General features: G+C 54.6%; 37 protein-coding genes and 2 pseudogenes. 4 read left to right on the forward strand and 35 right to left on the reverse strand.

What is annotated here, in order from left to right; genetic code table 11:
- Window positions 1-260 precede the first annotated feature (260 nt).
- From scfB to uvrB, 11 genes are all read right to left on the reverse strand, one after another.
- Window positions 261-1,670 carry a thioether cross-link-forming SCIFF peptide maturase gene (scfB, locus tag ACTQY1_RS10210; RefSeq protein ID WP_154487776.1) on the reverse strand — a complete coding sequence of 470 codons (1,410 nt, stop codon included), beginning with the start codon at window positions 1,668-1,670 and terminating at the stop codon, window positions 261-263.
- An 85-nt stretch (window positions 1,671-1,755) separates the two neighbouring features.
- A complete protein-coding gene (gene scfA / locus ACTQY1_RS10215) occupies window positions 1,756-1,899 on the reverse strand; it encodes a six-cysteine ranthipeptide SCIFF (RefSeq protein ID WP_071142269.1) in 144 nt (47 codons plus the stop codon).
- Between the two features lie 87 nt (window positions 1,900-1,986).
- A complete protein-coding gene (locus ACTQY1_RS10220) occupies window positions 1,987-2,838 on the reverse strand; it encodes a polysaccharide deacetylase family protein (RefSeq protein ID WP_154487775.1) in 852 nt (283 codons plus the stop codon).
- Window positions 2,835-3,764: a DNA-binding protein WhiA gene (gene whiA, locus ACTQY1_RS10225; protein ID WP_022488116.1), complete on the reverse strand. Its 930-nt coding sequence runs from the start codon at window positions 3,762-3,764 to the stop codon at window positions 2,835-2,837. Before whiA ends, ACTQY1_RS10220 begins: the two co-directional genes overlap by 4 nt.
- A 2-nt stretch (window positions 3,765-3,766) precedes the next feature.
- On the reverse strand, window positions 3,767-5,140 hold the full coding sequence (locus ACTQY1_RS10230; RefSeq protein ID WP_022488117.1) for a gluconeogenesis factor YvcK family protein: 1,374 nt from the start codon (window positions 5,138-5,140) through the stop codon (window positions 3,767-3,769).
- 10 nt (window positions 5,141-5,150) lie between these two features.
- Window positions 5,151-6,017 (reverse strand): RNase adapter RapZ, encoded by an 867-nt coding sequence (gene rapZ, locus ACTQY1_RS10235; protein WP_022488118.1) that lies wholly within the window; start codon window positions 6,015-6,017, stop codon window positions 5,151-5,153.
- Window positions 6,018-6,093: 76 nt separating this feature from the next.
- On the reverse strand, window positions 6,094-6,903 hold the full coding sequence (locus tag ACTQY1_RS10240; protein WP_022488119.1) for a Cof-type HAD-IIB family hydrolase: 810 nt from the start codon (window positions 6,901-6,903) through the stop codon (window positions 6,094-6,096).
- A gap of 69 nt (window positions 6,904-6,972) precedes the next feature.
- A complete protein-coding gene (gene rd, locus ACTQY1_RS10245) occupies window positions 6,973-7,134 on the reverse strand; it encodes a rubredoxin (RefSeq protein ID WP_012937911.1) in 162 nt (53 codons plus the stop codon).
- Window positions 7,135-7,248: 114 nt separating this feature from the next.
- Entirely contained in the window at window positions 7,249-9,117 is a 1,869-nt protein-coding gene (uvrC, locus tag ACTQY1_RS10250) for an excinuclease ABC subunit UvrC (protein ID WP_302157257.1), read from the reverse strand.
- Window positions 9,114-11,933: an excinuclease ABC subunit UvrA gene (gene uvrA, locus ACTQY1_RS10255; protein WP_441374168.1), complete on the reverse strand. Its 2,820-nt coding sequence runs from the start codon at window positions 11,931-11,933 to the stop codon at window positions 9,114-9,116. The genes uvrC and uvrA overlap by 4 nt, the downstream gene beginning before the upstream one ends.
- Complete coding sequence (uvrB, locus tag ACTQY1_RS10260; protein ID WP_302157261.1) at window positions 11,926-13,920, reverse strand: excinuclease ABC subunit UvrB; 1,995 nt, start codon at window positions 13,918-13,920, stop codon at window positions 11,926-11,928. Before uvrB ends, uvrA begins: the two co-directional genes overlap by 8 nt.
- 135 nt (window positions 13,921-14,055) lie before the next feature.
- On the opposite strand from uvrB, the gene ACTQY1_RS10265 reads away from it, so the two are divergent.
- Window positions 14,056-15,612 (forward strand): DUF4127 family protein, encoded by a 1,557-nt coding sequence (locus ACTQY1_RS10265; protein WP_022488123.1) that lies wholly within the window; start codon window positions 14,056-14,058, stop codon window positions 15,610-15,612.
- Window positions 15,613-15,730: 118 nt separating this feature from the next.
- Complete coding sequence (locus ACTQY1_RS10270; RefSeq protein ID WP_022488124.1) at window positions 15,731-16,222, forward strand: YajQ family cyclic di-GMP-binding protein; 492 nt, start codon at window positions 15,731-15,733, stop codon at window positions 16,220-16,222.
- A 275-nt stretch (window positions 16,223-16,497) separates the two neighbouring features.
- On the opposite strand, the gene ACTQY1_RS10275 is transcribed toward ACTQY1_RS10270, so the two are convergent.
- Window positions 16,498-17,151 (reverse strand): trimeric intracellular cation channel family protein, encoded by a 654-nt coding sequence (locus ACTQY1_RS10275; RefSeq protein WP_022488125.1) that lies wholly within the window; start codon window positions 17,149-17,151, stop codon window positions 16,498-16,500.
- An 11-nt stretch (window positions 17,152-17,162) separates the two neighbouring features.
- Window positions 17,163-18,392, reverse strand: a complete 1,230-nt coding sequence (locus ACTQY1_RS10280; RefSeq protein ID WP_288311499.1) for a GspE/PulE family protein — start codon at window positions 18,390-18,392, stop codon at window positions 17,163-17,165.
- Window positions 18,393-18,516: 124 nt separating this feature from the next.
- On the opposite strand from ACTQY1_RS10280, the gene ACTQY1_RS10285 reads away from it, so the two are divergent.
- Together ACTQY1_RS10285 and ACTQY1_RS10290 are read left to right on the forward strand one after the other, a co-directional pair.
- Window positions 18,517-19,041, forward strand: coding sequence for a hypothetical protein (locus ACTQY1_RS10285; RefSeq protein ID WP_022488127.1), 525 nt, complete (start codon window positions 18,517-18,519; stop codon window positions 19,039-19,041).
- Window positions 19,038-20,270: a type II secretion system protein GspD gene (locus ACTQY1_RS10290; RefSeq protein WP_288311495.1), complete on the forward strand. Its 1,233-nt coding sequence runs from the start codon at window positions 19,038-19,040 to the stop codon at window positions 20,268-20,270. The genes ACTQY1_RS10285 and ACTQY1_RS10290 overlap by 4 nt, the downstream gene beginning before the upstream one ends.
- Here ACTQY1_RS10290 and ACTQY1_RS10295 read toward each other — a convergent pair.
- From ACTQY1_RS10295 to ACTQY1_RS10400, 22 genes and pseudogenes are all read right to left on the reverse strand, one after another.
- On the reverse strand, window positions 20,188-20,856 hold the full coding sequence (locus ACTQY1_RS10295; RefSeq protein WP_279127666.1) for an NUDIX hydrolase: 669 nt from the start codon (window positions 20,854-20,856) through the stop codon (window positions 20,188-20,190). The genes ACTQY1_RS10290 and ACTQY1_RS10295 overlap by 83 nt on opposite strands.
- A gap of 100 nt (window positions 20,857-20,956) precedes the next feature.
- Window positions 20,957-21,586, reverse strand: a complete 630-nt coding sequence (yihA, locus tag ACTQY1_RS10300; RefSeq protein ID WP_022488130.1) for a ribosome biogenesis GTP-binding protein YihA/YsxC — start codon at window positions 21,584-21,586, stop codon at window positions 20,957-20,959.
- Window position 21,587: 1 nt separating this feature from the next.
- Complete coding sequence (gene lon / locus ACTQY1_RS10305) at window positions 21,588-23,906, reverse strand: endopeptidase La (protein WP_353844382.1); 2,319 nt, start codon at window positions 23,904-23,906, stop codon at window positions 21,588-21,590.
- 70 nt (window positions 23,907-23,976) lie between these two features.
- Window positions 23,977-25,251, reverse strand: coding sequence for an ATP-dependent Clp protease ATP-binding subunit ClpX (gene clpX / locus ACTQY1_RS10310; protein ID WP_441374169.1), 1,275 nt, complete (start codon window positions 25,249-25,251; stop codon window positions 23,977-23,979).
- A gap of 43 nt (window positions 25,252-25,294) precedes the next feature.
- Window positions 25,295-25,888, reverse strand: coding sequence for an ATP-dependent Clp endopeptidase proteolytic subunit ClpP (gene clpP / locus ACTQY1_RS10315; protein ID WP_022488133.1), 594 nt, complete (start codon window positions 25,886-25,888; stop codon window positions 25,295-25,297).
- A gap of 20 nt (window positions 25,889-25,908) precedes the next feature.
- Entirely contained in the window at window positions 25,909-27,228 is a 1,320-nt protein-coding gene (tig, locus tag ACTQY1_RS10320) for a trigger factor (RefSeq protein ID WP_154487764.1), read from the reverse strand.
- 197 nt (window positions 27,229-27,425) lie between these two features.
- On the reverse strand, window positions 27,426-28,832 hold the full coding sequence (locus tag ACTQY1_RS10325; RefSeq protein ID WP_022488135.1) for an alanine/glycine:cation symporter family protein: 1,407 nt from the start codon (window positions 28,830-28,832) through the stop codon (window positions 27,426-27,428).
- Between the two features lie 154 nt (window positions 28,833-28,986).
- Complete coding sequence (locus ACTQY1_RS10330; RefSeq protein WP_022488136.1) at window positions 28,987-29,814, reverse strand: carbon-nitrogen hydrolase family protein; 828 nt, start codon at window positions 29,812-29,814, stop codon at window positions 28,987-28,989.
- A gap of 236 nt (window positions 29,815-30,050) precedes the next feature.
- Entirely contained in the window at window positions 30,051-31,049 is a 999-nt protein-coding gene (locus ACTQY1_RS10335) for an NAD-dependent epimerase (RefSeq protein WP_288311645.1), read from the reverse strand.
- A 9-nt stretch (window positions 31,050-31,058) separates the two neighbouring features.
- Window positions 31,059-32,226: pseudogene (locus ACTQY1_RS10340) on the reverse strand (nucleotide sugar dehydrogenase).
- A 319-nt stretch (window positions 32,227-32,545) separates the two neighbouring features.
- Window positions 32,546-34,573, reverse strand: a complete 2,028-nt coding sequence (locus tag ACTQY1_RS10345; RefSeq protein WP_441374170.1) for an LTA synthase family protein — start codon at window positions 34,571-34,573, stop codon at window positions 32,546-32,548.
- Between the two features lie 18 nt (window positions 34,574-34,591).
- Window positions 34,592-35,506, reverse strand: a complete 915-nt coding sequence (locus tag ACTQY1_RS10350) for an ATP-binding protein (RefSeq protein WP_308664374.1) — start codon at window positions 35,504-35,506, stop codon at window positions 34,592-34,594.
- 30 nt (window positions 35,507-35,536) lie between these two features.
- Window positions 35,537-35,848 (reverse strand): annotated as a pseudogene (locus tag ACTQY1_RS10355) (AlbA family DNA-binding domain-containing protein); the annotation flags it as partial.
- 222 nt (window positions 35,849-36,070) lie between these two features.
- Window positions 36,071-36,460: an HI0074 family nucleotidyltransferase substrate-binding subunit gene (locus tag ACTQY1_RS10360; protein ID WP_441374175.1), complete on the reverse strand. Its 390-nt coding sequence runs from the start codon at window positions 36,458-36,460 to the stop codon at window positions 36,071-36,073.
- Window positions 36,461-36,505: 45 nt separating this feature from the next.
- Window positions 36,506-37,471: a glycosyltransferase family 8 protein gene (locus ACTQY1_RS10365; RefSeq protein ID WP_154487761.1), complete on the reverse strand. Its 966-nt coding sequence runs from the start codon at window positions 37,469-37,471 to the stop codon at window positions 36,506-36,508.
- A 45-nt stretch (window positions 37,472-37,516) separates the two neighbouring features.
- A complete protein-coding gene (locus tag ACTQY1_RS10370) occupies window positions 37,517-39,358 on the reverse strand; it encodes a phosphoethanolamine transferase (protein WP_441374171.1) in 1,842 nt (613 codons plus the stop codon).
- A 107-nt stretch (window positions 39,359-39,465) separates the two neighbouring features.
- Window positions 39,466-40,461: a glycosyltransferase family 8 protein gene (locus ACTQY1_RS10375; RefSeq protein WP_441374172.1), complete on the reverse strand. Its 996-nt coding sequence runs from the start codon at window positions 40,459-40,461 to the stop codon at window positions 39,466-39,468.
- Window positions 40,458-41,471, reverse strand: coding sequence for a glycosyltransferase family 9 protein (locus ACTQY1_RS10380; protein WP_229778410.1), 1,014 nt, complete (start codon window positions 41,469-41,471; stop codon window positions 40,458-40,460). The genes ACTQY1_RS10375 and ACTQY1_RS10380 overlap by 4 nt, the downstream gene beginning before the upstream one ends.
- A 50-nt stretch (window positions 41,472-41,521) precedes the next feature.
- A complete protein-coding gene (locus ACTQY1_RS10385; RefSeq protein WP_154487758.1) occupies window positions 41,522-42,313 on the reverse strand; it encodes a glycosyltransferase family 25 protein in 792 nt (263 codons plus the stop codon).
- Between the two features lie 12 nt (window positions 42,314-42,325).
- A complete protein-coding gene (locus tag ACTQY1_RS10390) occupies window positions 42,326-43,534 on the reverse strand; it encodes an O-antigen ligase family protein (protein WP_022488147.1) in 1,209 nt (402 codons plus the stop codon).
- A 25-nt stretch (window positions 43,535-43,559) separates the two neighbouring features.
- On the reverse strand, window positions 43,560-44,489 hold the full coding sequence (locus ACTQY1_RS10395) for a glycosyltransferase family 8 protein (RefSeq protein ID WP_441374173.1): 930 nt from the start codon (window positions 44,487-44,489) through the stop codon (window positions 43,560-43,562).
- Between the two features lie 34 nt (window positions 44,490-44,523).
- Window positions 44,524-45,273, reverse strand: a complete 750-nt coding sequence (locus tag ACTQY1_RS10400) for a glycosyltransferase family 2 protein (protein ID WP_441374174.1) — start codon at window positions 45,271-45,273, stop codon at window positions 44,524-44,526.
- Window positions 45,274-45,428 lie beyond the last annotated feature (155 nt).

The following is a 45,428-nucleotide window of genomic DNA, read 5'->3' on the forward strand; positions in this document are numbered from 1 at the left end:
TAGCTTTGATTTTTTAACCTGGTTGTCATCCAGGTGACTCGATCTCATCACTAAAAGTGACTTGACCCGCACATCTGTCAACAATATTCAGTTTTCAGGGTTCCAACCTCGTCGCTCATCGGCGACTTGATTATAATATCATGGGATTATATTTTTGTCAACAGGATTTCTAAAAAAAGTGAAAAGGGATTGGCAGGATATACTCTGCCAATCCCTTCCATCGGCCGCTGACCATTGACAGCTGACCGCTGACAATCCAGTTACTTTTTCTCCACCTGGAATTTGAAGTTGTCGATTACAGGCCGGTGGTCTGCACCGCCTTCTTTCACATCTTCCGTCAGGAGAGCCTGGACGATAATGGCCATTTCCAGCCGTTTCTTCTGGATCTTGCACCCATAAGCATAGGGCTTTTCAATGGTCCCGTTGACCAGATCCGCATTGGCATGGCAGCCGCCGCTGCAGAAGAACCGGGCCCAGCAGGTCCGGCAGTCTTCCTTCTTCATCACATGCATGTGACGGAAGTACTGGACCATATCCTTCTTCACGATGCCTGTATCCAGGGTACCCATTTTGTATTTTTCCCGTCCCACGAACTGGTGGCAGGGGTAAATGTCCCCTTCCGGAGTAATGGCAAAATATTCATGACCGGCCCCGCAGCCTGCCAGCCGTTTGGCCACACAGGGCCCGTTGTCCAGAGCCACGTTGAAATGGAAGAAGTCAAAAGGCACTCCTGCCCGCTTCTTTTCCAGATAGGCCCGGGCCAGTTTTTCGTATTCTTTGTCCAGGGTAGACCAGTCTTCTTCTGTCAGCACCCAGGGTTCCGTGGTGCCCACTACCGGTTCCATGGAAATCTCAGATCCCACATCCAGCATAGCCAGCACGTCATCGCAGAAATGGGTGTTGTAATGGGTATAGGTCCCCCGCAGATAGTAGTTCTTCCCATGGCGGGATTCGATGACTTTTTTGAAGCCCTTCACCGCCGCATCATAGGACCCCACATGGCCGGGATAAGGCCGCATGTGATCATGGGTCTTTTTGCTGCCGTCCAGGGACAGGACCAGCATCACCCGGTTGTCGTTGAGATACTTGACGATCTCATCGGTAAGCAGGGTGCCGTTGGTGGTCAGGGTCAGTTTGATGTTCTTCCCGGTTTCCTGTTCCCGCTGGCGCACATAGTCCACAATGTATTTCACCACAGGCATGTTCATCAGAGGTTCCCCGCCGAACAGGTCCAGTTCCAGGTTGTGCCGCTGTTTGCTGCCGGCAATGGCAAATTCAATGGCCTTCCGGGCCACTTCCTTGCTCATGAGAGCCCGGTGGCCCCCAAAGTCTCCGGTGTCTGCAAAGCAGTAGCCGCAGCGCAGGTTGCAGTCGTGGGCCACATGGAGGCACAGAGATTTCAGCACCGGTTCATCAGAAAAGGTATCCGGCACCGGGAAATCCGGAGAAAACAGCAGACCGGCCTTCTGCAGGTCCTGGAGTTCCTCCAGGGCTTCGGCCACGTCTTCCGCCGGGTATTTGCCGGCAAAATGGGCTTTGGTTTCTTCCGGATTGGTGCCGTCGTAAAAGCCCAGCAGGTCATAAATCATGGCGTCGATGATATGCACGGCGCCGCTGTTCACGTCAAGGACCACATAATTGTCGTCCAGATGCATTCTATGGATCAGCAAGTTTCTATCCGCCCTTCTTATATTGCTTGTTTGGTACAAGAAAATAGCTCCCTGCGCATGCAGGGAGCTTCCGCGCATAATGGAATTATGCTTTTTCGCAAACCTGGTTGCCTACCGTGCAGGAAGTTTTGCAGGCAGACTGGCAGGATGCCGGGCATTCGCCGCAGCCGCCGGTTCTCAGGGTTTTCTTCAGCATTTCTTTATTCACAGTCTTGATTCTCTTTGCCATCATCGATTCCTCCCTATCTTCATGTTTATAATTCATTGTATCTGTTTTTCTGAAAGAACGCAAGTCTTTCAACCGTTTCTATCTTTCTTACAGATGGAATTTCGCCTTCAGTTCATAATACTTGTGGATGATCCAGTCTGTATTCACCCCTGTCTGATCAATATAGCTCTGGATCTGAGCCCGTTTCAAATCATATTGGAAGCATCCCAGGTTCTCCGGTTTGTTCTGGAACACGTTCACCCGGTGCAGCCGCATCAGATCGGTCTTGTCCGTATTCACCCCCACACGGCCGTCCACCCCGGCAATGTACCCGGCTTTTTTCACCTGGGCTGCAATGGCATCGCTGGCGGACCCGTTGGGATAAGAGAAGGTGAGTCCTTCCGGGGGATTGTAGATGCCCCGCATGTGTTCCATGGAGCTGGTCAGTTCATAGTCGATCTGTTCCGGTGTCATGGACTGGAGAGGCTTGTGGTTGAAGGTATGGGACCCCAGGGCCCACCCGTATTTCAGCAGTTCATGTTCCTGGTGCCAGTCCAGATATCCGGGCCAGCCTTCATACTTCACGGCCATGTACATGTTCCCCACAAAGCCGTATTTTTTCAGGATAGGGGCAGCGTAAGTCAGGTTGTCCAGATACCCGTCATCAAAGATCAGCACACATTCCTTGTGGAACTTCCGTCCTTCCTTCCGGCCCTTCACGTATTCCGCCAGGGTCATGGTCTTCCAGCCCTGTTCCTTCAGATATTTCATCTGTTCGTCAAACTGTTCCGGAGGCATGGTATACGGGTCGTCATGGCCCGGTTCCACCCGGTGGTAGGCAAAAATCGGCACGGTCTCTTCACAGAACCGGGGAAAATCCTGCTTCACATAAACATATCCCCCGTATCCCAGGCCGCACAAAGCCGCTACAATGGCCAAAAAAATAATCAGTTTCTTCATTGCTCCCCATCCTTCAATTTCTCTGCAATCTGTTCCAATTTCTTCAACCGGTGATTGAATCCGGATTTGCCCACATTGTCTTCCGTCAGGGCCGCCAGTTCCCCCACGGACAGATCCTGGTGATCCTTCCGGAGACGGGCCGCCTCCTGGAGAGGTTCCGGCAGGGTGCTCAGCCCCACCGTTTCTTCAATGACCCGGATGGCGTTCAGCTGCCGCACCGCCGCCTGGACCACCTTGTTCAGGTTGGCAGTTTCGCAGTTCACCTGCCGGTTCACCTTGTTCCGCATATCCTTCAGGACCCGGACATTTTCAAATTCCAGGTAGGAATTGCTGGCCCCGATCAGGGATAGGAACCCGGCAATGGCATTGCCTTCCTTCAGATACACGATGTAGGAATTCTTCCGGTCCACGATCCGGGCAGGCAGGCTGAAGCCCTTCATGATTTTCTGGATGAACTGGCCCATTTCCAGGCTGTCACAGATCAGTTCCAGATGATAGTCGCTGATGGGCTTGTTCACCGATCCCCCGGCCAGGAATACCCCCCGAAGGAAGGCCCGCTTCTCTCCTTCCTTTTTCAGCAGGGCGCTGCCTGCCTCTTCCAGAGGGGACAGGAGATGGAGCCGGCTGAGAGCCGTCCTTGCTTCATCAGAAGGGATCACATGGACCTGATACCGGTTGTTTTTCTTCAGCCGTCGGCTCCGGGTAACGATCACTTCCGTCTGGACCGGAAAATTGTTTTTCAGCAGCCGGAGCACCCGCCGGGCCAGGGCGGCGTTTTCCGTGGTGAAGTGGATGCCCACCTTCCGGCCGCTGAGGGAAACTGCCCCGCTGATCCGCAGCAGCCCGAACAGCTCCGCTTGTTCACAGTCGTGGTTTTCTCCTTCTGACCGTGCAATTTCGTTTTTCACATCATGGGAAAAAGACATGGTCAGTTCTCCTTTTTGGCATTTTTCCGCAGTTCCTGCATGGTCTGCCGGGCAAAGAAGTAGTCGAAAAACCGGATTCCCTTGCCGAACAGCTTCAGCCGGTAGATCAGGGCGATGATGGTCTTGGCCAGCTTCAGAGGATTGTGCCGGACCAGGTCGCTGTCATTCAGCAGCTTGGCAGGCACACAGTCGATGCCCAGCTTTTCGATTTTCTCCACATCGGGAGACACCGGCATGGCCCCTTCTTTTTCGTACTTGGCCAAAATCTCCGGAGAGGCCTTCTGCTCGTTGACCACAACATAATCCAGGCACTGGCAGCCCATGTGCCTGATCAGGGCCTGGACATGCTCATAGGCCCCGTAGCCGTCGGTTTCCCCAGGCTGGGTCATCACATTGCACACGTAGATTTTCACGGCCTTGGACCGGATCACCGCATCCCGGATCCCGGGGACGATAAGGCTGGCCAGGACGCTGGTGTACAGACTGCCGGGCCCCAGGATGATGGCATCCGCCTTCATGATGGCATCCACCGCCCGCTGGGAGGCCCGGGGATTTTCCGGTTCCGTCATCAGCCGGACGATTTTGTGGGGAGAAGCGGTAATGGAGCTTTCCCCCACCACGGTACTGCCGTCGTCCATCTTTGCCTTCAGCTGGATGTTGTCCGTGGTGTTGGGCCATACATGGCCCCGCACTTTCAGGATCTCACAGGTAGCGGCAATGCCTTTTTCCATGTCCCCGCCTTCCACATCGCTCATGGCGGCGATGAACAGGTTCCCCAGATTGTGGCCGCTGAGGGCGCTGCTTTTGAACCGGTACTGCATGACTTTTTCCATCAGCGGTTCCGTATCAGACAACGCCACCAGGCAGTTCCGCATATCACCGGGAGGCAGGATCCCCAGTTCCTTCCGCAGCCGGCCGGATGATCCCCCGTCGTCGGCCGTGGTCACTACCGCCGTACAGTTGTTGGTGATCAGTTTGATACCCCGGAGCAGCACGGACAGCCCGGTGCCCCCGCCGATGACCACCACGCTGGGGCCCTTGTCCAGCTTCTGCTGGGTAAAAATCAGTTCCCGGAGGGATTCCTTTTCCCCCGGCATCACTGCATTGATGATGGTCTTCACCACATGGGTGGCCCCCAGAAGCATAAAGAGGATGCCCAGGCCTACATTGAAAGCCCCCAGGGCCGTAATGGTGGACTGGTAGTATTCGCCTCCCACAGAATTGATGAACTTCAGTACCAAGGCTTCCAACAGCCCCACGAACTGATAGTTGAAGATTAAAGTGACTCCCACACAGGCCAGCACCGCGCCCAGCGCAAAAAGGAACAGCCAGCGCTTCAGGTTCAGCCCCGGGTACAACCACTTAATCCATTTCATACGCATTCACCTATTTCTTTATTAAATCCCGATGGATGACCTGCACCCCATAGCCGCATTTTTCAATGAACCGGCCCAGAGCGTTGGCTATGAACACACTCCGGTGCCGACCCCCTGTGCAGCCCACGCCGATCATCAGCTGGCTCTTCCCTTCCTGGACATACTGGGGCAGCAGGAACTGGATCAGCCCGAACAGCTTCTCCTCAAAATCCCCGGTCACCGGTTTTTCCTGGATGTAATCCATCACCGGCTGGTCGTTGCCGCAGAGATTCTTCAGCTCCGGAATATAGAAGGGATTGGGCAGGAACCGCACATCAAAGACCATGTCGCAGTCCAGAGGAATGCCGTATTTGAATCCGAAGGACTGGACCACGATGTTCATGGGGGGCAGTTCCCCTCCCTTGCCGAAAAGCTGGACGATTTTACTGCGCAGTTCCTTGGTGCTGGTCTTGGACGTATCGATGATGGTAGTGGCCCGCTGGCGGATCTGGCTGAGGATATCCCGTTCCCGGGCAATGTCCGCACTCAGTCCGTTGCGCCCTGCCAGAGGATGGCGCCGGCGGGTTTCCTTGTACCGCCGGATCAGGGTGGCATCATCCGCATCCAGGAAGACCAGTTCATAAGGCACGCTGCTCTGGTTCAGCTGGTCCAGGACCTGGTTCAGATCCTTGAAGAATTTCCCTCCCCGGATATCCACCACCAGTGCCAGCTGGGCCCCTCCGTTCTTGTTCTGGAGGCACAGTTCAATGAATTTGGGAATAAAAGTAGGGGGAAGATTGTCCACGCAAAAATAGCCCAGATCTTCCAGGGTCCGCATTACCTGCGTCTTCCCCGCACCGGACATCCCGGTTATCAGCAACGTTCTCGCCATTTCCATCCACACCCCCTGCAAAGTTTTCAATGTTTTTATTATACAATGGAAAAAAAGTCCGTGTAAAGTCTTCCCCGGTTCTTTATACCGGTACCTCCACCTGTTCAGTCATCACCGTCCGAAGGATCCGGGCCACCCCGTTCCGGGTATTGGGCGACGTCACCACCCGGGCCGCCTGGCGCACCGGATCGCTGGCGTTCCCCATGGCCACTCCCAGGCCGGCGTGGGTGATCATGTCCAGATCATTGTCCGAATCCCCCACACAGAGGATTTCCTCTCCTTTGATCCCTTCCCGGGCTGCCAGAGCCTGGAGGGCATGCCATTTGTTGGTAGCGGGAGCAGTGACTTCCAGGAATCCTTTGGAAGAGCTGACGATTTTGATCTTCCCGGCATATTTCTCTTCCAGTTCCGGCCGCAGGGTCTTCACCTGGTCAGAAAGCACCAGCAGTTTGTGGGGAGCCTGGGACAGGTGATGGATTTCTTCCGTTTTCACTTCATAGGGCACCCGGGAAAAATGGGAATAGAACCGGGCTTCCTCACAGTCCCGAGGCACCCACAGATGGTCATCCACATAGGCCTGGATATAGATTCCCCGGCCCAGGCAGTCGTCCAGAAGAGGCTGGGCCACTTCCAGAGGCAGGGGCCAGGCTCCCAGGGTCTCTCCAGTCCGGGGATCCCGGATCAGAGCCCCGTTGTAGACCACCAGAGGACGGGTAATGCCCAGTTCCCGGGCATAGGGCAGGGCCGACCGGTACATCCGTCCCGTGGCCAGGGTCACGAAATAGCCGGCAGCTACCGCGTCTTTTACCGCCGCCGCATCTTCCGGGGCAATGTTCTTTTCTTCATCCAGCAGAGTGCCATCCAGATCCATGGCAATCATTTTCAGGGACATGGGTTTCCTCCTTCTCGTTTTCCCAACAAAAAAAGGCTGCCGCTGGAATGCGACAGCCTTTCTGGCTTTTTAGGCTTCTTCGGAGAACTGGTCTTTGCCTACGCCGCAGATGGGGCAGACCCAATCTTCCGGCAGGTCTTCGAATTTGGTGCCGGGAGCAATGTTGTGTTCCGGATCACCGGCAGCTTCATCATATACATAACCGCAAACGTCACAAACGTATTTTTTCATTGTTCGTATCCCCCTCAGGATTATTTGTTTTCTTCGCCCTCGATTATACCAAAGGTTCTTTCCTGTGGCAATAGGTTTTAAAGAAATTTTTAAGAAAAATTATTGGCTAATAATTTATTCTTGTTTTTCTTTTTCCAGATTCTCCCGTCCCTGTTCCAGCAGGGCCGTTTTTTCCAGCAGGCTGCCCTGGAGAAAAGCATGGACCCGTTCCGCCACCGGCCGGGTCATGGAATCCACTGCCGCCAGATCTTCCACAGAAGCCTGGCGCATAGCATCCAGGGAACCGAACCGTTTCCACAGAGCGGCCCGTCGTTTGGGCCCCAGCCCTTCCAGATGGTCCAGGACGGACACCAGGTTCCGTTTCCCCAGCCGTTTCCGGTGGTAGGTGATGGCGAACCGGTGGGCCTCATCCCGGATGTGCTGGATCAGGTGGAGGGCCGGAGACATTTTGTCCAGCAGGATACTGGTGTGGGCCCCCTCTTTGAAGATTTCTTCTTCCCGCTTGGCCAAACCGATGACGGGCACCTCCTCCGGGGTGATTCCAAGGCCCCGGATCACGGCACAGGCGGAACTCAGCTGTCCCTTGCCCCCATCGATGATGATCAGGCTGGGCAGATCTTCCAGGTCCCTGTACCGCCGGTACACCACTTCTTCCATGGATTTGAAGTCGTCCGGCTTCCCTTCTGTGGACCGGAGCTTGTACCTCCGGTAATCCTTCTTGCTGGGGGCACCGTTCCGGAACACCACCATGGAAGCTACCGTCTCCCGGCCCTGGTTGTGGGAAATATCGAAACAGTCCATCCGTTCCAGGGGCTTCTCCAGTCCCAGGGCCTTCTGGAGCTGTTCCGCCGCATCCAGGTCCGTCCCTCCAAAGGCATGGCCCCGGCGGAGCCGCTCTTCCAGGTTCTTCCGGGCATTGTTCACCGCCATGAGCACCAGGTCGTGCTTCAGTCCCCGCTGGGGCACCAGCAGGTTCACCGTTTTTTCGCACAGACCGCTGAGCCATTGGGACAGCAGGGTCCGGTCACTGTCTGCCAGATCTTCGCTCACCAGGATTTCCCGGGGCGGCCGGTGGTTTTCATGGTAGTACTGCTTCAGGAAATCTGCCAGCACTTCTCCTCCCGGCTCCCCGATTTCCTGGTCCAGGAAGAAGCTGTCACGGCCCAGGATCTTGCCGCTGCGGATGAAGAACACCTGGACACAGACCCCGCTGTCATCCATGGCCAGCCCCACCACATCCCGGTCCCCGCTTTCCGTAGTGGCTTTCTGTTTTTCCGCCAGCTTCCGGAGGCTCAGCAGGGAATCCCGGTACCGGGCCGCCGCCTCAAATTCCAGATTGTCCGAAGCCTGCTGCATTTTTGCGGTCAGATCTTTTTCCAGCTGGGACACCTTCCCGTCCAGCAGCAGCAGCACTGCATCCACCATCTGCTTGTATTCGCTGACAGGCACCTTCCCGGTACAAGGAGCCAGGCATCGGTGGAGATGGTATTGGAGACAGGGCCGTTTGGCATTCAGGTTCCGGCAGTGCCGGAGGGGAAACATGGTCCGGATCAGCTTCATGGTGTCCCGGAGAGCTCCCGCATCTGCAAAGGGACCATAGTACCGGGCCCCGTCCTTCTGCACCCGGCGCGTGAGCACCATACGGGGATAGGCCTCCCCTACGGTGATCTTCAGATAGGGATAGGTCTTGTCATCCTTCAGGTCGATGTTGTACCGGGGCCGGTACTTTTTGATCAGGTTGCATTCCAGGATCAGGGCTTCCATCTCGCTGGCGGTGACAATGGTCTCGATGGAGGCCACATGGGCGTTGATGGCCCGGACCTTGGGGGACACCTGGCTGGCCGGGCGGAAGTAGCTGCGCACCCGGTTCTTCAGGATCACCGCCTTACCCACATAGATCACCTTTCCGGAGGCGTCGTGCATGATGTAGACTCCTGGGGCGTTGGGGAGCACCGCCAGGGTCTCTTTGATGGCATCGTTCATTCCAGGACCTTCTTTACATACTGGCCGGTGTAGGATTCTGGCACTTCCGCCACCTGTTCCGGAGTCCCGGTGGCAATCACCGTACCGCCCCGGTCGCCCCCTTCCGGCCCCAGGTCGATAAGCCAGTCAGCACTTTTGATCACATCCAGGTTGTGTTCGATGACCACTACGGTGCTCCCGGCATCCACCAGCCGCTGGAGCACTTCCAGCAGCTTGTGCACATCCGCCATGTGGAGCCCGGTGGTGGGTTCATCCAAAATATACAGGGTCCGGCCGGTGTTCACCTTGGCCAGTTCCGTGGCCAGTTTCACCCGCTGGGCTTCCCCGCCGGAGAGAGTGGTGGCCGCCTGGCCCAGCCGGATGTAGCCCAGGCCCACGTCTTCCAGCACCTGGAGTTTCCGGAGGATCCGCTGCTGGTTGCTGAAGTACTGGCAGGCCTCGCTGACGGTCATGTCCAGGACTTCCGCAATGTTCTTCCCCTTGTACCGGACTTCCAAGGTATCCCGGTTGTACCGGGTGCCTTTGCACACTTCGCAGGGCACGTACACATCGGGCAGGAAGTTCATCTCGATTTTCAGCATCCCGTCCCCGTGGCAGGCTTCACACCGCCCCCCCTTCACGTTGAAGCTGAACCGGCCCGGCTTGTAGCCCCGGAGCTTGGCGTCGTTGGTGGTGCTGAACAGGGTCCGGATCAGGTCGAAGGTGCCGGTGTAGGTGGCCGGGTTGGACCGGGGAGTCCGGCCAATGGGGCTCTGGTCGATGTTGATCACCTTGTCGATATGCTGGATCCCGGTGATCCGTTCGTGGGCCAGAGGCCGTTCCCGGGCCCCCATCAGCTTCTTGGCCAGGGCCTTGTACAGGATATCGTTGATCAGGGTACTTTTGCCGCTGCCGCTGACCCCGGTAACCACTGTCAGCGTTCCCAGGGGAATGGACACATCGATGTTCTTCAGGTTGTTGGCCCGGGCTCCCTTGATGGTCAGCGTCTTCCCGCTGCCCTTCCGGCGCTGGGCCGGCACAGGGATTTTCTTCCGGCCGCTGAGGTACTGGCCGGTGACCGATTCCGGCACCTGGCTGATTTCTTCTGCCGTGCCCTGGGCCACCACATAGCCTCCGTTTTCCCCGGCCCCGGGCCCGATATCGATGATCTGGTCTGCCGCCCGCATGGTGTCTTCGTCATGTTCCACCACAATCAGGGTGTTCCCCATGTCCCGAAGGTTCTTCAGGGTTTCCAGCAGTTTGTCATTGTCCCGCTGGTGGAGGCCGATGCTGGGTTCATCCAGGATGTACAGCACCCCCACCAGTCCGGAGCCGATCTGGGTGGCCAGACGGATCCGCTGGGCTTCTCCCCCGGACAGGGTAGCCGCCGCCCGGTCCAAGGTCAGGTAATCCAGCCCCACATTGTTCAGGAAGCTGAGCCGGGCCCGGATTTCCTTCAGGATCTGTTTGGCGATAAAGGCATCCCGGTCCGAAAGCTGGAGATGGTTGAAGAAATCCAGACATTCCCGTACCGGCAGCTGGCACACCTGCTGGATGTTCTTCCCATCCACAGTGATCCCCAGGACTTCCGGACGGAGCCGGGCCCCGTGGCAGGTGGAACATTCGATGGCGGTCATGAAGGATTCGTAATCCAGCCGCTGGCTTTCGCTCATGGCGTCCTTCAGCCGCCGTTTCAGCACCGGAATGATCCCTTCAAAAGGGGTATTGTGTTCGTTGATTTCCCCCATGAGATTCTGATAGGAGAAGGTGAAGATTTCGTCCGGGATCCCTTCCAACAGCTGCTGCTGGAATTTTTTCGGCAGATCCTTCCAGCAGTTCTGGAGGGAGAAGCCCCGGCTTTTCAATACGGCTGCCAATTGACACAGGAAATAGGACTTCACATTGGAGCTTACTGCCGCAATGGCCCCCTGGTCAAAAGGTTTCGTCTTGTCCGGGATGATCAGATCCGGGTCGAATTCCATGTGCTGGCCCAGGCCCATACAATCCGGGCAGGCCCCGTAGGGGGCATTGAAGGAAAACAGCCGGGGTTCGATTTCCGGCAGGCTGATGCCGCATTCCGCACAGGCGAACTTTTCGCTGTACACATGGGTCTCTCCCCCGATTTCTTCGATGGCCACGGTGCCTTCCCCCAGCTTCAGGGCTGTCTCCAGGGAATCGGTGAGCCGGCTCCCCAGGCTGGGACGGGCCACCAGCCGGTCCACCACTACGGAAATATAATGTTTTTTCTTTTTGTCCAGCTGGATTTCCTCATCCAGGGTATAGATGTGGTCATCCACCTTCACCCGCACATAGCCGGCCCGGCGGACGGTTTCCAGGATGTTTTTGTGTTCCCCTTTCCATCCCCACACCACCGGGGCCAGGATCATGAACTTGGTCCCTTCCGGCAGTTCCAGCACCTTGTCAGCGATCTGCTGGGGGGACTGCCGTTCGATCACCTTCCCGCATTTGGGACAGTGGGGGATCCCGATCCGGGCAAACAGCAGCCGGAGATAGTCGTAGATCTCCGTCACCGTCCCCACGGTGGACCGGGGGTTCCGGCTGGTGGTCTTCTGGTCGATGGAAATGGCCGGGGACAGCCCTCCGATATAGTCCACATCCGGTTTGTCCATCTGTCCCAGGAACTGCCGGGCGTAGGCGGACAGGCTTTCCACATACCGGCGCTGGCCTTCCGCATAGATGGTGTCAAAGGCCAGGGAGGATTTTCCGCTTCCGGACAGTCCGGTGATCACCACCAGCTTGTTCCGGGGAATCCTCAGGGAGATATTTTTCAGGTTGTGCTGCCGCGCACCCTGGATCACAATGACGTCTTCATTCATGAGCTTTTCTTTGCTCTCCTTTCAGCAGGATCAGCTGGTCCCGGTATTCCGCAGCCAGTTCAAAGTCCAGCTGTTTGGCCGCTTCCTTCATTTTCTTTTCCATGGCCCGGATCTGTTTGTCCAGTTCCCGAGGCTTCAGTTTCTTCACGGTTTTGGCCGTATATCCCTTGGCGGCGGTATCGTCCTCTTCCACCTTGGTGAGTTTGATCAGTTCCACCACTTTCTTCTGGATGGTCTTGGGCACGATGCCGTGGGCCTTGTTGAAGGCCTCCTGTTTTTCCCGTCGCCGGGCGGTTTCGCTGATGGCCCGCTCCATGGATCCGGTAATGGTGTCCGCGTACATGATCACCCGGCCGTGGGCATTCCGGGCCGCCCGGCCGATGGTCTGGATCATGGCGGTGTCGCTGCGGAGGAATCCTTCCTTGTCCGCATCCAGGATGGCCACCAGGCTCACTTCCGGCATGTCCAGCCCTTCCCGGAGCAGGTTGATGCCCACCAGCACGTCGAACTTCCCGGCCCGCAGGTCATGGATGATTTCCGCCCGTTCGATGGTGGCAATGTCCGAATGGAGGTACCGGACCCGGACCCCGGCGGTAGTAAGATATTCCGTCAGGTCTTCCGCCATCTTTTTGGTCAGAGTGGTTACCAGCACCCGTTCCTTCTGGCCGGTGACCTTGTGGATTTCCCCCAGCAGGTCGTCGATCTGTCCCTTGATGGGCCGCACTTCGATCTGGGGGTCCAGAAGCCCGGTGGGCCGGATGATCTGTTCCACCACCTGGTCGGTGGTTTCCATTTCGTAAGGCCCGGGAGTGGCAGATACATAGATGATCTGCCCCCGCTGGGCCTGGAATTCGTCAAAGGTGAGAGGCCGGTTGTCAATGGCGGAAGGCAGCCGGAACCCGTACTTCACCAGCTGTTCCTTCCGGGCCCGGTCCCCGGCGTACATGGCCCGGAGCTGGGGCAGGGTCACATGGCTTTCGTCGATTACCGTAAGGAAATCCTTGGGGAAGTAGTTCACCAGGGTAAAAGGCGGTTCCCCGGGCTTCCGTCCCGTAAGGTGCCGGGAATAGTTTTCAATGCCGCTGCAGTACCCCAGCTCCTGCATCATCTCCAGGTCGTAATTGGTCCGCTGTTCCAGCCGCTGGGCTTCCAGGAGCTTGTTTTCCCCCTTCAGCACCTTCAGCCGTTCATTCAGTTCCCGGCGGATGTCTTTCCGGGCCCGTTCCAGGTTTTCATCGCTGGTTACATAATGGCTGGCCGGGAAGATGGCCACATGAGTCCGTTTGTCCACCACCTGGCCGGTGAGCACGTCGATTTCCTCCAGACTGTCCACTTCGTCCCCGAACAGTTCGATCCGGATGGCTTTTTCTCCGTAACTGGCCGGGACCACTTCGATCACATCTCCCCGGACCCGGAACTTGCCCCGCTCCAGAGACAGGTCATTCCGTTCGTAGCGGATCTTCACCAGTTTCTCCAGGATGGCATCCCGTTCCACCGTCTGGCCCACCCGCAGGGACAGGACACTGTCGTAGTAGTCCTTGGGGCCGCCCAGACCGTAGATGCAGGACACCGACGCCACTACGATCACGTCCCGCCGTTCCATCAGGGCGGAAGTGGCCGAGTGCCGCAGCTTGTCGATTTCATCGTTCATGGAAGAATCTTTTTCAATATAGGTATCCGTGGCCGGGATATAGGCTTCCGGCTGGTAGTAATCATAATAGGACACAAAGTATTCCACCGCATTGTTGGGGAAGAATTCCTTGAATTCGCTGCACAGCTGGGCCGCCAGGGTCTTGTTGTGGGCGATCACCAGGGTGGGTTTCTGGACCTTCTGGATCACCTGGGCAATGGTGTAGGTTTTCCCGGTACCGGTGGCCCCCAGCAGCACCTGGGTATGGAGCCCGTCCTCCACCCCTCTGGCCAGGGCCTCTATGGCTTCCGGCTGGTCTCCCGCCGGAGCAAAAGGAGCATGGATTTCAAATGGCATAATGGTTTCTCCTTGTTCTTTCAGTATCTCTATCATTATATCATACGGAAAAAGTACTGACTGGTGAGTCTAAAGTCTTTCTTTTAGCCATACAGATAGTGTATAATAAAATGATTCTGTAAGAAGGAGGAAACCATGCATTTATCGTTCAAATCGGTACTGGCTGGCGCCCTGCTGATGTTTTCCCTGGCACCGGGCGCAGAAGCCTCACCCAAGATTCTGTACGTTCCCCTGGACAACCGGCCTGTGTGTCTGGAATATACCGTGGACACCGCCAAGGCGGCCGGCTATCCCCTGACCACCCCTCCGGAAAAGGACCTGTCCGACCATCGGGGTTCCGGGGACAATGAAGCCCTGTGGAACTGGCTGGAAAAGGAAGCCCCTCATGCAGAAGCAGCGGTACTGGCTACGGACAGCCTGAACTATGGGGGCCTGGTGGCTTCCCGAAAACACCACCATCTGGAAAAATACCTGAAGGAAAAAGTCCAGCGGCTGGAAAAGCTGAAAAAGGACAACCCGGGGCTGAAGATCTATGCCTTCAGCACCATTATGCGGACGCCCCAGCAGAGCATCGGGAAAGTGGAACCTGGGTACTACCAGGAATACGGCCCCAAGATCTTTCGTTATTCCCAGCTCCAGGACAAGGAGGACCAGGACGGATCCCTAAGCTATCCGGAGATCCAGGAACGGCAGACCCTGCTGGCCCAGATTCCCGATTCCGTCATGAAGGACTGGCGGACCCGGCGGCTGATGAATTTCCAGACCAACAAACGGCTGATCCGGCTGTGCCAGAACGGCACCTTCCATTATTTTGCCCTGGGCAAGGATGACGATGCGCCCCTGTCCCAGACCCATATGGAAGCCCGGCACCTGAAATTTGTGGGCGACGGGGTTACGGAAAACCGGTTCCAGATCCTGCCCGGGGTGGACCAGGTGGGGCTTTTGCTGGTGACCCGGGCCATCAATGAGATCCGGGGGGAAAAGCCCAGGGTCTATCCCCTGTTTGCACCCGGAGCCGGCGGCGATACCGTGCCCCTGTATTCCGATGAACGGGCGGAAGATTCTGTCCGGAACCAGATCCTGGCCAGCGGGGCAGTGGAAACCAGCCACCTGAAGAAGGCGGATCTGGTGCTGGCAGTGAACACTCCGGAAGACGGGGTCTGCCTGGATTCCACCGCCAATGACAACGCCCCCTACGCCAGCCGGGCCAACCGGGCCTTCGCTGCAGAACTGGCGGACCTGGAGACCCAGAAGCCCGTGGCTCTGGCGGATATTTCCTATGCCAACGGGGCGGACAACGGGTTCATGCTGGCCATGACCGATGCCAAAGCCCTGCTGGGGCTCACCGCCTATTCCGGCTGGAACACGGCGGACAACAGCATCGGCTATGCTCTGAGCCAGGGGATCCTGGGCAAACGGATCAAACCGGCGGAACGGGAACGGCTGCTGAAGACCCGGCTCCTGGACGACTGGATCTACCAGGCCAATGTCCGGTACCGGATCAGCCTGGGCATCGACCAGCACGATTTCAAGCTGAAGTACGATCTGGGGAAATACTACAACCGGATCCTCAGCGGTACCAACCGGCTGTTCCGCCAGTACGTGGAAGACGAACCCACCCTGAAGGGCACCCATTATACGGTGGAATTCCCCTGGAACCGGATGTTCGAGGTGGATGTGAGAGTGAAGTGAGGCCAGGCTGCAGCCTGGCTGGTCACTAGTCTCCAGTCTCTAGTCTCTAGCCACTGGAAGCCGGCTTGCCGCCGGCTTTGAACAAATTTTAACTATGTATTTACAGGAGGATTTATTTATGGCCAAGAACAGCTCTTTCGACATTGTTTCCCAGATTGACATGCAGGAACTGGACAACGCTTTGAACCAGACCCGGAAAGAAATCGAACAGCGGTATGACTTCCGGGGCTCCAACGCCACCATCGAGCTCTCTGACGGAGACCTGAAACTGGCAGCGGAAGACGAATACAAACTGGGTGCCATCCTGGACATCCTGCGTCAGCGGATGGCCAAACGGGGCCTGTCTCTCCGCAGCCTGGACCCGGGCAAAGTGGAACCTGCCGCCAAAGGCACCGTCCGGCAGACCGTAAAGCTGAAACAGGGCATCGACAAGGAAACCGCCAAAAAGGTCATCGCTGCCATCAAAGCCGCCAAGATCAAGGTGACCACCCAGCAGCAGGACGACCAGATCCGGGTGTCCGGCCCGAAAAAAGACGATCTCCAAGCCGTGATCCAGCTGGTCAAAGGACAGGATTTCGGAATCGATATGCAGTTTATCAATATGAGATAAGAAAAGGGGATGTTGCACGTTCCGTGCAACACCCCCTTAGCTGTAGAGCCGCATAGCGGCTCAAGTCTGGAGTCTGAAGTCTGGAGCCCAATGTTAAATTTGCAAGCAAATTTTTTTGAATGTGTAAAACCTTTGGACGAAATGCCCTATCAGGTTGATTTCGATTCTGGTTTTACAGAATCAAAAGGATCCGCCCAGCCAGGCGGATCCTGTCCTGAGGCTTCCGACTCCAGACTCCCGACTAAGGTGCTGTTGCGCATGCAACAGCACCTTTTTTATTCCTTCCCCCTCTTCCTCCTCTCCATGGGATGGATCAGCTGCCAGCGGAAGCGGACAGCGAAGAACCGGAGGGCGATCACCATGAAGGCGCCCAGCCAGGGGGCCAGGTCCTGGCTTTCGTAATGCCAGCACAGGCACATGACCAGGCTGCCGGCCAGGGAGGCGGTGGCGTACACATCGGTGTTCAGCACACTGGGCACCCGCTGGGCCATCAGATCCCGGAGCACCCCGCCTCCCACCGCTGTCAGGAGCCCCAGCATAATGGGATACACAAAGGTGTGGGGCTTGCCCTGGGACAGGCCGGTGAGGGTCCCGGTCACCGTAAAGGAAGCCAGTCCCACCGTATCCGCCGCAATATAGAAAAAAGTCACGATCTGCCGTTTCCGTCCCGCGATCCGGTAGGAGGCAAAGAGCCAGGACATGGCCAGAGCCGTAAGCACCGCCAGCAGCAGGTTTCCCGGGTTCTCCAGAGCCATGGGAGGGGTATAGCCTGCCAGCACATCCCGGATCATCCCGCCTCCCACGGCGGTAAGCACCGCCAGCACCGTGATTCCGAACACATCCATGTTCTTCACCATGCCCACAATGGCACCGGAAGCCGCAAAAGAAACAGTCCCGGCGATTTCAAACAGATTCCACAGCTGCAGCATACATCCTCCCTTTATCCCAACACTCTCAGCAGTTCTTCTCCGCTGGTCTCTCCAGCCAGTACCTTGTCCCGGCCGTCTTCCCGGAGGGAACGGAAGCCCCCTTTCCGGGCCTCCTGTTCCAGCCGTTCTTCACTCCATCCTTCCAGGATCCCCCGGCGCAGCCCGCCGTCCATCACCAGCACCTCCTGGAGAGGCAGCCGGCCGGCATAGCCCGTATGGCGGCAGTGGGGGCATCCCTGGGCCCGGTACAGGGTCCGTGGCTCTTCCAGCCCCAGATACTTCCATTCCCAGTCCCTTTCCGTTACAGTATACGCCTTTTTGCACTCCCTGCACAGTCTCCGGACCAACAGCTGTCCGGCCACGCCCTGGAGAGCAGAAGCCACCAGATAGGGCTCCACTCCCATGTCCAGGATCCGGTTCACCGCCCCTGCCGCCCGGTTGGTGTGTAGGGTACTCAGCACCCGGTGTCCGGTAAGAGCCGCCTGGATGGCCATGGCCGCCGTTTCTCCGTCCCGGATCTCCCCGATCAGGATGCAGTCCGGGTCCTGGCGGAGGATGCTCCGGAGGCACCGGGCAAAAGTCAGCCCGATTTTAGGCCGCACTGCCACCTGCCGGATCCCCGGAAGCTGATATTCCACCGGGTCCTCTACGGTAATGATGTTCTGGTGCTCCCGGTCCAGGGCCGCCAGAGCCCCATACAGGGTGGTGGATTTGCCGCTGCCTGTGGGCCCGGTGACCAGGAACAGTCCGTGGGGCTGCCGGAGACACTGGGACAGCCGCTGCCGGTTGGCATCACTGAACCCCAGCCGGGACAGATCCAGGGGCAGAGCCTCCTGGTCCAGCAGCCGGAGCACCAGGTTTTCTCCGAACAGGGTGGGCAGGGAGGACACCCTCACGTCCACCGGCCGGTCCCGCCACCGGATCTGGAACCGTCCGTCCTGGGGCAGCCGTTTTTCTCCAATGTCCAGCCCGGACAGGATTTTGAACCGGGAAAGCAGCGGATCCTGGAGGTTCCGTTCCACCTGGCAAAGGGGCTGGAGCACTCCGTCCACCCGGCAGCGGATCGTCATCCGGTCTTTTTCCGGTTCCAGATGGATGTCGCTGGCTCCCCGTTCCAGGGCCTTTTCCAGCACCTGCCGGGCCAGACGGACAGCCGGCGATGCCGTATCCTCTCTTCCTCCTTCCAGAGGATTGTTCCACCGGTTTCCACCGGAAACACTGCCATAGGGATGCCCAAACATGGCTCTTCTCCTTTCTGACTGACCGTTCACTATCTCTTTTCCTCCGTTCATGACCCGGGGGGTAGGAAAATTTCCTGAAATTTCCTATAATGGAACCTGAATCCATTTTATGAAGGAGGTTCCCATGTTTTCCTTACCGTTTTCTTTTTCTTCGCTCCCCGCTCTGCCCTCCCGGCTGGGACTGGGCCTGATGCTGGCAGCCGCCGGCACCGGTTCCGCCCTGTATCTGTTCCCTTCTCCCTCTCTGCCGGATCTTCCGCCCCTGCCTGCTCTTTCAGAAGAAGAAACGGCGGAACCGTTGAAAAAGCCGGTCCGTCCCAAGCCTCTGCCCCGGCGGGACCCCTTTCGGCCTCTGGATCATCCGGTCGGGACCCTTGCCTCCGGGAAAAAAGTTCCAGCCGTCCCGGTCCCCTCCGGAATCCCGGCGGCTCCGGCTGCTTCCCAGCCGGCCCCTTCCCTCCAGGTCTGCCGTCTCCTGGGGATCCTGGAAATGAACGGCACCCGGAAAGCTCTGGCGGCCCTGCCGGAAGGACACCGTCTCCTGGGCAAAGGAGATGAACTTCCTGGCCTGGGTTCCATCACCCAGGTCCTGCCCTCTGCCCTGGAATGCGGGGCCCGTCAGATCCGGATCGGGGAGGTATGGCCATGAAAAGACTTTCTGTCATTTGTTTCTGTATTTTCTGCTTTTTTACACCAGTCAAATGGGTTCTGGCCGCTTCTCTGGAAGATCCCATTTCCCTTTCCGTGGAAAATGCCCCCACCGGTGCCGTGCTCCAGAGCATTGCCCAGCTGTCCGGCCGGAGCCTGATCCTGGACGAGCCGGCCTCCGGCACCCTGTCCCTGGAACTCCATGAGATGCCCTTGTCCCAGGCGCTGGAAGCCGTCACCCGCAGCCAGGGGCTCTGCTGGAACCTGGAAGGAGATACCCTGTGGGTGGCCCGGCCGGAACGGATGGACGCCCTGGACGGCCGTCTGTCGGTGCATCCGCTGGAATACATCTCCGCCCGGGAAACCGCCGAATCCCTGAAGCCCCTGTTTTCCGCTCCCCTAGCCTGGTCCAAAGGAGCCAACGCCATTTTGTTCCACGGATCCCCGGGAGAGGAAAACCGGCTGAAGGAGGCCCTGAAGGCCCTGGACCGGCCCACCCGGCAAATCACCCTGGAAGCCCGGATCCTGTCCCTGGGGGAAACCGCCTCCCGGGAACTGGGGCTCCAGTGGGACTGGAGTCCTCTGCCGGCCGGCAAAGACCAGGGAGAAGAAAACATGGCCGGCCGGATCCACCTGGGCCACGGGTACGGAGCCAATTTCCAGGCCCGGCTCAGTGCCCTGTGCCAGGAAGGAAAAGCCAAGGTGCTGGCCACCCCCCGGATCATCACCCTGCCCGGCCGGGAAGCCAGTATCTTCATCGGGGACCATATCCCGGTGGTGACGGAAAAGGTCACCAACAGCACCACCACCAGCACTACGGAATATGTGGATGCGGGGATCCGGCTTTCCTACACTCCATACCTGAGCCAGGACGGACTGATCACCGCCAAAGTCCACACGGAAGTGAGCACTCCCACCCTGATCGCGGAACTGAAGAACTACCGGATCACCAGCCGGACGGCGGATACCCATGTACGGCTCCGGGAAAAGGAAACCCTGGTGATCGGCGGTCTGATCAGCGAACAGGAACAGCACCGGCTGGAGGCCATTCCCCTGCTGTCCAAACTGCCCCTTCTGGGAGAACTGTTCAAGTTCCGGAGCCAGAGCCGGAACCGGACGGAGGTATGCATGATCCTGACCCCCTATCTCAGCGATCCCGATGTGCTGCCTCCGGAAGGATCCCTCCCTGCCGGACCCGTTCCAGGAACTGGTGGAGGATCCGGCCGGTAATGCCCCAGATGATCCGCTTCTTCCAAGGATAGAAGAACACTTCATAGCCGCCCCGGATGTTCCAGCCGTCCTGGAAGCCATAGGCCCACTGAGATGGAAATCCCGGTTCCTGCCGGCTGGCCAGGGACAATTTCCCCACCACCGGATGGATGGCCAACAGGTCCTTCAACGGGACTGAAAACACTTCCCCCACTTCCTGCTTGTCCAGCTGGAGAGAGACCTGGCTGGGCAGGATCCCGGCAAAGGGATAGATCATGGGACCGGAATAGCCGTAGAAATAGTCCAAAGGCCCCAGTACCTGGATTTTGTCTTCCGGGATGCCCAGTTCTTCCCGGGTCTCCCGGAGGGCAGTGGCGCAGAAGCTGGGATCCGAGTCCTCCCGATGGCCTCCGGGAAAGCAGATGTCTCCCGGCTGCCAGCTCATGTTGGCAGCCCGGACCTCAAAAAGGATTTCCCACCCATGTTTGGTCCAGCGCAAAGGCAGCAGCACGGCGCTTTCCCAAAGCCGGAGGGTTTTATCCACCCGCTGCCGCTGGTCCGGCCAAAGCCCGGCCAGTTTCTGCCGCTGTTCCATTTCCTGACTCATACCCGTTTCTCCCTTCGTTTTTGTATCGAACATAACAGAATTGTACAATATTTTTAGGAAATGGTAAAGGGGCTGTTGTTTTCGCAACAGCCCCTTTCTTTTATTCCAAATGCTCCATGATCCGGTTGATCAGTTCTTTTCTTGTGGTATGACTGGTAGAACTGTAGGTCATGATCTGCTCGTCCCCCAGGCCGAAGGTCTTCTGGTACAGGGCCTTCTGGCTGGCCACGGCGCCCTTGCTCAGCTTGTCGCTTTTGGTCAGGATCACCATAATAGGCAGTCCCAGACTCAGCAGCCACTGGTAGCAGTCGATGTCGCTTTCCATGGGCGCATGGCGGATGTCCATAAGCACACAGACCAGCTTCAGGTACTGGGAATTCTCCATGTACTTGCAGATAAAGGCGGACCACTGCTCCTTGTTCCCTTTGCTGGTCCGGGCAAATCCATACCCCGGCAGATCTACTGCATAGTAGGTGTGCCGGTCCACTTTTTCCTCCTGCTGGCGCTTGGCCTGGAAGGAATAGAAGTTGATGGTCTGGGTCTTGCCGGGAGAGCTGCTGACCCTGGCCAGGCCCTTCCGCCGGGCCAGGGAATTCAGCAGGGAAGATTTTCCCACATTGCTCCGTCCGATGAACGCCACCTCGTCAATGGTATCCTGGGGATACTGGGTGGCCTTTACCGCCGAAGCCACATAGGAAGCACCGATGATGTCCCACTCTTTTCCTGCCATGTTATGCCTCCAGGGCCAGTTTGGTCACCTGGTCCATACTGTCCACAGGGATAAAGGTCATGTCATTCCGGACTTTTTCCGGGATTTCCTCCAGATCCTGCTGGTTCTGCCGGGGAATCAGCACCGTCTTCACCCGATACCGGTGAGCTGCCAGGACCTTTTCCTTCAGGCCGCCGATGGGCAGCACATGGCCGGTGATGGTGATTTCCCCGGTCATGGCCAGGTCCGCCTTCACCTTCCGTTTGGTCAGGGCACTTTCCATGGCCGTGGCCATGGTAATCCCCGCAGAAGGACCATCTTTGGGAATGGCCCCTTCCGGCACATGGATGTGGATATCCACTTTCTCATTGAAATCCGGATCCAGCCCCAGTTCCTTGGCCCGGGAACGGATGTAGGTAAAGGCCGCCTGGGCGCTTTCCTTCATCACATCTCCCAATTGCCCGGTGAGGACCAGTTTGCCCTTGCCTTCGCAGACCACCACTTCGATCTTCAGCAGTTCGCCGCCTACACTGGTCCAGGCCAGACCGGTGCAGACCCCTACTTCGGACCGGGCCCGCATATCGCTTTCCAGGAAAATGGCTGGTCCCAGGTAGTCCTTCAGATGGGCGGGCGTGACGCTGACCCTGGACAGGCCGTCTTCCACGATTTTCCGGGCTGCCTTCCGGCAGACAGTGGCAATCTTCCGTTCCAGGTTCCGGACCCCGGCTTCCCGGGTGTAGTCCCGGATGATGTGCTGGATGGAAGCAGCCCCCAGGCTCAGCTGTTTGCCGGTCAGGCCGTTGGCCTTCCGTTCCTTGGGCAGCAGGTGGAGCTGGGCGATCTTCAGCTTTTCCTCATCGGTGTAGCTGGACAGCTCGATGACTTCCAAACGGTCCAAAAGTGCCGGCGGGATGGTTTCCACCGTATTGGCGGTCACGATCCAGAACACATTGCTCATGTCATAGGGGAATTCGATGTAATGGTCGCTGAAATGGCTGTTCTGTTCCGGATCCAGCACTTCCAGCAGGGCGGAAGCCGGGTCACCCCGGAAATCTGCCCCCATTTTATCCACTTCGTCCAACAGGAACACCGGGTTGTCGGTGCCGCAGTCGATCATCCCGTTGATGAGCCGGCCGGGCATGGCCCCGATATAGGTCCGCCGGTGGCCCCGGATTTCCGCTTCATCCCGGATGCCCCCCAGGCTGATCCGGGTGAACTTCCGGTTCACAGCCCGGGCAATGCTCTGGGCCAGACTGGTCTTCCCAACACCAGGAGGCCCAACCAGACAGATGATGGGTCCCCGGTTGCTGTGGGTCAAAGCCCGCACTGCCAGGTAATCCAGGATCCGTTCCTTCACCTTTTTCAGGCCGTAGTGGTCCTTGTCCAGCACCGCAGCCGCCTTCTTCAGGTCGTAGTTGTCCTGGGTCATCTTCCCCCAGGGCAGGCTCAGCACCGTGTCCAGATAGTTCCGGATCACTGCGCTTTCCGCCATCATGGGAGGCATCTTGTACAGCCGGTCCAGCTCCTTGTCCAGCTTTTCCTTCACATCGTCAGGAAGCTTCACCTGCTGCATCTTTTCCTGGTATTCCTTGACTTCGGAGCCTTTTTCGCCTCCTTCGTCCAGTTCTTTATTGATGGCCTTCAGCTGTTCCCGCAGGTAGTATTCCCGCTGGTTCTGCTCGATCTGCTTCCGGACCTGCTGGGAAATGTCCTTTTCCAGGTTGACGATTTCCAGTTCCTTGCACAGATACCCATAGAGCAGGTGCAGCCGTTCCTTCACATCCACCGCTTCCAGGAGTTTTTCCTTTTCCTCCACATCGATGGTCAGGTACCCGGCGATCATATCGGCGATTTTCCCGGGATCCGGCTGATCCTTAAAGGTGAGCAGCACTTCCGTGTTCACTTTCTTGCTGGCCAGCACCCACTGTTCGAAGGTTTCCACCAGCATCCGCTTCAGGGCTTCCACTTCGTTGGAGTGGTCATTGATGTCTTCCCGTTCCGCCACATAGGCTTCCAGGTTCATCCCTACCGCGTCCACCACGGAGATCACTTCCACCCGGGTAAGGCCTTCCACCAGGATCCGCATGGCCCCGTTGGGCAGCTTCAGCAGCTGTTTGATTTCCGCGATTACCCCAAAATTGTACAGGCTCTTGGCAGTAGGATCATTTTCTTCCGCAGACCGCTGGGTCACCAGCAGGATTCGCTTTCCCATATTCATGGCGCTTTCCACCGCCCGGATGGAACGGTCCCGTCCCACATCCAGATTGATGATCATCCCGGGGAACACCAGGATCCCCCGGAGCGGCAGCAGCGGCAGTCTCATAGTATTGGCATCCAACATCTTGTTTCACCGTCCTTTTGTTGAATAGAGAAAAAGGGAAAAGGGATGCCGGCACCCCTTTTCCTTTTCTCTAGGCATTCTTTCTTATATCGTTATCTTCCTGCTTCAGCAGCAGCTTGGGTTCCTTGTGCTTGGTCACCACATCTGCTGTCACGATGCATTTTTCCACATTGTCCCGGCTGGGCACCTCGTACATCACGTTCTTCATGATGCCTTCGATGATAGCCCGCAGCCCCCGGGCCCCTGCATTCCGGGCCAGGGCTTCGTGAGCGATGGCCTTCAGGGCTCCCTCGTCGAAATCCAGCTCCACATGGTCCATGGCCAGCAGGTGTTCATACTGCTTGGTCAGGGCGTTCTTGGGTTCCGTCAGGATCTTGATCAGAGCCTTTTCGTCCAGGTTGTCCAGAGTCACCACCACCGGCAGCCGTCCCACGAACTCGGGGATCAGGCCGTACTTCACGAAATCCTCCGGCAGTACGTGACGGAAGGGGTTTTCGCTTTTCTTTTCTGCCTGGGTGGGGATGTCCGCCCCAAAGCCCATGCTCTTTTTTCCGGTCCGGGCGTTGATCACGTTCTCCAAACCGGCAAAAGCACCGCCGCAGATAAAGAGGATATTGGTGGTATCGATCTGGATCAGTTCCTGATGAGGATGCTTCCGTCCTCCCTGGGGAGGAACATTGGCCACCGTACCTTCCAGGATCTTCAGTAGAGCCTGCTGAACCCCTTCCCCGGACACATCCCGGGTAATGGAAGGATTCTCGGACTTCCGGGAAATCTTGTCGATTTCGTCGATATAGATAATGCCCCGTTCAGCCCGGGCAATATCATAGTCTGCATTCTGGATCAGCCGGAGCAGGATGTTTTCCACATCTTCCCCCACATAGCCCGCTTCTGTCAGGCTGGTGGCATCCGCAATGGCAAAGGGAACCTTGAGGATTTTGGCCAGGGTCTGGGCCAGCAGGGTCTTGCCGCTGCCCGTAGGCCCCAGCATCAGGATGTTGGACTTCTGAAGTTCCACATCCTGGTGGTGTCCCTGTTCATAGTTGATCCGTTTGTAGTGGTTGTATACCGCCACAGCCAGGGTCTTCTTGGCCTCTTCCTGACCAATTACATACTGGTCCAGGATGGCCTTGATTTCCTTGGGCTTGGGCAGATCCGTAATGGTTTCTTCCGCCGGAGCTTTCAAATCCTTCTCCAGCATCTCATTGCACAGGGCAATGCACTCATCACAGATAAACACATTGTGGCCGGCGATCAGTTTCTTTACCTGGCTCTGCTTTTTCCCGCAGAAGGAGCAGGTATAGTCCGGACCCTCCAGGCCGTTGTTCTTGTCATCGTAACCCATCTGAAACCCTCCTTACAGCCAGGGCAAGATGGACACTTACCCCTTATTTCTGGGTCTTGATCTGATGGACCACCTGGTCGATCAGACCGTACTTCGCGGCTTCCTCAGCAGTCATGAAATGATCCCGTTCCGTATCCAGACGGATCTGTTCCGGGGTCTGACCGGTGTGGCTGGCCAAAATCTGGTTCATCTCTTCCCGGATCCGCAGGATTTCACGGGCATGGATCTCAATGTCCGTAGCCTGCCCCTGGGCCCCTCCCAGAGGCTGATGGATCATCACTCTGGAATGAGGCAGGGCATAGCGTTTTCCTTTGGCGCCGGCTGCCAGCAGTACGGAAGCCATGGAAGCCGCCATTCCCACACAGATGGTGGAAACATCCGGCCGGATGTACTGCATGGTGTCATAAATCGCCAGCCCGGCACTGACACTGCCGCCCGGGCTGTTGATGTAGAGATGGACATCTTTGTCCGGATCTTCGGACTCCAGGAACAGCAGTTGGGCAATGATCAGGTTGGCCATGTGATCTTCGATTTCCCCGGTGACGAAGATGATCCGATCCTTCAGCAGCCGGGAATAGATGTCATAGCTCCGTTCGCCTTTACTGGTCTGTTCCACCACAATAGGCACATAGCTCATGCCGTCCACCTCCTGGGATTTTATTTTTCTTCAGCAGCTTCTGCGGCCTTGGGAGCGTTTTTGGCGCTGTCAATGACCAGACGGGCAGCTTTCCGGCGGGCAATGTTGCTTACCAGCACAGCCAGGGAACCGTTTTCTTTCACGATTTTTTCCACCTGTTTCAGGGTAGCACCGTGCATGGCACCCAGCTGTTCCATTTCGCTGCGGATTTCGTCTTCGCTGACTTTAATGCCTTCCTTCAGGGCAATGGCATCCAGGACCAGGTCGGTCTTGATGTTTTCCAGAGCCACCGGTTTCTGTTCATCCCGGTAGGTCTTCACATCCTTGCCCAGGTACTGCAGGTACAGAGGCAGGCTCATTTTGTGGGCTTCCAGGTTCATGGCCAGTTCGTCCATCATCTGGTTGGCACGCTGGGTCACCATCACATCAGGCACTTCGAATTTGGCGTTTTCCACGGCCTTTTTGATCAGGTTGGCTTCGTAGTCGGACTGAGCCCGCTGAGCTTCAGCCTTCTTCAGACGGTCCATGGTCTTTTCCCGGAATTCAGCAACGGTTTTGCTGTCGCTGTTGGCGGCGATCAGTTCATCATTGACTTCGGGAACTTCCTTCACTTTTACATCCTGGACAGTGACTTTGAACACAGCCTTCTTGCCGGCCAGTTCCTTGGAGAAGTAGTCTTCCGGGAAGGTTGCGTTCACATCCGTGGATTCACCCTTTTTCAGGCCCACCAGCTGATCTTCAAAGCCGGGGATGAAGCTGTTGCTGCCCACTTCCAGAGGATAGCCCTTGCCTTCGCCGCCTTCGAAAGCTTCGCCGTCAATGGTGCCGGCAAAGTCGATGATGGCCAGGTCGCCTTTTTCCAGAGCCTTGCCTTCCGGAGCTTCCACCATCTTGGAAGCCCGTTTCTGCAGGTTTTCCACTTCCTTGTCCACGTCAGCGTCGGTGATTTCCTTTTCGTCCTTCACCACATCCAGGTCTTTGTACTGGCCCAGTTCCGGTTCCGGACGCAGGGTGACCACCAGGGTCATTTCCATGGGCTGACCTTCTTCGAACTTGGAATCTTTGATTTCAGGATCAGAAACGGGAACCCACTGGTTTTCTTTCAGGGTTTCTCTATATTCACTGTTGGCAGCGATTTCGAAAGCTTCTTCTTTGATGGCGTCTTTGCCTACGTGCATTTCCAGCACACGACGGGGAGCTTTGCCCTTACGGAAGCCAGGGATCGTTACCTGTTTGTTGATCTTGGCAACTGCTTTTTCAAAAGCCTTGGCTACGTCTTCAACCGGCAAAGTGACTTTCAGAGTTGCTTCATTACCTTTTCTTTCTACGGAAACGCTCATTTAAAAAAATCCTCCTCACATGCTGTCAGCCATTTTTATTTGTCTCATGCTTAACAGTCTGTCGTAATTGCTTAAAAAACCGCTCATATAGCATAGCACAAAAGGTGGAAATAAGCAACCAAAAGTCAGACAGACAGGAAAAAGGCAAAAGAAAAACTCCCCCTGTGAGGAGGCAGGGAGAGTTTGGTTGTCCGGAATTATTTCCAGTAATCCAGCTCGGATTCGTCCAGACCGATATTGGATGCCTTGAATACCGGGTTTTCCACTCCGGCATCCAGCTGTTTGCCGTAATCGTCCATCACTGCAATGGCCGTGCCGTTCAGGGCCAGGATGGAAGGGATGTTGATCAGGCACATGAAGGCCATGCAAATATCAGCCACAGCCCAGGCGTTGTCCATGGACATGCCGGCGCCCACAAAGATCACCAGCACCGCCAGCAGCCGGAAGCCCTTCATGAAGCCGGCACTGGGAGTCTTTTTCCCGTTCAGGTAGGCCAGGCAGTTGTCCACATAGAACAGGTTCCCGATCAGGGTGGTAAAGGCAAAGAGCACCATGGCCACGGTGATCATAATGGGACCGAAAGCCCCGAAGTCTGTCTGGGTGGCAGCCTGTACATAGGGAGCCCCGGCCATGGCCTTGGTGGGTACCACCCCGGAGAATATGCACATGAGGGCGGTAGCCGTGCAGAGCACCGTATCGATGAACACGGACAGCATCTGCACCAGACCCTGCTGGGCCGGATGGGCCACATCAGCCGCAGCGGCGGCGTTGGGGGCGGACCCTACACCGGCTTCGTTGGAATACAGGCCCCGTTTGATGCCATACATCATGCAGGAACCGCTGATACCCCCCAGGATCTTCTGGAAGTCAAAGGCATCGGCGAACACGGCGGACAGCACGGAGGGAATCATCCCGATGTGCATCACAATGATCACCAGGGCCAGGATTACATACAGAACCCCCATAAAGGGCACCAGCACTTCCGTCACCCGCATGATCCGTTTGCCGCCGCCCATGAGACAGTAGCCCACCAGCACAGCCAGGATGGCCCCGATGACCCAGGAGGTGACCCCTTTTTCATAGAATCCGTACACGCTGAAGGTGGACTGGAGGTTGTAGGAAGCCAGGGCATTGAACCCGCCGGCATAGGTGATGATCAGGAAGAAGGCAAAGGCCCCTGCCAGCAGTTTGTTGTGGAGAGCGATTTCAATGTAGTAGGCCGGTCCGCCGTAGCTGTCCCCGTTGGCATCCCGGCGTTTGTACACCTGGGCCAGAGTACTTTCGATGAAGGCCGTGGCACCGCCGATGATGGCAATGGCCCACATCCAGAACACGGAACCGAAGCCACCCAGGCACAGGGCGGTGGAGATCCCGATGATGTTCCCGGTACCCACCCGGGAAGCGGTGGAAACCATCAGAGCCTGGAACGAAGATACGGACCCTTCCTTGCTGGGCTTCTGCATGACCACTCGGATGCATTCCCGGAACCAGCGGAACTGGATCAGTCGGGTCCGAACCGTAAAGAACAGGCCGGCTGCCAGCAGCACGATGACCAGGATGGGATAATACAGTACGTCGTCCATGGTGGTAAGTATTTGTGACATTGACATTTGTCCTCCCTTTCAGGGCTTTTTCCTGTTCCTCTGCAGAAAAAAGCGTAATATGATACTTTACATTATACACTATGGACAAGAAATTGACACGTTTCCGTAAAAATAATGTACGAAAATGGGGTGCGAAAGAATTCACACCCCATTTTTACAACATTTTCAATTCATACACATCCGGCCGCCGGTTGTCCAGGGTAAAGGTGCTCTGGCGGACTTTGGTCACGTAATCCAGGTCGATTTCGGCGGTGATGACCCCCGGCTTGTCCGACGCCCTGGCAATTACCGTGCCCCAGGGATCCACGATCAGAGAATTCCCGTAGGCGGTGAACCGGGGCTTCTTCCCCATCTGGTTGGGAGCGATTACGTAACATTCATTCTCGATGGCCCGGGCCCGGACCAGCACTTCCCAGTGGTCCTTCCCGGTGTTCACGGTGAAATTGGCAGGGACAGCGAAAATCTTCGCCCCTTCCAGGGCCATGATCCGGAACATCTCTCCGAACCGGACATCGTAGCAGATGGCCAGGCCCAGTTTCCCCCATTCCGTATCCCCCAGGGCAAGGGTCTTCCCCGGGCACACCCGGTCGCTTTCCCGGCTGGTTACCCCGTTGGGCAACACCACGTCAAAGGGATGGAGCTTGGCATATTTGGCGGCCAGGGTTCCGTCCGGGCGCACCAGGAAGGTGGTGTTGAAGGGACGGGCCGGGTCTTCCGGATTGCTTTCATAAATGCTCCCGGCTTCCAGCCAGATTCCCAGTTCCCGGGCCAGTTCCGCCATCTTCCGGAAGGTGGGACCTCCAGGGATGGTTTCTGCTTCTCCGGCCATATCCCGGCCGATGTAGTTCATGGATTCCGGCAGCACCACCAGACTGGCTCCCCTGGCGGCCGCCTCCCGGATATAGCCTTCGGCCGCAGCCAGATTGGCATTTTTATCATCCTGGGAGTCCATCTGGACAGCAGCAGCAATGAATTTGGTCATAGCAGTCTCCTTTCAGCGGGGCAACAGACCTGCACCGCCACAGTATCACTGTAAATTGGCGGGGCAGCCAGCCTTGTGCCCCCACAGTATCGCTGTAAATTGGCGGGGCAGCCAGCCTTGTGCCCCTACAGTATCGCTGTAAATTGGCAGGCAGCCAGCCTTGTGCCCCCCTTGTATATCCGCCCTTTTTAAGGGCGGGGGACCAGCCTCAAGGCTGGTGGTGGGTTCTTCCCTCTTCACTCAACATGATAATACTCCCGGTACCACTGGGCGAACTTCCCCAGCCCTTCGGCAATGGTGGTGCTGGGCCGGAATCCGAAGTCCCGTTCCAGTTCGCTTACGTCCGCATAGGTCTGGTACACGTCCCCGGGCTGCATGGGCAGGTATTCCTTCTCCGCCGTTTTTCCCAGGGCCTTTTCCAGGGTCTCGATGAAAGTCATGAGCTTTTCCGGGTGGTTGTTCCCGATGTTGTAGATCTTGTACCGGTCCCCCTCCTCATTGGCCTTGGGCGGATTGCACAGCATGTTCTGGATGCCGGTGACAATATCGTCCACATAGGTGAAGTCCCGGTACATGTCCCCCTGGTTAAAGATGGTGATGGGTTCCCCCTTCATGATCTTGTTGGTGAATTTGAAATACGCCATGTCCGGCCGGCCGAAAGGCCCGTACACCGTAAAGAACCGGAGACCGGTGGCCGGGATCCCGTACAGATGGCAGTAGGTATAGGCCATCAGTTCGTCAGATTTCTTGGTGGCCGCATAGAGGCTGATGGGATGATCCACATTATCCGTGGTGGCAAAGGGGGTCTTCTTCTGGTTCCCGTATACGGAGGAACTGGAAGCGAACAGCAGATGTTCCGGCTGGAAATGCCGGCAGGCTTCCAGAATGTTGAAGAACCCCACAATGTTGGAATCGATGTATTCCCGGGGATGGTCGATGCTGTAGCGGACCCCGGCCTGGGCCGCCAGGTTCACCACAATGTCCGGCCGGAAATCCCCAAAGATCCGGTCCACCGTTTCCTTGTCCGCCAGGTCTCCCTGGGTGAAGGAAAAGGCCGGGTACAGTTCCAGCCGGGCCAGCCGGTCCTTCTTCAGCTGCACATCGTAATAGGCGTTCATGTTGTCCATTCCGGCCACCCGGGCCCCCAGGGACAGCAGCCGTCTGGCCAGGTGATAGCCGATGAAGCCGGCGGCTCCGGTGATCAGGATTTTCTTGTTGGCGTCAAAAGGTTCCATAACTGCTCCTTAGTCCCGGTCAAACAGGTCCCGGGTATAGACTTTGTCTTTCACATCCGCCAGATCCTCTGACCAGCGGTTGGCCACGATCAGGTCACATTCCTTTTTGAACTGGTCCAGGTCCCGGCACACCGGGGACCGGAAAAAGTCCTTTTCTTTCAGGGTGGGTTCATAGACCACCACCGGGATCCCCTTGGCCTTGATCCGTTTCATCACACCCTGGATGGCGGAAGAACGGAAATTGTCCGAAGCGCTTTTCATGGTCAGCCGGTAGATTCCCACCGTTTTGGGATTCCGGGCCAGGATTTCGTCAGCAATGTGGTCCTTCCGGGTCCGGTTGGCCGCCACAATGGCGGAAATCAGGTTCTGGGGCACATCCTGGTAGTTGGCCAGGAGCTGTTTGGTATCCTTGGGCAGGCAGTAGCCCCCGTACCCAAAGGAAGGATTGTTGTAGAAGTCCCCGATCCGGGGATCCAGGCAGACCCCTTTGATGATCTGGGCCGTGGACAGCCCCCGGATTTCCGCATAGGAATCCAGTTCATTGAAGTAGGCCACCCGGAGAGCCAGATATGTGTTGGCAAACAGCTTGATGGCTTCCGCTTCCGTAGAACCCGTGAACAGCTGGGGGATGTCCTTTTTTTCCGCCCCTTCTGCCAGGAGAGCCGCAAACTGCCGGCCCCGGGGAGAACCCTCCCCCACTACGATCCGGGAGGGATGGAGATTGTCGTACAGGGCCTTCCCTTCCCGGAGGAATTCCGGAGAGAAGATGATGTTGTCCGTATGGTACTGTTTCCGGATTTCTTCCGTATAGCCCACCGGCACCGTGGATTTGATCACCATCACCGCTTCCGGGTTGATGGCCAGCACTTCTTCAATGACCTTTTCCACGGAAGAAGTATCGAAGAAGTTTTTCTGGGGATCGTAGTTGGTGGGGGTGGAGATAATGGATATAGGAAGCTCCTTCGAAGGCGTCCTGGGGATCCAGGGTGGCCCGGAACCGGATATCCTTCCGTTTCAGGAAGCGGGAAATATCCGCATCCACCAGAGGGGACCGGCCTTCGTTGAGCATCTGTACTTTTTCCGGCACAATGTCCAGCGCCACCACTTCCTGGTGCTGGGCCAGCAGGAGCCCGTTGGAAAGGCCCACATAGCCGGTGCCTGCAATAGCGATTTTCATAAAAACGGCTCCTTTCCTGCAATAAGAATATTATACCATAAAAAAAAGGGGGTGCCGCACATTGCGTGCGGCACCCCGTCAACGGTCAACTGTCAACGGTCAGCAGCCATTGGAAAGGGACGGATAGTGACTCTGGAGCTCAGGCTGCGTGTCACGGGGGCAATGGGCGTTAGCCCGAGCGTATATCCGCCCTTTACAAGGGCGGGGGTATCCATGCGCAGCATGGGTGGTGGGTTAGCAGCCCATAGGGCTGCGTTTCCCTTCAGAAGGAACCCACAGCTGTGGGTTCCTTCCACCGGCCGTTGACCGCTGACAGATTTTATCTTTCCAGCACCTCCGGATGCCGGACCAGATAACCGGTGAGGTCCATCCAGGCTTCCCTTTCTTCCGTGTAAGGTTTGGGGCCTTCCTGGAGGTCTTCGGGACCATACTGGGGCCCCAGGGGCTGATAGAAGTCCTGGCTGTAGCTGCCGTAGGCGTCTTTCCGCAGCCAGTGGTAAGGCGATACCACATGATCGATGGGTTCCAGCAGAGAAGGATACAGGGAATAATAGGTGAACCCCTTGGGGGCGATCAGTTCGAAAATGGTGGGGGCAATGTTCATGTGGCTCCCGATGGTATTCCCGGCCAGGCTGTGGGGATTCAGCTCCCGGTGGTTCACCAGCAGCACCGGGCTGTGCCGTTCCCGCAGGTTGCAGTCCCGTCCCATCAGAGAAGTTTTCCCCAGCACCGGGCTCATATCGATGGAATGGTCCCCGGTAAGGATGAACAGACAGTCCGGATAGGCTTTCCGCATGGTCCGGATGAATTTCCCCAGAGCCTGGTCCGAGAACCAGAAGGTCCCCAGGTTTTTCTGGATTTCCTTGTTCCGCCGGATGTCCCGGGGCGCCTCAGGCATCACCTTTTCCGGGTCATACCCGTACTCCTTCAGGGGAATCTTGAAGGGCCCGTGGTAGCTGGTGGTGTACAGGAAATGGAACTGGTAGGGCCCGTTGGCCTCTTCCTGCTGGAGGATCAGTTCCGCCGCCTTTTCCAGGAACACATTGTCATAGACCCCCACCCAGGTCTTGGGAGCGTCTTTACCACAGAAATCCGTGGCGGTCATCACCTGGTCGAAGCCGCAGGCGGGAGCAAACTGGTTGAAGTTCCCATAGGTTACATTCCCACCGTACCAGTAAGTGGAATGGTAACCCAGTTTTTTCAGCTGCCGGGGCAGGGCCGTGGGCAGGTTGTTGCGCCAAAAGCTTTCTTTTTCGTTCAGTTCCAGCCCTGCATCGAATATCCCGCTCATCAGGCTTACAATGGAAGGCCGGGAGATGATGCCGGCGGAAAGCGCACTGGTCAGGGACGCCGTATGAGGATCCTCAATCAGCTGCCGGCCCCCTTCCACCAGGTTCAGACAGGCGAACTGGGGATCAAAGAACTGCTGGAGATAGGTTTCTCCCACAAAAAGGAAAATATGGGTGGGTTTGGTAATCCGGGCCCCTTTGGCCGTCCTTTTGAACCCATAGGCCGGGTTGGGCAGCTTGTCCGCCGGGACCTTTTCCGTAAAGAAGGGCTGGATGGCTTTCAGGTCCTGGGCATCGGTGTGCTCATAGGCCGGATTCAGTTTGTGCTTCATCACCTGTTCCAGGGCCACCAGGTCGTCCACCGTGGCCTTGGCAAAGAAAATGTCTTTTTTTACCACACTGGGGATGGTATCCCATTCCGGCTTGTCGTCATGCCAGAAAGTCCCCCCGTACCGGAACCAGTAAAAAGCCGCCACAGCCCCCAGGACGATCACCGTATTGTAGGCGTACTGGAGCACCGGGCTGAAAAAGATCAGATACTGGAAGCTGGGCAGTTGGAGCAGCTTGTGGATGCAGAAGCCGCACACCCCCAGATAGGGCAGGATGCCCAAGAGGATCCAGACCCCGTGGTCCTGATGGAAGAAAATATCCACCAGGTTGTGCTTTTCCGCTTTGGCCCCCAGCTTCATGGTCTGGTTGAAGATATCATGGAAATGCTTGTAGAACAGCATCTTCCCGGCAAAGGCCAGGTACAGCACCAGGCTGTAGGTAAGCCCTCCCGCCATCCGCAGCAGGTCCCCTTTCCGGTACCAGTCGGTAAAAAAAGCCCCTGGAATGGACAGCACCACCAGGGGAATCAGGAACACGTAGGCATTGAAATCCATCCCCCACCAGAACCCGTACCGGAAACAGTGCCAGATTACCTTCCCCTTGCCCTTCAGGCTCCGGTACGGATTGTACACGGCAATGAAAATCAGACGAAAAACAGCACACAGAATGGGAAAGAACAAAAACAGCTTTCCATCCTGCTGCAGCGATGCGTAGAATAGACTGAACAAAATTTCCCTCCTTTTGGATTACTGCCGCTGGTACCGGGTACCCCGGCCTTTGCCCACTTTCAGCACGGCCTTTTTCCCCACCAGCCGGTTCAACAGACGGATGACTTTGGTCTTTTCAAAACCGGTGGCCTGTTCGATTTCCTGCCGGCTCAGCAGGCCATTTTCCGGAAATACGGCACAGATTCTTTGCTCCTCCTGGTCCAAGGGCGGCATGGCATCCACCAGAGGCAGGATCACCTGAATAATATGATCCGTTACCTGAAAATCCGGTTTGACCCGGCTTTGGCGGTAGGCATAAAGGATCCGCTGGATGCCCGTTCCAAAGGCTTCAATATACCCCAGCCGATAGAACACATTGGCCAGTTTGGGATTCCGCAGAATGGAAATCTGATGATGGAGATATTCTTCCTGGCTGATGCCTGCCGGCAGTCCTCCCGGCGAGGTAATTTCCACCTTGTCCGGATACATGGCCACCCGTATAGCAGTGGGAATATCCCAGGTACGATGTACCAGAGCGTTGGCCATGGCTTCTCTGATGGCCTGGCCGGGAATCTTCTCCACCATCCGCCGTTCCACTCCATCGATTTTCTCCACCTGGTATTCCCGGGCAATCCGTTCCACAGCCTGGTGGAACAGCGACAATACGGAACATCCATGGATTTTGATCCGTTCCCGGATTTCGTTGATGGACCGGCCAAAGACCATCATATCCACCCCCGGAAAGGTATTCTGATCAGAAAAAAGTTCCGCCACATGGGAGAACTTGCCTCCTGCCGTATAAAATCCCAATGTTTTCAATACATCCGTATCCACCTGAGAAACCCCCAGTTGTTTTTCCATTTCCCGGGACAGAACGGAAAAGGTTAAAGAAGAATCCTTCGCCGGCAAATCTTCAAAATACCGGTGGGACCCTTCCAGGATCAACCGGTTCAAAGCCAGGCGGTCCACTTCAAGAGAAGCGGAATCACTCCTTCTATACGCTTTATTTTTGTACAGATATGGTGGATTATCTCCTTTTCTCACCGTCAAGATAATAGTCTGGTTTTCTTCATTGATTTTCAGCGTATAATCAGGCTGCGGTGAAATACTGTCATTGATTTTATTTTCTATATCCAGACATTTTTGCACGGCTTGGGGAATGCCCTTGACCGTACCATCATCCCGGACGCCAAAAATGATTTTTCCATCCTGATAATTGGCAAAAGCACTGACAGTCTTCAAAAAGGTGTTTGTAATATCTTCCTTATATTCCAATGTACTGCTTTCCCGTTCCACAAAATTCCGCCTCCTTTTCTTTTCGTTTCATTTGCGTTGCATTAATTATAGCAATAGTTGCAACGCAAATGCAACGTAAATTTTGCGTTGCATTTGCGTTTGCAACGAAAAAAAACCGCAGGAACTGTACAGCCGGCGGCCCGCAGAACACATGAACAAACGATGTATCTGCGGGCGGCCGGGTCTGCCGCCCCTACGGTTCCGATTTATACGCTTCTTTTTCTACCTGGCATCGCCTATTTTATCCAACCAGGACTGGAGCAGCGGATCATACTGGCGGATCCGTTCCACCACCGCTTGGGCAAAAGTTTCATCATAGGTATGGGAGGTCAGATTCCGGTCATCTGCCATCTGCAGGGCTTCCTGGGTCTGCCCCTCATCCAGCAGCCCCAGTTCCCGGCAGCACCGGATGACCTTTTTAGGAGACGCCGCATCAATCCCTTCTTCCACATAAAGGTATTCTTTGGCGCATTTCCAAAGCAGTTCAAAAGAAAATTCGAACCGCTGGATCAGGGCATCCCGTTCCACCTCGGACAGATCCGGTTTTACGGCCAGTTCGTGGAGTTTGGTGAGGATTTTTTTTGGCTGTCTCCATCCGTATCTGTAAGAGATTTTTAGATGCCATCTTCTACTCCCCTTTTACCAACATTCAACAAATTATTTTTTCTTGATTTTAGTAGAAATATATTGGATAAACCAGTACACACTATCAAAATATTTTCCCTGTCTCCATCGGGCACGGGACATATAATGCATTTCCCGGTAATTTCGGGGTTGCTGCAGCGATTCATCTTTCCAGGGAGACATCTTATAATATTTTATAAAATATCTTTTCAGGGGAAAATCCAACCAGCAATACCACGGCTTCGTCCCTGCATAATGAAGAAATACCGCGTTATCTGGGACTTCAGTTTCCTCGGCAGAAAGTGGAATAAAATTATATTCCCTTCCTACCATCAGTTTCTTCTTTTCCAACACTATATTCAATGCATCCTGATCTAAATAATTCAATCTCTCTTTATACTCAAAACATACATCAAGAAATTTCTCGGAGATTTTTTCCTGCCGCCATTGAACCATGTTCATAAAAATCATTCCAGCATTAAAATACTGCTGCAGCTGAAACTTTTTTTCCTGCTTTCTGGCTGTTGCTGGTACATCTTCTACCACCATTACCGTTTTCCCAGAAAAATCTCTATGAATCAGATTCTGAATTGACTGAAGGCAAACGATATCTCCATCCAAATAGAGAATTTTCTCCACTGCAGGATCCAAAATCTGCCCCAAAAACACCCGGATATAGGTTGCTTTGCCAAGGGCAAACATAGGCAGACCATCAATAATGCTCAAATCTGTAAAATGAACTTGTACTCCACAATTTGGATATCTAGATGCTATGGTTTTCAGTTGGTTAATACTCTTCTCGCTGATATTTTCCGTCAGGATATGAAAAACAATCGGCAGTTCCTTATTGTTTTCCAAAACAGAAATCATGGAAACGCCCATAGGCATCACAAAATTCTCATCTGTTCCGTACCCAATATGCACTGATTCTTTTCCTGCCAGTACATCCGGACTGCCAAATTCAATTTTTTGGGTTTCTATTGTTGCCGTAATTTCCATATTTCTCCCGCAGTACTAAACTGCTTCTCCTTCTTATTTCATTTTTTATTGATTGTCGGAACCTACGCCAGGATCATCAGCCAGGGACTTTGTCCCATGGCAGGTTTTTCCTTGCTCCAATGGAAGAAAATACTGATCTGAAGCAATGTCTTTTGTTTCCTCTCTTCCAGGCAGATTCTGAATTCCCATCAAGTCGATCAGTACATCATACAGTAAATCATTGGTCCAATAATCCTCTTTATGCTTTACCAGATTCTGGAATGTTGCAGGATTCCTTTGGCAATAGTTCTGGGACAGAAAAACGACAAAAGGAATCCGTGCCATAGACCAAGTGAATTTTGTCACTTCATGGCTGTGCTGCATATCTTCTCCATGATCAGAACAGTAGACCATTCCCTGGAACTCATCTCTTGCTCGCATTATATCATAAATCTGGTGCAAAACCGCATCCGTATAAAAGACGGTATTATCATAGGAATTGATTCTTCTTGTTTTCTTGTCTTTCACTGAGAACTTCTCTTGCTTTTTGGGATATCTTTCCTGATAATCGGTATGGCTGCCCATAAGATGGATAATCACCAGATTGTTTTTCTGGGAATCGAATTTGATTTGACGCAGCTTATTAGCCAATTCACCATCATTATAATTCGTCCAAGTAGTATATCCAGAATTTCCGTTAATCCAAATTTCCTGATCTGCCGAGCTTGCAATAGCGGCTATGGGAGTATCATAAGCCCCATATTTAACTTGATTGCTGATCCAATAGGTTCGGTATCCGGCTGCTTTTGCCACTTCTATAATAGAATAAGCCTTTTCCAAAGGCACCGCATTATATTGATTCTTTTCAGTCAAAGCATATGTCAAGGTGGGAACTGTATGCGTATGATTGGAATATGCATGGGTAAACAAAATATTTTCAGGCTGCGAAACAGCCTGATCCAACCAGGGTGTCGTCTCCCGTTGATAACCATAAGCATGCATATGATCCCGTGATTCAGACTCCCCAATGACCAACACAAACGTACCGCTCTTTTGAGAATCGACAGACAGATGTATTAGTTCTTTCAGATTTTCCTCTCTTCGCCGTTTGGCATTGGTGTACTCTTTATATTGTTCTAAACTCTGGCTGGTTTGTTTTATCAGACTGGTAACCGATGCATACCTGACTTTGGCAACGCCCTTGGTTCCACAGAGAATTATTGCCGCCAGCAAAACTACTGTAAAACCTGGCGCCAGTTCTTTATTAAGTACCTTATCTGCCGTCCGATTCAGCTGATAGATATAGATTCCCGCAATACTGAAAACAACTGCAAAAGACACCCCCCATAAAACAGGGTTATCATTTTTCAGATAGGACACCGCTTCATGAAGATTGGTTTGAAAAAGAGTCAGCACAATACTGGATGTCAGCAAATGACCACTTAAAAAGTAGTAACCAATCAGCCCCAGCGGTGCAAAAATGACCGCCAAAGCCAGTAAATTCCAGGCAGCACCAACTATCCGCCGAATTTTTCGATTAGAGATCCAGTGAATGGCAACCAAACCACCACTGATAAACGAATACAGCGATGTGGCAAGACAGTAAGTATCGGTTATCTCATCCATGCTTAATGGACTTCCTACTGATAACTTTATATAAGCTGGAACCTCATAAAGTAAAAGCATTAAAATCCAACAAACAAAAGCTCTTTTTCGGAAGTCCATTAGGGTCACAACCGATAAAAAGCAGACAGCTGTAATTCCTATTATGTCTTTATATCGAAGATAAGAATCATAAACAGTAGATGGCAGCCGGGAGATAAGCAGTATCCCCAGAAAAACAATTAATGATACGAGAATTTTATGTCCATACCCCTTATATTTTTCAAAACTGTTTTTTCTATCCAAAATAATCCATCTCCATCATCTCAGTAGTACATATAATTATCTTTACGGATCAAAAGAATAAATAAAAAGCGTCACCCTCTCTCCACCTGTAAAAGGGTGACGCACGGTTACAGCTTATACCGCATTTTCAAAATTGCATACCAGCCCATTCCCCACAGAAAATCTGCCAGGCTGTCTTTTTTCCGGTATTTGGCCCACTGTTTGAAGTCATGGTAGTTTTCCGGCTTCTTGATGGGCAGGGTATTGGTGATGGTCTCCCAGGGAGACAGGGCATTGTACTGCCGCCACTGGGCATCGAAGGGGGCCAGTACCATCTGCCAGGGCTTCCGCCGGCCGGTCCAGTGGATGATCACTCCCTCACCCTTGTCGTCTTCCCCACCTCCGAATTCGTTGTACACCGGAGGCAGGAACAGATTGGTGCCGTCAAAAGTCAGATTCAGCACGTCCTGGCTCTGTCCCAGGAACCGTTCCCGGGGTTCCTTCTGGAAGGAAAAGGCTTTTTCCGTAATCCCCTGCTTTTCCCATTCCGGGATATTGATCACCATGATTCCGTCGTTGAAATACTTTCCGTTCTTCAGCTTCAGATAGCCGCCCCGATAGGCCGCATCTTTCGGCCGTTCGGAAACAGCCCCCATAGCCTCGCCCTCCATGGAAAGACCAAACAGATCCTCCAGGGAACGGATCACCATGGTATCCGCATCCAGATACAGGAACCGGTCCGTTTCCCCCTTCAGAACTTTGGCCATATAGAGCCGGCCGTAGGTAATCCGGGAAAATCGGGCCACTTTTACATGGAAATCCTGGAAGGGTGCCATATCCAGTTCATATAGAGTGCACCGGCAGTGCCATTTTTCTGCCAGCTGCCGGACTTTGTCCCCGTTTTCCCGGCTGTAGCCGTCGGTAAACAAGTGGAACACAAAAGGATGGGCCGGATTGTTTTCCAGCACCGAAACCATAGAAGCCCCCATGATCTGGAAAAAGGGGTCGTTCACATTGTAAGCCATATGCCAGGGTTCCCCAGAATGGGGATCCAGAAAATCGAAGGTTTCCTGCTTCCGAATAAAATTCTCCAGGGCAAAAAAGCCCGGTTCAAATGTTTTCATGCTGTCTCCTGAAATAATGTCTCTATGGCCGCTTCCGCCATGGGAACGGTCACTGCATCCACACAGTCGGATTTTGTACACCGGCTGGGACCGATGCAGATATGTTTGCCAGAACAGGGCAGATGCCCGCTGACCCCGACACAATGTTTTCCCGGCGCCCGATAGATCACCGGGGAATTGAAGGTAAAGAGGGTAACCACCGGACAACCTGCCGCTGCTCCAATATGAGCAGTCCCGGTATCCAGGGTCAGCAGCAGGTCCATATGGGCCAGAAGAGCCGTCAGTTCCAGAAAGCTGGTTTTCCCGATCAGATCCACCACGGCCTCCCGGTGTTTCATTTCCTGGAGGATGGCATTTCCCCGTTCCCGGTGGGCAGGAATGCCCGTCAGGTACAGGGTAGCTCCATAAGTTTCTGCCAGCCAGTCACAAACCTGGCTGAACTTTTCCGCCGGCCAGTCCTTGGTCCGGGAGGTCGTCTGGATGCACAAGGCAATCTTCTTCCCGGCGGCCGGCGCTTTCTGCAGCAGCTTCTGTGCCCATCGTTCCTGTTCCGCCGCCATGGGTTTCAGCCGGGGCGGCACGAATTCCTGGGAAGGATCTCCGAAAAAGCCCCGCATCATCTGCTGAAAGCTGGCCGCCATGGAATGTTCCTGATAGGACCAGCCTGCAGGCAGTTCCAGGTCCCGGGTATAGAACCATTTTTCCCATCCCAGTTTCCAGCCCAGTGCCTGTTCCATGCTGATCCGTTCCGGAATCCGGGCAAACCATTTCATCAGCGTTACCCGTTCCCGGGGGTCCAGGGAAATCCCCAGGTCAAAATGACGCTGGGACAGCTGCCGCCCCATCCGCCACACATCCCCATACCCGCCTCCGCTGGCATAACGGTAAGGGATCACTTCATCCACACCCTCCAGCAATTCTGCCACAAAGGCCAGGTTGGCGCTGCAGAGATACGTAATCCTAGCCCCGGGGCAATGCTTCCGAAGCACCGGAAACACAGAGGCGGTCATAATCATATCTCCCATATGCATGATACCATCAACAAAAATATTTTTGTAAGTCATTTATTTTCCTTGTCATAGTACATTTCCATAAAATGACGCTGAATTCTTTTCAGTTGAAGTATACACCGTTTCCAGATTGGATACCGGAAATATAACGTCATGAAATGTTCTTTTTTATATTGATTGACATATCTTGATGACTTTCTTTCTTTTTCGGCAACCTGTTCAATAACAGAGTTCCGCGAAACATTTGAATCCAAATAGCCAAACTCATGATTTATGCAGTATATGGTTAAATAACCTAATTTATAATACAGATTCCAAGCATCAATTTCAAACTGTATGGGATTCTGTGCCTTTAGCAAGTTTTCTGCCGCTTTTCGATTGATTGCATATCCATGAGCAGCTGTTCCAGCCAACGCATGAAGAATTTTATATCCATTCCCCAATGAAAAAACGGTTTTTGTCGGAGCCTTTACTCTATAAAGAAGCAGTACTGCCGGTTTAGTCATCTGATTCAAAAATTCCTTGATTTTAGGGAAATATTGGACAAAGTCCGGAGATAGGCGAACATCATCTTCGAATACAAAAACATAAGGTTCTTCACTTTTCAACAACTGCCTGTAAATTTCAAGATGGGAAAGGGCACAGCCAATTGCCCCTTTATTTAAAATATTATGTTTTGCAGTGAATTGCTGCAACTCCTGTTCAGTCAGCTGATTCCCCATAATGGCGTTAAAAAAATTGGGTTTTATTCCATATTCCCTAAAATTTTTATCAATTTGAGTCCGTCTCTGATATGCAACTGGTGAACTGATTATATAATGATAAATTTCCATCATCCCCATGACTCACCCCTGCTATTTAATCGTACGATAATCAGCCTTACCCTTCGAAGAAGTCTGTATACTGCAGCCAATGCCCCACATGGCAAAATATAATCTCATAGTTGATTTTGAGTAAAGGGTATTGTCCACCATTCCATGAATAAGATTGGCAAGGCAAAGCCACAATACAGCATAACAGACATATTCCTCAGAGTGCAGTTGTATGGCTCTCATCATAAGAAGCAGAGTCCCTGCCGCAAAGCAAAAATATCCAACTCCCCCCAGTAATCCAGCAGTAGATAAAAAAGTCATAAAATTATTGTGAGGTACGGGCAAATCCGGTTCCTTTGCTTCCGGCAAAATATATTTTGCCTTGTAAATTTTACTCCATTGTCCAAATCCCACACCGATAACAGGATGATCAAGCCACATGGAATACGATGATTTCCACAGCAGCACCCGTTCGCCATCATACTTGCGACGGGCTAAATTCACAGTGCCAAATGCTGTACAGATTCCCATACTGGTAAGGAACAACAAAAATATGGCTATCTGTTTTTTTGCACTCCATTTTCGTTTTATGATCCAATGATACACAATAACAATAGCCATTCCTGCAAAAACCCCTGCAATACCTCCTCTGGAACGAGTCATCCACAAAGCAACAATACTACAGGCAAAAGGTATAATTCCAAGCCACTCCCATTTTGCAGTTTTTTCCCCTTTCCAAGTGTCCCAAAGAAGCCAGCCCTGAAAAGGAAGAAGACATTCCAGAGCCAGTGCGAAATTATTGGGATTGGGAAAAGGCCCTTGGAGCCGGGCAGGGAAATTTTGGAGAACATGCTGATAAAAAGCAACCCCGCATAAAACAAGAGACCCACCCCAAAGGCCCCACTGCGCATATGCCCTGATGGGCTTCTCCTTGTACTGGAGAGCCATCACCAAAACCCAAAAAGGAATCGTATAGAAAATAAAATTCATTGCACTTTTTATGACGACAGTCTTTCCCGACGCTACCGCCGCCAGAAAAATAAGCCCCATAAATAAGCCATAACACAAAAGCCATACTTTGTGGACCGGTATTGCGATTTTTTTCTTCCGTTTCCAATAAATCAACATTACAACAACAACCAATCCCAGACTGATGCTGTACCCTGCATTCCATTTTGTACTGCACAGAAAGAACAGATACAGATTGGTAGCTGCCATCAGCAGCCACTGCAGCCGATTGTCCGAAATCATTCTTTCAAATTCTCCCCCAACTTCCTTAGAACAGTTTCTTCCACAATTCAGCCAGCTTCAGCCGCAGTTCCTGACGGGTTACGGATTTTCCCCTCATATCCTTTCCCGGCTGGGGCATTTTTGCCCCGGCAAAGGCTGTGCTGGCCAGGTAGGTATAGTATTTTTCGTTGAAATGGCCCTTGGGCGGAAACTCCCAGGGCTTGTACCGGCCGGCCCAGTGGAACACCCCCGGCCGTTCCAGGGCCTCCAGGGCCAGGTTCCGCCAGCGGGATTTTTTCAGCACCTTCACCGGCAGGGTGAACACCGGTGGAATCACATTCCACCGGAGGGGCAGGGGCCGCCAGTTGTCCTGGAACACTTTGTTCAGCCCATCCTGGTCGTGGTGGCGGAAGTTTCCCTCTTCCACACACCGGATCACCTGGTCGCCGTACTGCTTTTCCCGCCAGGCTTCCAGGTCCATGACCATGACCCCGGAATTGAAATACAGTTTTCCCTCTTGGATTCCCAGGGTCTCTTCCTTCTGCCGGCGCATCCGGGAAGAAGCCAGGATACCCAGGTCAGGCACGGCCCCCACCGGTTTCCCCTGAAGGTCCATTTCCCACAGTTCCTGGATATCATCCAGTACCACCAGGTCCGTATCCAAATAAATCACACGGTGCACCGCCTGGGGTACCAGCTCCGGGATCAGCAGCCGCAAATAGGCGGCCCGGTTCACATGACCGCTGGTATGGGCCTGGATTTCTTTCCCGGCGGTGGGGATGAAAGTAATGGACCCTTGCAGACCGGTCACCGTTGCGGCAAGCCCCGCCTGTTTCTCTTCGCTGATGCCGTCGTCAAAATAGTAAAAATGGATGGGCCGTTCCCCCCGGTAGTTGGCCAGGATGGAGGCACAGGCCACCGCCCCATGCTGGGCGTAATTGTCATCAGAAGCCAGGACAATGGAAATCTCGTCCATTTCTGTCACCTCTTTTGCTGTTTGATGGATCTTGTCACTTTCTGCTGCAAAGCTCCGCCAGTTTCATATACTTCATGGCGGTGTAGATCCCGTGCTGAAGCGCTGCAATGAATCCCATGCTCCCTTCCAGGAACCCGCCTTCCAGCACATAGGCTTTCACCATCCCCAGCAGGGCATGGCCGGCAGCGGTCCGGGCCGTTGCCTTTTTGCCCCGTCCCCGGGCTTCTTCCGCCCACAGGGTGGTGTAATGGCCTGCCTTGTTCCACCACTGGGCAAAGGAATCATAGGTGTAATGGTGAAGGGATTCTCCCAACTCCGTCACCGGCAGTGGACATTTCGGCCGTTCGTGGACCTTTCCCACCCAGCAGACTTTTTCCCGGGGAAACAACCGCTTCACCCGGTCCGGGCTGAAGGCTCCATGATGGAATTCATGGCCGAAGGCTATGTTGATCCGTTTGAAGGAATACTGATGGTCCTGGTTTCCTTTTTTTATGGCATTGATTTTTTCCACCAGCGCCGGGGTCAGCCGTTCATCGGCATCCAGATACAGGATCCAGTCTCCCTTGGCCTGGGAGAGGGCAAAATTCCGCTGGGCGGCAAAGTCCTCATCCCATTCCCGGAAGGCGATTTCCGCTCCGGCCTCCCGGGCCAGGGACACGGTATGATCCGTACTGCCGGAATCCACCACCAGCAGCTGATCGGCACAGGGCCGGGCGGATTCCAGAGCCGCCAGAATATGTTTTTCCTCATTTTTTGTCAGGATAGCTACCGTACAGGTTCCCATAATGCGTCTCCTTTTCTCATTCAACTTTAAGTCTACCCTAAAGATAGGTTCTTTGTCAAATGTTGGGGTAAGCTCCAATTCATCTACCACACACGGACGTGAGCGATTTTTGCTCACGTCTGTTTTTATTTTAATTTCACCATCGAAAGCAGTAA

Origin of the sequence: Acidaminococcus sp. HCP3S3_G9_1 (genome assembly GCF_052122455.1) — a bacterium.
GTDB lineage: Bacteria > Bacillota > Negativicutes > Acidaminococcales > Acidaminococcaceae > Acidaminococcus.

What these genes read in the sequence shown, in the direction of transcription:
- rapZ (WP_022488118.1), bottom strand. Translation starts at nt 6,017, where the DNA reads ATGGAAATGGCGAGAACGTTGCTGATAACCGGGATGTCCGGTGCGGGG.
- ACTQY1_RS10365 (WP_154487761.1), bottom strand. Translation starts at nt 37,471, where the DNA reads ATGGAAATTACGGCAACAATAGAAACCCAAAAAATTGAATTTGGCAGT.
- tig (WP_154487764.1), bottom strand. Translation starts at nt 27,228, where the DNA reads ATGAGCGTTTCCGTAGAAAGAAAAGGTAATGAAGCAACTCTGAAAGTC.
- clpP (WP_022488133.1), bottom strand. Translation starts at nt 25,888, where the DNA reads ATGAGCTATGTGCCTATTGTGGTGGAACAGACCAGTAAAGGCGAACGG.
- rd (WP_012937911.1), bottom strand. Translation starts at nt 7,134, where the DNA reads ATGAAAAAATACGTTTGTGACGTTTGCGGTTATGTATATGATGAAGCT.
- whiA (WP_022488116.1), bottom strand. Translation starts at nt 3,764, where the DNA reads ATGTCTTTTTCCCATGATGTGAAAAACGAAATTGCACGGTCAGAAGGA.
- ACTQY1_RS10295 (WP_279127666.1), bottom strand. Translation starts at nt 20,856, where the DNA reads ATGAGTCAGGAAATGGAACAGCGGCAGAAACTGGCCGGGCTTTGGCCG.
- scfA (WP_071142269.1), bottom strand. Translation starts at nt 1,899, where the DNA reads ATGGCAAAGAGAATCAAGACTGTGAATAAAGAAATGCTGAAGAAAACC.
- ACTQY1_RS10390 (WP_022488147.1), bottom strand. Translation starts at nt 43,534, where the DNA reads ATGATTTCGGACAATCGGCTGCAGTGGCTGCTGATGGCAGCTACCAAT.
- ACTQY1_RS10400 (WP_441374174.1), bottom strand. Translation starts at nt 45,273, where the DNA reads ATGGGAACCTGTACGGTAGCTATCCTGACAAAAAATGAGGAAAAACAT.
- ACTQY1_RS10380 (WP_229778410.1), bottom strand. Translation starts at nt 41,471, where the DNA reads ATGACCGCCTCTGTGTTTCCGGTGCTTCGGAAGCATTGCCCCGGGGCT.
- clpX (WP_441374169.1), bottom strand. Translation starts at nt 25,251, where the DNA reads ATGGGTTACGATGACAAGAACAACGGCCTGGAGGGTCCGGACTATACC.
- ACTQY1_RS10385 (WP_154487758.1), bottom strand. Translation starts at nt 42,313, where the DNA reads ATGGGGATGATGGAAATTTATCATTATATAATCAGTTCACCAGTTGCA.
- ACTQY1_RS10220 (WP_154487775.1), bottom strand. Translation starts at nt 2,838, where the DNA reads ATGAAGAAACTGATTATTTTTTTGGCCATTGTAGCGGCTTTGTGCGGC.
- ACTQY1_RS10325 (WP_022488135.1), bottom strand. Translation starts at nt 28,832, where the DNA reads ATGTCACAAATACTTACCACCATGGACGACGTACTGTATTATCCCATC.
- ACTQY1_RS10290 (WP_288311495.1), top strand. Translation starts at nt 19,038, where the DNA reads ATGAAAAGACTTTCTGTCATTTGTTTCTGTATTTTCTGCTTTTTTACA.
- ACTQY1_RS10395 (WP_441374173.1), bottom strand. Translation starts at nt 44,489, where the DNA reads ATGGACGAGATTTCCATTGTCCTGGCTTCTGATGACAATTACGCCCAG.
- ACTQY1_RS10230 (WP_022488117.1), bottom strand. Translation starts at nt 5,140, where the DNA reads ATGAAATGGATTAAGTGGTTGTACCCGGGGCTGAACCTGAAGCGCTGG.
- lon (WP_353844382.1), bottom strand. Translation starts at nt 23,906, where the DNA reads ATGTTGGATGCCAATACTATGAGACTGCCGCTGCTGCCGCTCCGGGGG.
- yihA (WP_022488130.1), bottom strand. Translation starts at nt 21,586, where the DNA reads ATGGCAGGAAAAGAGTGGGACATCATCGGTGCTTCCTATGTGGCTTCG.
- ACTQY1_RS10240 (WP_022488119.1), bottom strand. Translation starts at nt 6,903, where the DNA reads ATGTCCCTGAAAATGATTGCCATGGATCTGGATGGCACTCTGCTGGAT.
- ACTQY1_RS10270 (WP_022488124.1), top strand. Translation starts at nt 15,731, where the DNA reads ATGGCCAAGAACAGCTCTTTCGACATTGTTTCCCAGATTGACATGCAG.
- ACTQY1_RS10285 (WP_022488127.1), top strand. Translation starts at nt 18,517, where the DNA reads ATGTTTTCCTTACCGTTTTCTTTTTCTTCGCTCCCCGCTCTGCCCTCC.
- ACTQY1_RS10275 (WP_022488125.1), bottom strand. Translation starts at nt 17,151, where the DNA reads ATGCTGCAGCTGTGGAATCTGTTTGAAATCGCCGGGACTGTTTCTTTT.
- ACTQY1_RS10280 (WP_288311499.1), bottom strand. Translation starts at nt 18,392, where the DNA reads ATGTTTGGGCATCCCTATGGCAGTGTTTCCGGTGGAAACCGGTGGAAC.
- ACTQY1_RS10265 (WP_022488123.1), top strand. Translation starts at nt 14,056, where the DNA reads ATGCATTTATCGTTCAAATCGGTACTGGCTGGCGCCCTGCTGATGTTT.
- uvrC (WP_302157257.1), bottom strand. Translation starts at nt 9,117, where the DNA reads ATGAACGATGCCATCAAAGAGACCCTGGCGGTGCTCCCCAACGCCCCA.
- uvrA (WP_441374168.1), bottom strand. Translation starts at nt 11,933, where the DNA reads ATGAATGAAGACGTCATTGTGATCCAGGGTGCGCGGCAGCACAACCTG.
- ACTQY1_RS10375 (WP_441374172.1), bottom strand. Translation starts at nt 40,461, where the DNA reads ATGAAAACATTTGAACCGGGCTTTTTTGCCCTGGAGAATTTTATTCGG.
- ACTQY1_RS10335 (WP_288311645.1), bottom strand. Translation starts at nt 31,049, where the DNA reads ATGGAACCTTTTGACGCCAACAAGAAAATCCTGATCACCGGAGCCGCC.
- uvrB (WP_302157261.1), bottom strand. Translation starts at nt 13,920, where the DNA reads ATGCCATTTGAAATCCATGCTCCTTTTGCTCCGGCGGGAGACCAGCCG.
- ACTQY1_RS10330 (WP_022488136.1), bottom strand. Translation starts at nt 29,814, where the DNA reads ATGACCAAATTCATTGCTGCTGCTGTCCAGATGGACTCCCAGGATGAT.